At 29.7% G+C, this 57,671-nt stretch carries 54 protein-coding genes (1 of these 54 running past the window's edge); 29 read left to right on the top strand and 25 right to left on the bottom strand.

Translation table 11 applies throughout. The annotated features are described in order from the left end of the window. A protein-coding gene (locus N2251_RS06405; protein WP_260585904.1) for a DEAD/DEAH box helicase crosses the window boundary here: on the top strand, positions 1-1,732 show its 3' portion. It extends 128 nt beyond the left edge of the window; 1,732 of the gene's 1,860 nt are visible here — the last part of the coding sequence; the start codon falls outside the window, past its left edge; it ends in the stop codon at positions 1,730-1,732. A 72-nt stretch (positions 1,733-1,804) separates the two neighbouring features. On the opposite strand, the gene N2251_RS06400 is transcribed toward N2251_RS06405, so the two are convergent. The 5 genes from N2251_RS06400 to N2251_RS06380 form a co-directional block, all read right to left on the bottom strand. Continuing rightward, positions 1,805-2,641, bottom strand: coding sequence for a prohibitin family protein (locus tag N2251_RS06400; RefSeq protein WP_260585903.1), 837 nt, complete (start codon positions 2,639-2,641; stop codon positions 1,805-1,807). A gap of 94 nt (positions 2,642-2,735) precedes the next feature. Next, positions 2,736-4,889 (bottom strand): TonB-dependent receptor, encoded by a 2,154-nt coding sequence (locus N2251_RS06395; protein WP_260585902.1) that lies wholly within the window; start codon positions 4,887-4,889, stop codon positions 2,736-2,738. Positions 4,890-4,993: 104 nt separating this feature from the next. Next, positions 4,994-5,338 (bottom strand): hypothetical protein, encoded by a 345-nt coding sequence (locus N2251_RS06390; RefSeq protein ID WP_260585901.1) that lies wholly within the window; start codon positions 5,336-5,338, stop codon positions 4,994-4,996. A 46-nt stretch (positions 5,339-5,384) separates the two neighbouring features. Beyond that, a complete protein-coding gene (locus N2251_RS06385) occupies positions 5,385-5,774 on the bottom strand; it encodes an acyl-CoA thioesterase (protein ID WP_260585900.1) in 390 nt (129 codons plus the stop codon). Positions 5,775-5,838: 64 nt separating this feature from the next. Next, positions 5,839-7,857 (bottom strand): VWA domain-containing protein, encoded by a 2,019-nt coding sequence (locus tag N2251_RS06380; protein WP_260585899.1) that lies wholly within the window; start codon positions 7,855-7,857, stop codon positions 5,839-5,841. Positions 7,858-7,989: 132 nt separating this feature from the next. Between N2251_RS06380 and N2251_RS06375 the strand changes: the two genes are divergently transcribed. Continuing rightward, a complete protein-coding gene (locus N2251_RS06375; protein WP_260585898.1) occupies positions 7,990-8,328 on the top strand; it encodes a hypothetical protein in 339 nt (112 codons plus the stop codon). Here N2251_RS06375 and N2251_RS06370 read toward each other — a convergent pair. Continuing rightward, a complete protein-coding gene (locus N2251_RS06370; protein ID WP_260585897.1) occupies positions 8,318-8,716 on the bottom strand; it encodes a group III truncated hemoglobin in 399 nt (132 codons plus the stop codon). The two genes, N2251_RS06375 and N2251_RS06370, sit on opposite strands and share 11 nt — an antisense overlap. A 69-nt stretch (positions 8,717-8,785) precedes the next feature. Here N2251_RS06370 and N2251_RS06365 point away from each other — a divergent pair, with 69 nt between their 5' ends. The 7 genes from N2251_RS06365 (at position 8,786) to N2251_RS06335 (ending at position 15,408) form a co-directional block, all read left to right on the top strand. Beyond that, positions 8,786-9,382, top strand: coding sequence for a Crp/Fnr family transcriptional regulator (locus tag N2251_RS06365; RefSeq protein ID WP_260585896.1), 597 nt, complete (start codon positions 8,786-8,788; stop codon positions 9,380-9,382). A 73-nt stretch (positions 9,383-9,455) separates the two neighbouring features. Beyond that, positions 9,456-10,799, top strand: coding sequence for an adenylosuccinate lyase (purB, locus tag N2251_RS06360; protein ID WP_260585895.1), 1,344 nt, complete (start codon positions 9,456-9,458; stop codon positions 10,797-10,799). Then, positions 10,799-11,215 carry a hypothetical protein gene (locus tag N2251_RS06355; RefSeq protein WP_260585894.1) on the top strand — a complete coding sequence of 139 codons (417 nt, stop codon included), beginning with the start codon at positions 10,799-10,801 and terminating at the stop codon, positions 11,213-11,215. Before purB ends, N2251_RS06355 begins: the two co-directional genes overlap by 1 nt. Before the next feature lie 2 nt (positions 11,216-11,217). After that, on the top strand, positions 11,218-11,991 hold the full coding sequence (locus N2251_RS06350; RefSeq protein ID WP_260586160.1) for a TerC family protein: 774 nt from the start codon (positions 11,218-11,220) through the stop codon (positions 11,989-11,991). Between the two features lie 87 nt (positions 11,992-12,078). Continuing rightward, positions 12,079-12,399: a hypothetical protein gene (locus N2251_RS06345; RefSeq protein ID WP_260585893.1), complete on the top strand. Its 321-nt coding sequence runs from the start codon at positions 12,079-12,081 to the stop codon at positions 12,397-12,399. A 40-nt stretch (positions 12,400-12,439) separates the two neighbouring features. Next, positions 12,440-14,845, top strand: coding sequence for a TonB-dependent receptor (locus tag N2251_RS06340; protein WP_260585892.1), 2,406 nt, complete (start codon positions 12,440-12,442; stop codon positions 14,843-14,845). Positions 14,846-14,856: 11 nt separating this feature from the next. Next, positions 14,857-15,408 carry a type 1 periplasmic binding fold superfamily protein gene (locus tag N2251_RS06335; protein WP_260585891.1) on the top strand — a complete coding sequence of 184 codons (552 nt, stop codon included), beginning with the start codon at positions 14,857-14,859 and terminating at the stop codon, positions 15,406-15,408. A gap of 55 nt (positions 15,409-15,463) precedes the next feature. On the opposite strand, the gene msrA is transcribed toward N2251_RS06335, so the two are convergent. Beyond that, positions 15,464-16,111 (bottom strand): peptide-methionine (S)-S-oxide reductase MsrA, encoded by a 648-nt coding sequence (msrA, locus tag N2251_RS06330; protein ID WP_260585890.1) that lies wholly within the window; start codon positions 16,109-16,111, stop codon positions 15,464-15,466. 136 nt (positions 16,112-16,247) lie between these two features. On the opposite strand from msrA, the gene dnaX reads away from it, so the two are divergent. After that, positions 16,248-17,969: a DNA polymerase III subunit gamma/tau gene (gene dnaX / locus N2251_RS06325; RefSeq protein ID WP_260585889.1), complete on the top strand. Its 1,722-nt coding sequence runs from the start codon at positions 16,248-16,250 to the stop codon at positions 17,967-17,969. Here the strand turns inward: dnaX and N2251_RS06320 are convergent. Further along, the gene (locus N2251_RS06320; protein WP_260585888.1) at positions 17,964-19,781 is read right to left on the bottom strand and encodes a cation:proton antiporter; all 1,818 of its coding nucleotides are present in this window, start codon (positions 19,779-19,781) and stop codon (positions 17,964-17,966) included. The two genes, dnaX and N2251_RS06320, sit on opposite strands and share 6 nt — an antisense overlap. Before the next feature lie 79 nt (positions 19,782-19,860). On the opposite strand from N2251_RS06320, the gene N2251_RS06315 reads away from it, so the two are divergent. Both N2251_RS06315 and N2251_RS06310 read left to right on the top strand, forming a co-directional pair. Beyond that, positions 19,861-20,688 (top strand): universal stress protein, encoded by an 828-nt coding sequence (locus tag N2251_RS06315; protein ID WP_260585887.1) that lies wholly within the window; start codon positions 19,861-19,863, stop codon positions 20,686-20,688. Then, on the top strand, positions 20,688-22,907 hold the full coding sequence (locus N2251_RS06310) for a SulP family inorganic anion transporter (RefSeq protein WP_260585886.1): 2,220 nt from the start codon (positions 20,688-20,690) through the stop codon (positions 22,905-22,907). The genes N2251_RS06315 and N2251_RS06310 overlap by 1 nt, the downstream gene beginning before the upstream one ends. Before the next feature lie 48 nt (positions 22,908-22,955). Here the strand turns inward: N2251_RS06310 and N2251_RS06305 are convergent, their stop codons facing one another. The 7 genes from N2251_RS06305 to N2251_RS06275 are packed head-to-tail and all read right to left on the bottom strand — an operon-like array spanning position 22,956 to position 27,519. Then, positions 22,956-24,029: a ferredoxin--NADP reductase gene (locus N2251_RS06305; RefSeq protein ID WP_260585885.1), complete on the bottom strand. Its 1,074-nt coding sequence runs from the start codon at positions 24,027-24,029 to the stop codon at positions 22,956-22,958. A gap of 9 nt (positions 24,030-24,038) precedes the next feature. Continuing rightward, positions 24,039-25,229 (bottom strand): aromatic ring-hydroxylating oxygenase subunit alpha, encoded by a 1,191-nt coding sequence (locus N2251_RS06300; protein ID WP_260585884.1) that lies wholly within the window; start codon positions 25,227-25,229, stop codon positions 24,039-24,041. Between the two features lie 6 nt (positions 25,230-25,235). Then, positions 25,236-25,628 carry a DUF2147 domain-containing protein gene (locus N2251_RS06295; RefSeq protein WP_260585883.1) on the bottom strand — a complete coding sequence of 131 codons (393 nt, stop codon included), beginning with the start codon at positions 25,626-25,628 and terminating at the stop codon, positions 25,236-25,238. 41 nt (positions 25,629-25,669) lie between these two features. Beyond that, positions 25,670-26,629 (bottom strand): sterol desaturase family protein, encoded by a 960-nt coding sequence (locus tag N2251_RS06290; RefSeq protein WP_260585882.1) that lies wholly within the window; start codon positions 26,627-26,629, stop codon positions 25,670-25,672. A gap of 57 nt (positions 26,630-26,686) precedes the next feature. Continuing rightward, entirely contained in the window at positions 26,687-26,929 is a 243-nt protein-coding gene (locus tag N2251_RS06285) for a hypothetical protein (RefSeq protein ID WP_260585881.1), read from the bottom strand. Between the two features lie 10 nt (positions 26,930-26,939). Then, positions 26,940-27,203 (bottom strand): hypothetical protein, encoded by a 264-nt coding sequence (locus tag N2251_RS06280; protein ID WP_260585880.1) that lies wholly within the window; start codon positions 27,201-27,203, stop codon positions 26,940-26,942. 19 nt (positions 27,204-27,222) lie between these two features. Then, the gene (locus N2251_RS06275; protein ID WP_260585879.1) at positions 27,223-27,519 is read right to left on the bottom strand and encodes a DUF6787 family protein; all 297 of its coding nucleotides are present in this window, start codon (positions 27,517-27,519) and stop codon (positions 27,223-27,225) included. Positions 27,520-27,670: 151 nt separating this feature from the next. On the opposite strand from N2251_RS06275, the gene N2251_RS06270 reads away from it, so the two are divergent. Genes N2251_RS06270 through N2251_RS06245 form a run of 6 tightly spaced genes read left to right on the top strand, consistent with a single transcriptional unit; the run spans position 27,671 to position 31,343 of the window. Continuing rightward, positions 27,671-28,060 carry a hypothetical protein gene (locus tag N2251_RS06270; RefSeq protein WP_260585878.1) on the top strand — a complete coding sequence of 130 codons (390 nt, stop codon included), beginning with the start codon at positions 27,671-27,673 and terminating at the stop codon, positions 28,058-28,060. Positions 28,061-28,063: 3 nt separating this feature from the next. Then, positions 28,064-29,215, top strand: a complete 1,152-nt coding sequence (locus tag N2251_RS06265) for a hypothetical protein (protein ID WP_260585876.1) — start codon at positions 28,064-28,066, stop codon at positions 29,213-29,215. A 4-nt stretch (positions 29,216-29,219) separates the two neighbouring features. Beyond that, complete coding sequence (locus N2251_RS06260) at positions 29,220-29,558, top strand: hypothetical protein (protein ID WP_260585875.1); 339 nt, start codon at positions 29,220-29,222, stop codon at positions 29,556-29,558. A gap of 24 nt (positions 29,559-29,582) precedes the next feature. Next, entirely contained in the window at positions 29,583-30,125 is a 543-nt protein-coding gene (locus tag N2251_RS06255) for a YceI family protein (protein WP_260585874.1), read from the top strand. Continuing rightward, the gene (locus N2251_RS06250) at positions 30,103-30,486 is read left to right on the top strand and encodes a hypothetical protein (protein WP_260585872.1); all 384 of its coding nucleotides are present in this window, start codon (positions 30,103-30,105) and stop codon (positions 30,484-30,486) included. The genes N2251_RS06255 and N2251_RS06250 overlap by 23 nt, the downstream gene beginning before the upstream one ends. Beyond that, on the top strand, positions 30,471-31,343 hold the full coding sequence (locus N2251_RS06245; protein ID WP_260585870.1) for a DUF5777 family beta-barrel protein: 873 nt from the start codon (positions 30,471-30,473) through the stop codon (positions 31,341-31,343). Before N2251_RS06250 ends, N2251_RS06245 begins: the two co-directional genes overlap by 16 nt. Positions 31,344-31,397: 54 nt before the next feature. Here the strand turns inward: N2251_RS06245 and N2251_RS06240 are convergent, their stop codons facing one another. Together N2251_RS06240 and pbpC are read right to left on the bottom strand one after the other, a co-directional pair. Further along, positions 31,398-31,958, bottom strand: coding sequence for a Crp/Fnr family transcriptional regulator (locus N2251_RS06240; RefSeq protein WP_260585869.1), 561 nt, complete (start codon positions 31,956-31,958; stop codon positions 31,398-31,400). A 52-nt stretch (positions 31,959-32,010) separates the two neighbouring features. After that, positions 32,011-34,296: a penicillin-binding protein 1C gene (gene pbpC / locus N2251_RS06235; protein WP_260585868.1), complete on the bottom strand. Its 2,286-nt coding sequence runs from the start codon at positions 34,294-34,296 to the stop codon at positions 32,011-32,013. Between the two features lie 148 nt (positions 34,297-34,444). On the opposite strand from pbpC, the gene N2251_RS06230 reads away from it, so the two are divergent. Further along, positions 34,445-35,392: a tRNA dihydrouridine synthase gene (locus tag N2251_RS06230; RefSeq protein ID WP_260585867.1), complete on the top strand. Its 948-nt coding sequence runs from the start codon at positions 34,445-34,447 to the stop codon at positions 35,390-35,392. A gap of 53 nt (positions 35,393-35,445) precedes the next feature. Here the strand turns inward: N2251_RS06230 and N2251_RS06225 are convergent, their stop codons facing one another. Beyond that, positions 35,446-36,759: a DEAD/DEAH box helicase gene (locus N2251_RS06225; RefSeq protein ID WP_260585866.1), complete on the bottom strand. Its 1,314-nt coding sequence runs from the start codon at positions 36,757-36,759 to the stop codon at positions 35,446-35,448. A 201-nt stretch (positions 36,760-36,960) separates the two neighbouring features. Here N2251_RS06225 and N2251_RS06220 point away from each other — a divergent pair, with 201 nt between their 5' ends. Beyond that, the gene (locus tag N2251_RS06220; protein WP_260585865.1) at positions 36,961-37,743 is read left to right on the top strand and encodes an alpha/beta fold hydrolase; all 783 of its coding nucleotides are present in this window, start codon (positions 36,961-36,963) and stop codon (positions 37,741-37,743) included. Between the two features lie 7 nt (positions 37,744-37,750). Here the strand turns inward: N2251_RS06220 and N2251_RS06215 are convergent, their stop codons facing one another. The 3 genes from N2251_RS06215 to N2251_RS06205 all read right to left on the bottom strand — a co-directional run bounded on the left by N2251_RS06215 (position 37,751) and on the right by N2251_RS06205 (position 45,873). Then, positions 37,751-39,202, bottom strand: a complete 1,452-nt coding sequence (locus N2251_RS06215; RefSeq protein WP_260585864.1) for an FAD-dependent monooxygenase — start codon at positions 39,200-39,202, stop codon at positions 37,751-37,753. After that, a complete protein-coding gene (locus tag N2251_RS06210; protein ID WP_260585863.1) occupies positions 39,203-40,231 on the bottom strand; it encodes a serine hydrolase domain-containing protein in 1,029 nt (342 codons plus the stop codon). Between the two features lie 146 nt (positions 40,232-40,377). Then, positions 40,378-45,873: an alpha-2-macroglobulin family protein gene (locus tag N2251_RS06205; RefSeq protein WP_260585862.1), complete on the bottom strand. Its 5,496-nt coding sequence runs from the start codon at positions 45,871-45,873 to the stop codon at positions 40,378-40,380. Between the two features lie 180 nt (positions 45,874-46,053). Here N2251_RS06205 and N2251_RS06200 point away from each other — a divergent pair, with 180 nt between their 5' ends. From N2251_RS06200 to N2251_RS06190, 3 genes are all read left to right on the top strand, one after another. Next, positions 46,054-46,635, top strand: a complete 582-nt coding sequence (locus N2251_RS06200) for a MiaE family protein (RefSeq protein ID WP_260585861.1) — start codon at positions 46,054-46,056, stop codon at positions 46,633-46,635. Further along, the gene (locus N2251_RS06195; RefSeq protein ID WP_260585860.1) at positions 46,635-47,072 is read left to right on the top strand and encodes a DUF4268 domain-containing protein; all 438 of its coding nucleotides are present in this window, start codon (positions 46,635-46,637) and stop codon (positions 47,070-47,072) included. The genes N2251_RS06200 and N2251_RS06195 overlap by 1 nt, the downstream gene beginning before the upstream one ends. 108 nt (positions 47,073-47,180) lie before the next feature. Next, on the top strand, positions 47,181-47,675 hold the full coding sequence (locus tag N2251_RS06190; RefSeq protein ID WP_260585858.1) for a CAP domain-containing protein: 495 nt from the start codon (positions 47,181-47,183) through the stop codon (positions 47,673-47,675). Between the two features lie 156 nt (positions 47,676-47,831). Here N2251_RS06190 and N2251_RS06185 read toward each other — a convergent pair whose 3' ends face one another. Further along, positions 47,832-49,388 carry a DEAD/DEAH box helicase gene (locus N2251_RS06185; protein ID WP_260585856.1) on the bottom strand — a complete coding sequence of 519 codons (1,557 nt, stop codon included), beginning with the start codon at positions 49,386-49,388 and terminating at the stop codon, positions 47,832-47,834. Positions 49,389-49,458: 70 nt separating this feature from the next. Next, positions 49,459-49,851, bottom strand: coding sequence for a bacillithiol system redox-active protein YtxJ (gene ytxJ, locus N2251_RS06180; protein ID WP_260585855.1), 393 nt, complete (start codon positions 49,849-49,851; stop codon positions 49,459-49,461). A gap of 169 nt (positions 49,852-50,020) precedes the next feature. Between ytxJ and clpB the strand changes: the two genes are divergently transcribed. Together clpB and N2251_RS06170 are read left to right on the top strand one after the other, a co-directional pair. Then, the gene (gene clpB, locus N2251_RS06175; RefSeq protein ID WP_260585854.1) at positions 50,021-52,624 is read left to right on the top strand and encodes an ATP-dependent chaperone ClpB; all 2,604 of its coding nucleotides are present in this window, start codon (positions 50,021-50,023) and stop codon (positions 52,622-52,624) included. 90 nt (positions 52,625-52,714) lie between these two features. Continuing rightward, a complete protein-coding gene (locus N2251_RS06170) occupies positions 52,715-53,215 on the top strand; it encodes a SixA phosphatase family protein (protein WP_260585853.1) in 501 nt (166 codons plus the stop codon). Between the two features lie 17 nt (positions 53,216-53,232). On the opposite strand, the gene N2251_RS06165 is transcribed toward N2251_RS06170, so the two are convergent. Continuing rightward, the gene (locus tag N2251_RS06165) at positions 53,233-53,970 is read right to left on the bottom strand and encodes a DUF6503 family protein (protein ID WP_260585852.1); all 738 of its coding nucleotides are present in this window, start codon (positions 53,968-53,970) and stop codon (positions 53,233-53,235) included. Positions 53,971-54,192: 222 nt separating this feature from the next. Here N2251_RS06165 and smpB point away from each other — a divergent pair, with 222 nt between their 5' ends. The 4 genes from smpB to N2251_RS06145 all read left to right on the top strand — a co-directional run bounded on the left by smpB (position 54,193) and on the right by N2251_RS06145 (position 57,129). Continuing rightward, complete coding sequence (gene smpB, locus N2251_RS06160; protein WP_260585851.1) at positions 54,193-54,651, top strand: SsrA-binding protein SmpB; 459 nt, start codon at positions 54,193-54,195, stop codon at positions 54,649-54,651. A gap of 513 nt (positions 54,652-55,164) precedes the next feature. Continuing rightward, positions 55,165-55,554 carry a UbiA prenyltransferase family protein gene (locus tag N2251_RS06155; RefSeq protein WP_260585850.1) on the top strand — a complete coding sequence of 130 codons (390 nt, stop codon included), beginning with the start codon at positions 55,165-55,167 and terminating at the stop codon, positions 55,552-55,554. Further along, positions 55,541-56,122: a Maf family nucleotide pyrophosphatase gene (locus N2251_RS06150; protein ID WP_260585849.1), complete on the top strand. Its 582-nt coding sequence runs from the start codon at positions 55,541-55,543 to the stop codon at positions 56,120-56,122. Before N2251_RS06155 ends, N2251_RS06150 begins: the two co-directional genes overlap by 14 nt. A 56-nt stretch (positions 56,123-56,178) precedes the next feature. Beyond that, entirely contained in the window at positions 56,179-57,129 is a 951-nt protein-coding gene (locus N2251_RS06145) for a transketolase family protein (RefSeq protein ID WP_260585847.1), read from the top strand. 297 nt (positions 57,130-57,426) lie between these two features. Here N2251_RS06145 and N2251_RS06140 read toward each other — a convergent pair. Beyond that, positions 57,427-57,671, bottom strand: a 245-nt coding sequence (locus N2251_RS06140) for a transposase (RefSeq protein ID WP_260585846.1), incomplete at its 5' end; no start/stop codon positions are given.

Below are 57,671 nucleotides of genomic sequence, written 5' to 3'. Positions count from 1 at the left end.
AAAAGCATTCGCCCAAACAGGTACAGGAAAAACTGCTGCTTTTAGTTTACCAATTATCGAGCAAATAGACTACTCAGATAAAAATACACAAGCTATTATCTTATCTCCTACTCGTGAACTTGCAGTTCAGATAGGAAACAACATTAAAGAATTCGCTAAATACATACCAGACTTAAAAGTGGTAACTGTATATGGTGGTTCTAATATCGAAGAGCAAATTAGAGGTTTAAAAAGAGGTGCACAAATAGTTGTAGGAACTCCTGGTAGAACTGTCGATTTAATAAATCGTAGAGCTTTAAGATTAGGAAACGTAAAATGGCTAGTTTTAGATGAAGCTGATGAAATGCTTAACATGGGGTTCAAAGACGAACTTGATAAAGTATTAGATGCAACTCCTGAAACAAAACAAACTTTATTATTTTCAGCAACTTTTCCTAGAGAAGTAGAAGCTATTGCTAGAAATTATATGGATAATCCTGTTGAAATTACATCAGGAGAAAAAAATCAAGGATCAGATAACGTTACTCACGAATACTATGTTGTAAACGAAAGAACACGTTACCAAGCATTAAAAAGAATTGCAGATGTAAATACTGATATTTACGCAATTATTTTCTGTAGAACAAGAAGAGAAACACAAGAAGTAGCCAACAACCTAATAAAAGATGGTTATAGCGCTGATGCTTTACACGGAGATTTATCTCAACAACAAAGAGATAGTGTAATGGGTAAATTTCGTAAGAAAACTATCCAAATCTTAGTTGCAACTGATGTTGCTGCTCGTGGAATTGATGTAAACGATTTAACACACGTTATCAACCATAAATTACCAGACCAAATAGAAAACTACAATCACCGTAGTGGTAGAACAGGTAGAGCTGGTAGCAAAGGTATTTCTGTTGTATTAGTAAATAATAAAGAAAAAGGTAGATTACGTTCTATTGAGCGTATCATCAAAAAGAAATTTGAAGCTAAAAAAGTACCTACAGGTAAAGAAATTTGCCAAAATCAATTAATGCATTTAATTGAAAAGGTAAAAGCTACTGAAGTTAATACTGAACAAATTGAAGAATTCTTACCTAGTATCTATGAAAAATTAGAAGACTTATCTAGAGAAGAATTAGTTCAAAAATTCGTTTCTTTAGAATTCAATAAATTTTTATCTTACTACAACAAGTCTGACGATTTAAACGATGTATCAAACAGAGATAGTTCAAGAGCTAGATCTAATGATGAAAACATGACTCGTTTCTTTATCAACTTAGGTAGAAAAGATAAATTGAATCCTGCTTCATTAATCGGTTTAATAAACGATCAAAAAATTGCAGATAAAATTGAAATCGGTGCAATTGATATTTTAGATACTTTTTCTTTCTTTGAAATTGATAAAAACTTTGAAAAAGAAACATTAGATGCTTTTGGATCTAATGATGCTGACTTTAACGGACGTTCTGTAAACATTGAAATTACTAAATCTAATCGCGGTGGCGGTGGAGGCGGAAGAAAACCTCGCGGTGGCGGTGGTGGATTCAGCGGAAGAAGAAGAAGCGGTGGAAATGATAGAGGGCCAAGAAGTTCTGGTAGAAGAAGTGATTCTAGTAGAGGTGAATCTTCTAACAGAAGTGATTCTAGAAGACGTAGTAACGACAGTGGTTCTTCATCTTCTTCTAGAAGAAGTAGTGGTGATGGTAATGCTTCTGCTGGTTTTGGAAGAAAACGTAAAAGAGACTAAGCAAAGAATCTTATATATTAAAAAAGCAACTCATAAATGAGTTGCTTTTTTTTGCTTAAATTTTAATGAAGTTTATTGGTCTCCTAAAATAATTGGCATTCCGCTTTTACCAGCTCCAATCAACACTACCTTACTGTTTGGTGATTCAGACAGCTTTAATGTAGCCTCAATACCTTTGTCTTGTAAAATCTTATCAGTTAAAGAAGCGCTTAAAATTTTATTCGCATCAGCTTTACCCTTTGCTTCAATAATTTGTTTTTCAGCTTCTTTTTGTGCGGTAACTAATCTAAATTCGTATTCTAAAGATTCTTGTTCTTGCTTTAACTTACGCTCAATTGCTGTTTTAATTGTTGGAGGCAATGTAACGTCTCTTACCAAAACTTCATTTAATTGAACATATTGTTGGTCTAAAATCTTTTTTGTTTCAACAAATATTTCTGTTTGGATTACATCTCTTTTACTAGAATATAATTGCTCAGGTGTGTAACGGCCAACAACACTACGAGCTGCCGATCGAATAGCTGGTTGTATAACTCTAGAAATATAATTTTCTCCTTTTTCTTGATGTAGAGAACCTATTTTACCAGGTTGTGGTTGAAACCAAATAGAAGCCTCTAACTGAATTTCTAATCCGTTTGATGATAAAACTTGCATTTTCTCATATATTTCCTGCTGACGTACTTCGTATATGAATACTTTATTCCAAGGCGCTACAACCTGAAACCCCTCTCCCATTGCTGCCTCATCTGTTACTACTCCGCCACCAAAGGTTTTATATAAAACACCTGCTTGTCCTGACTTTATAGTTACGGTTGATTTTGAAAAAGCAATAATTGCTATTACTGCTAAAACTCCTAAAAGAATTCCTCCTTTTGGCAATTGTAAATCTAATTGTTTATTATTATTCATCTTTATAATTTGTGTGTATTCAAATGTACAGAATTAATCACAATTACCTTAACATAGTCTTACAACTCTACATGATAATTGTCATTTGTATTTTTTATAATTTTATTAAAATTCCTGTATTAAAAACAAACCCGTCAGTAGGTGCCCAAATATCTGTAAAAGTTGGATTATTATGTGGTGCATTTATCATTGATTGATAATTTTGTTGTTTCGTGTCTGTAAAGTTTTCAAAATTTGTATATAAACTAATCTTTCCGAAAGTACGCATTACCATAAAACCCATTGTCCAATAATTGGGCGTAGCTGTTAAATCATTTCTTAGCTGGGAACTCTTGTAATATGCCTCATAACCTATTCGCCATTTATCGTGTACTTCATACATTAAAACACTACCAATACTGTGCTTCGGGGTTAATGCTTTTTGTGTTGTATTAAGTGTTACATTATTATAAGCATAATTGGAAAACAATATAAAGTGCTTGTACTTAAACTTTAAATTAGTTTCTGCTCCGTAACTATTTAATCTATTTTCAGCGTTAGAAAACTCATAATTAGTACCATTTTCTTGTAATATGAGTGAGTTTTTTAATTGCGTATAAAAAACTAATTGATTGAATGATAATGATATTTTACCATTAAATATTCGAGTTTTATAATTTACATCTGTATTAACCCCAATAGAAGTCTCTGCCTTAAAATTGGTAACATTTATGGGTAATACATTTTGGTACGAGCGCAATTCGGCATCTTCAGTAAAAATAGTTGGTATTTTATAACCTAAACCACCTCCTATTCTACTTGAAACAGCGTCATTATATTTTATAAATAATGACAATCTTGGTAATAAAAAAGTTCCGTAGTTATTATCATAATCAGTTCTTAAACCACTTTCTAAAGTCATTTTTTTATTAAATTCCCAATTATTTTGAGCAAAACCACCAAATGTAAATTGATTATAACTGCGATTTAAATTTGTAGTTTCAGTTTCTTTAAAGTTTTCTGTGATAATATTCCCTCCAAAAACCCAATCAGAATTATCTTTATATAAATTATAAGTCGCCTCAGTAAATGTTGCTATTTGATTTCCTTTAAATTGAAATGTAGGTAAACTTAAATTACGTTTAAAATAACTTACACTATTTTTAAATGTTAGTGTTTTATCTTCAGAAATATCATTGCTATATGTTAATTGCGAAGCATAACGTTGCGTTTTATTTTCTTCAAAAAAGTTATGCTCTGGCGAAACATTATTATTTATAGCATCAATATCCCCTCCGATTCTTTTTTCTACTGATGCGTTTAAACTTAACCGTAATTGTTCTTTTTCATTTGGATAATAAAAAAAAGATGGATTAAAACTAACACTTCTTACTTTAGGAATATCGGTAAAATGATCATTATTTACATCCGTAGCATTTTGATGATTAGCAGAACCATATAATGAAACTCCAATTTTATCAAATCGTTGGCTATAAAAAGCATTTAAAGTACTTCCATTACGAGAAGTCTGATCGAACATTAAACTAATTTCTGGTGTTTCCGTTGGTTTTTTTGACACTAAATTTACCAAACCTGCAATTGCGCCACCGCCATATAATGTTGACGAACTTCCTTTTATTATTTCAACTTGTTTTAAATCTAAAGGTGGAATTTGCATAATACTCAATCCGCTTGAAAAACCTCCGAATAACGGAAACCCATCTTTTAGTAACTGTGTAAAACGTCCATCTAACCCTTGTATTCTTATAGATTGATTTGCTGAATTGGCCGAAGTTTGTTGCATTTGTATTCCTGTACTCTCACGCAATACCATAGCTATATTTGCCGAATTCATAATTGCTTTTTCTCCGAGCTCTTCTGCCGAAATAACTTCAACACGTGTTGGTATTTCAGCTATACTTCTTTTACTTCTGGTTGATTGAATTACAACCTCTTCTAATGATTCTTCATCTTCATGAAGTTCAATAATTAGTTGTTTTTTTAAAGTTGGAAATTGAATTACTCTCTCTACTGTTGTAAAACCTATAAAAGATATTATAAGTATTTGTTTTCCAGAGGGAATATTGTTCATAGTAGTTAATCCATCTAAATTGGTTTCATTACCTATTTTTGTGTTTTTTATAAATATTGAAGCTCCTGGTAACGGATCTTTTTCATCTGAAATTACTTTAATTGTAATTGAATTTTGTGCGATTAAATTCACTGCGAATAACCATAGAAATATGGTTAGGACTATATTTTTTATCATTTTAAATGATTTAATTAATTATAAATGTAAGTGTGTAGTTATACATCTTTTTTGATAAAAAGATGTATTCGTTTTCAATAAGAAATTGAAAAAATTATAATTAATTATGCTCTTGGAGGTTGAAAAAGTTCATCTAAAAAACTAGCAGTATTTAGAACTTTATGAAAGTGTATTTTCTTTTTAATTTGAAGAGGTTTTTCAAACTGAAATTTAAATTCTGAAGTAATAATTGCATTCGATATTCCTAAAGAAATACAGTGATGATGGTGTTCCGTTTTTTTTTCTTCCTCTGTATCATTTTGATGATGGGTATCAGAATGCGCAGTATCCATCTCATCAATATGAGTTTCTATTATATTACCATCATTAAAAATAATAGCATCAGAGTGCGCTTGAACCGGAGGTACAAACAACAATAACGTTATTATGATAATGCTAATATTTTTCAATTCATTAATTTAAAGAAATACAAAAGTATAAAAAAATCCGCACGATTTATTTATTTAACCTGTCTTTAACGTATTCTACTTCTGTTTTTCCGTGACTTATTGGGTTACCGTCTTCACCCAAACTAACCATAACTATTTTATCAATTTCAATAATTGTTTTATGTGTTAGTTTATTACGTACTTCGCAGTTTAATGTAATTGAGCTTGATCCGAATTTTACAACTTCAATTCCTATTTCAATAATATCACCTTGTTTTGCTGAACTAACAAAATCTATTTCAGACATAAATTTAGTAACTGTTCTTGGTATTTCTAACTGAATAATAGCATAAATACCTAATTCTTCATCAATCCATTGTAATAATCTACCTCCAAATAAAGTTCCGTTTGGATTTAAATCTTCTGGTTTTACCCATTTTCGTGTGTTAAATTTCATATATTTCGTTTTACACAAATTTCGATAAATATTTTCTATTTAATTGATTAAAACTATCAGTGTTTTAAATTTTACCATAATATTTTCTGATAAACCATTCCGTTGAGAACAAAATAACAACTAAAAATAAAATCCACTTCCAATCAATTAAATTTTGCTTTTTTGTTATTGATTTTTGAACCGTATAATAAGAACCATCCGTAGTTAAACTTTGTAATAATTCTTCGGTTTCATTTGCATAAAATAATTTACCCTTAGTTTTTATAGCTAATGAATTCATTTTTTTATCATCTGCATTCGTAAATTGGGCTTCTATTTGATAATCGGTTACTTTAAACTTTCCATAGCTGTTTATTTTTTGATTTGTTACCGAAACTTTATACGAATATTCACCTGCTAAAAGTCCCTCAACCGATACTTGATACGAATTATTGATTAACGAAAACGGAAGTACCTTCTTACTCTTTGTTTTGTTATTTGTTACCGTTAATTCTAACGAAGCTCTATTATCAAACTGATAATTTTTATCAACATAAAAAGCTGACATCGTAATTGGTGAATTTGCAGCATACAAGTTCTCACTCTTAACATCTAGTCTTTTTCTCTTTTTATTTGATGCCAAATACTGTACTAAATTTCCTAGAAATGTATCAAACGTTTCAAAATTTTGTTCTTTTAAAAAACTAGCAGATCTCCACTTCCAAATTCCTTCACCAAATAGTACAGCATGCTTTTTTGAGTTTTTTTCTATCGTGGTTAATAATGGTTGCGTAGTTTCTACTCCCGCAAATTTTTGATACAGTAAAGTTTGGGCATCACCTGTTAACTGAACAGTTCCGAATTTATCTCGTAAAGGTGGAAACTCACTAAAACCAATATCTTTCTGCAAAAAAGTTAAAAAGTTTGTATTATAAATCCCTAAATAATCTTCAGTTTGATTGATTGCTTCTTTTGTAACTCCAATTTTTTGGGTGTTTAAAAAATTCCAAGCTGTTTTCGTTCCTGAAACCACCAAATAATTAGAAGGTATTTTCTCAAATACTTTTTTAAAATAGTTATTAGGTTGATAAAAAACAAAAAACTGATAATCAGCATAATTGACTTTTTTATCATTAATTAAAGCAATTGTTACTTTGCGTTGCTTATTACTTTCTATTGCTTTTTTTATAGCACCTAAATCAGGGTGTAAAAACGAGCTTAAAACCAATACTTTCGTTTGCTCATCGATAACTTCTACCGAAAAATTTTGGTAATTATTTTTGGTGTTTTTCTCGTTTTCAATTTTACTAATTGCGCTACGATAATATTGAATTCCTTTTTTATCCGAAGTTAAATTTGTTAAAACCGTTTGCACAGGGTTTGAAGGAGAAAATTGAAGTCTTTTTGAAAACACTTTTTTTCCGCCATTCGAAATTGAAAAAGTTGCACTTACTTTTTCTTTTCCTTCATAATGAAGTAAAGCTTCTACAGGAAATTTATTTTTTATATAACTATATTTATTAACGTTTAACTGTGATATTTGTAAATCTTGATACAAAGTGGTGTCACCAACTACGATTGGAAATATTTTACCTTTAGCATTTATATATTCATAATCATTACCCGTAGTTTGATTTCCGTCACTAATTAAAATCGTTGCATTTAAAGTGTTTTTATTTAATTCGTTAACCGATTTTATTGCTTGAGAAATATCTGTTTGTGTTTCTGTAAAAGACAAACTATCTAAAACAGCGATTTTAGTTCCAAAAGAAAAAAACTGAACATTAAATTTATCTTGTATTTCTTTATGCTCTTTTATTTCTTTTAAAATAGCTGCTACTTTTTTATCCTCTTTAAAATATTTTATAGAAAGTGAGTTATCAACCATAAGAGATAAAACAGGCTTAATATTTACTTTTTCTATCGTTTCTATTTGGGGATTTATAAATAATAAAATCAATAAAAACATACTCAATGCTTTTAAAGCAAAAAGTAAACTATTAATTTTAGAATTATTTTTCGTTTTATAAAAGTATTGAAAAAAAGCAACAGCAATACTCAATAAAACTGCTACAATAATATAAATAAGGGTTCTAGTTTCCAATAAAAGTATTTTAGATTGTGAAGATAAAAAAAGCTATCAAATAAAATGAATCAAACTTCTTTTTACTTTATGATTTAGGTCATAAAACAAATACTTCATTGACTTGTAAATTTGTAATAAAATATATTAGGCATGGTAACAACAGAACAATTAATCGTAAATAGTGGGACTATTAAGTTTCCGAAACTTAATTTTTTAGCGACTATAAATAGTAAAATAGCTGCAGAAGAAAGGAATGCTTTTGGTATTTCAATAATTTTATTAATGGCTAGCAGTATGATTGCTTCTTTTTCTGCAGCATTGGCTGTTCACGGAGAAGTAAATTTATTCGCACTAGTAATTACTTGTATTTCTGCTATGGGCGCAAATGCAGTAGCTATAAGTCAGCGTAGTTTTAAAACAGTAGTTTGGACATTCTTTTTTGCTGTTTTAGCAAACATAGCGCTGATAATTTATCAGCTTATGCTTTAGGTTTAGCGTCAAACATTCTAAAAAAGAGCATCGATGCAATATTCCTTGCTCTTTCTTTTGCTTCGTTTGCTTTAGTTCCTATAAAAAGAGCATCTAAAGTTTCGAACCACAATTGCAACCATCTCCCAAAATGCTCTTGAGAAATTGTGTGATTAAAATTACTATCTAAATCCTTATGTGCTTTCATCGGGTTTCCTTTAAATTTTCTAACAAAAAAAAGATTCGTTTCCCAAAAATCAGTCAACTTTTGTAAATGTGATTCCCATTTTTCATCAGGAATAGTTTTTAAAAAAATAGGTCCTATAAAATCATCCTTTTTAAGGCTGTCATAAAAAGTTGATACTAATAAATACACATCTTCTCTATTTTCTATTTCTTTTTTATCCATCTAAAAAATTATATTAATTTGCCGTAAAAGTATATCTTTATACGATTGCAATTTATGACTTAAATCATAATGATACCAGAAGAACTTTTACTCAAATTTAACGCACATTATAAAGATTTTAAAAAAGGAGAAATTATATTTTCTGAAAATCATACTGCCTATAATTATTATCAAATTTGTAGTGGTGCAGTAAAAATGAATAATTATAATGACGACGGTAAAGAATTTATTCAAGGTGTTTTTTATAAGAATCAAAGTTTTGGCGAACCTCCTTTATTTATCGACGTAAAATACCCAGCAAATGCCGAAACTATTTCTGAAAGTAAGATTTTAGTTATTTCTAAAGAACAATTATTTAAATTACTACAAGAAAACCCTGTAATTCACTTAAAAATAACGCAAAGTTTAGCTAAACGACTGTACTATAAAGCAATTATAGCGTCAGAGATTTCTAGTCAAGAACCCGCACATCGAGTACTTCGCTTTATTGATTATTTAAAAAACGATGTTTATAAAGTAACCGGTGATTTTACCTTTAAAGTAGACTATACCAGACAGCAAATAGCGGATATTTTAGGCTTGCGCGTAGAAACCGTAATACGAGTAATTAAATCGTTAGAAAAAAAAGGTGCTCTCAAAATTTTAAAGCGAAAAGTGTTTCGTTAAAAATTCCTTACCTATATCAGTTAAATAAAGTAAGTATTTTCTATTTTTGCAGCTTACAACACAACAACAAAACATGAACTTAACACAATTAAACGCCATCTCTCCTATTGATGGTAGATACCGTAATAAAGTTGCTGATTTAGCCAACTATTTTTCTGAAGAAGCTTTAATAAAATACAGAGTAAAAGTAGAAATAGAGTATTTTATTGCTTTATGTGAAATTCCTTTACCACAATTGGCTGATTTCAATAAAGATTTATATGTTGATTTACGTAAGATATATGAAGATTTCTCTACCGAAAATGCTCAGAAAATTAAAGATATTGAAGCTATTACTAATCATGATGTAAAAGCGGTTGAATATTTTATCAAAGAAGAGTTTGATAAACTAAGTTTGAATAAGTACAAGGAATTTATTCACTTCGGATTAACTTCTCAAGATATTAACAACACTGCGATTCCATTATCTATAAAAGATGCAATGGAAGAAGTGTATTATCCTGCTTTAGATGGTTTAGTTTCTAAATTAGCTGATTTAGCGGAAGAATGGGATCACATACCAATGTTAGCACGTACACATGGGCAACCAGCCTCTCCTACTCGTTTAGGAAAAGAGTTTTTTGTTTTTGTAGAGCGTATTAACAATCAAGCAATACATATACAACACACACCTCATGCCGCTAAATTTGGTGGAGCAACAGGTAATTTTAACGCACATAAAGTAGCCTATAAAGATATTGACTGGAAAAATTTCGGAACTCATTTTGTAGAAAATATTTTAGGCTTACATCATTCTTTTCCAACTACTCAGATAGAGCATTACGATCATATGGCGGCTTTATATGACGGTTTAAAGCGTGTAAATAATATTTTAATTGATTTAGATCGCGATGTTTGGACCTATGTTTCTAACGATTATTTCAAGCAAAAAATTAAAGCTGGTGAAGTTGGTTCATCTGCCATGCCACACAAAGTAAATCCGATTGATTTTGAAAACTCTGAAGGAAATTTAGGAATAGCAAATGCTATTTTCGAGCATTTATCAGCAAAACTACCAATATCAAGATTACAACGTGATTTAACAGATAGTACTGTTTTACGTAACGTAGGTGTTCCTTTTGGTCATACTCTAATTGCTTTTTCATCTACTTTAAAAGGATTGAATAAGTTATTATTAAACGAAACTAAATTTGCTGAAGATTTAGAAAATAATTGGGCAGTAGTAGCAGAAGCTATTCAAACAATTTTACGTCGTGAAGCGTATCCGAATCCTTATGAAGCTTTAAAAGGTTTAACACGTACTAACGAAAAAATTAATCAAAAATCAATTGCTAATTTTATTGATACTTTAGAGGTTTCTGTTGAAATTAAAGAAGAATTAAAAGCAATTACACCTGCTAATTATACCGGAATTTAATGAAGTATTTACTTAGTTTTTTAGTCGTTTTTTTAGTGTTTTCTTGTACTCCAGAAAAAGAAGGAGATCCTAAACGTTTTAAATACGGAACTTTCGAAATTCCTGCTGGTAACGGTTATGGTAAAACTACAATTGTACGAAAAGACAGTTTGCAAATAGAAGAATATTCTAAAATAGTAAGTATTTCTTCGGATAGTTTAGTTACTGAAAAAGAAGTTAAACATATTGATACACTTTTTATCAAATGGAAAAATAACTTCGCGTATTCATTACGAATGAAACATCCGAAAACTGAATTAGACAAAGACCCAATATTTGTTCAAATTACAAAAGTAACGGATAGTTCTTTTAATTTTATAGCAAAAATTGGCTATTCGAATTTTAAACAAAAAGGAACTGTATATAAAGTAAACTAATGATGGAAATTTTCTTACAAGCAGACACTTGGGGTGCGTTAATAACCTTAACTTTTTTAGAAATTGTTTTAGGTATTGATAATATCATATTTATATCAATTGCAGCAAACAAACTTCCTGAAAAACTTCAAAAAAAAGCAACTAACATTGGTTTAGTATTAGCCATGTTTTTACGTATTGCCTTACTTTTTGGTATTTCGTTACTTATTGCAATGAATGCACCGCTTTTTCATGTTGATTTTTCTTGGTTTAAAGCAGGGTTTACTGGGCAAGCCTTAATTTTATTTGCTGGTGGACTTTTTCTACTTTATAAAAGTACCAAAGAAATACACCATAAAGTAGAAGGATTAGCCGAAGACGAAACGGATGGTAAACCGCAAAAAGGATATACTTTAAGTCAAGCTATTATTCAAATAACGTTAATAAATATTGTTTTTTCATTTGATTCTATTTTAACTGCTGTTGGTATGACTAACGGTGTTGAAGGTGCAATGATTATTATGATTGCTTCGGTAATTTTATCGATGATTATTATGATGTTATTTGCAAACCCTGTGGGTAAATTCGTAAACAAACATCCAACAATACAAATGTTAGGATTATCATTCTTAATATTAATCGGGTTTATGTTAATTGCCGAAGGTGCTCATTTATCGCATGCAAAACTTTTTGGAGAAGAAGTTGGTACTGTACCTAAAGGATATTTATACTTTGCTATCACTTTTTCTTTAGTAGTAGAAATGTTAAATATGAAAATGAGAAGTAGTAAAAAATAATATTAAGAAAATTTTAATATTTAAAACACACATATAAAGTTGCTATTGCAACTTTATATGTGTGTTTTTTTTATACATTTGTCCTAAATGTTTTCACTTAAGAGATTTATAACTTCATTTTTCTTGTTTGCCTTATTATTACCAACGGCAATACAAGTAGCACATGCTTTTGAAGAGCATGAGCATGTAGTTTGTATCTCAAAATCTGAAAAACATTTACACGAGTTAGAAAATGATTGTGCCGATTTACATTTACAATTAACTGTTTTTCATTACGACTTTAGCAATCCAAATTCATTATTTAATGAAGTGGTTTATACTAAAAATTCTATTCGTAAATCTCAACAATTAAACGCTAACTATTCTTCCAATAAATCACCTAGAGGACCTCCTATTGTAATAATTTAATTAAAATTATCATAATTATAAATTACAATTAAAACTTTAGATGAAACTTAAAAGTATTTTATTTATACTTTTACTTACCACAGCTGTTTCTTTAGTAAAGGCTCAAAATTGTAGTTATACTTTTTCTGGTTTAGTAGAAGATTTTCATGACAAATCTGTCATTGTAAACGCTACTATTTTTATTAAAAACCAAAATAAGTATACCACTACTAATTTTGATGGAAAATTTACTATAAACAATGTATGTGCAGGTAAAATTATTGTCGAAATTTCTCATGTATCTTGTGATAAAAAAATCTTAGAATTAGATGTTTCAAAAAACATTTATAAAGTTATAGATTTAGAACATCATATAGAAGAATTAAACGAAGTTAATGTTAAAGGAACAACAGGTTTAAAAACCAAAACGTCTCAAGAAACATTATTAAAAACCAATACTTTAGAAAAATTTAGTGCAGCATCGTTAGGTGATGTTATTAAAAATATTTCAGGAGTATCTTCAATAAATACAGGTAGTACTATTGTTAAACCAATAATTAATGGCTTGCATAGTAGTAGAGTGTTAACTACCTTTAATGGTGTTCGTTTACAAGATCAAGAATGGGGTATTGAACACGCGCCTAATATTGATATTAATGCTGCTGGAAGCATTTCTGTTATAAAAGGAGCAAATGCTTTACAATACGGTGGTGATGCTATTGGTGGAGTAATTATTGTTAATCCATCGAAAATAATTTTAAAAGACACCTTGTTTGGTAAAACAATTGCCTCACAACAAAGCAATGGTAAATTATTTTCTATATCATCTAGCTTACATAAAAGCTATAAAAAAGGTTGGTTTATTAACGGACAAGCCTCTTTTAAAAGTGCTGGAGATTTTGAAACACCTAGCTACAACCTTACCAATACCGGATTAAATTCTAAAGCTTTTACCTTACACACTGGTTATAAAAAGTTTAATAAAGGTTTTGAAATTTTTTACAGCAATACATCTAATAAAATAGGAATACTTCGTGCATCGCACATAGGTAATGTTTCTGACTTAGTTAAAGCTTTAAATAGTAATGTTCCGTTTGTTACAGATGATTTTAGTTATACTATTAATAATCCAAAGCAAGAGGTAACACACCAATTGTTAAAAGCAAAAGTTTACAAACGTTTAAAAGGTATTGGAAAATTAGCTTTTCAATATGATTATCAGCAAAACGAAAGATTAGAGTTTGATATAAGAAGAGGTGGACGTAGCTCAATTGCTGCTACCAATTTATTATTAAAAACACATTCTTTTAAAGGTGATATCAATTTAGATTCAAATTCTGACAATACTTATAAATTTGGAATTAGTGGAGCATATCAAAATAATTTTTCGGATCCTAAATCTGGAGTTAAAAGAATTATACCCGATTATAATAAATATAATCTGAATACTTACGCTATAACCGATTTTAGGTTTGAAAACATTGTTTTAAACGCTGGAGTTCGATATGATTTTGAACAAATTAATGCAAAAAAGTTTTATGTGAAATCAAGATGGAATTCCTTAAACTATCAGCAAGAATTTGGTCATTTAATTATTGATGATAGTAGTTATCCATCTGATTTTTTAGTAAACCCAATATTTACTTATCATAATATTTCTGCTTCATTAGGAGGAGCTTATTCAATTAATGATGAAAATACTTTTTTAGTAAATTATGGTTTATCAAACAGAGCACCAAATGCATCTGAATTATTTAGTGATGGCTTGCACCACTCTGCTGCCAGAATAGAATTAGGTGATTTACGCATGCAACCAGAAACATCTAACAGATTCTCAGCAACCTATAAATATAATAATCAAAAATTTAACGTTGCTTTAGAAGGATTTTATAATTATGTAACCGATTTTATTTACATTGAACCTACTGGGATAGAAACCACTTTGCGTGGAGCATTTCCTGTTTGGTCATACAAACAAACTAATGCACATTTATTAGGTTTAGATACTAGTATAAAGTACCATGTAAATACCAATTTTAATATTAACAATAAGACGTCGTTTATAAAAGGACGTGATTTAACAAACAAAAAAGCTTTAATAGATATACCTGCTTTTAAAACCACTACAACATTATTCTTTAAAAAAGAGAACTGGAAAAATTTCTACGCATCTTTAGAAAGTGAGTTTAACGCAAAGCAAAACGAGTATCCTAATAACAATTTCATGGCTTTTATTCCAGCTACAAACACCCGTGAACTTGTAGATATTAGTACTCCGCCAAAGGCATATCATTTATTAAATTTCTCTTCTGGATTTGAATTTAACATGTCTCAAACAAAAGTGAATCTTAACTTTTCTATAGACAATGTTTTAAATCAATCATACAGAAATTACTTAAACAGATTGCGTTTATATGCAGATGATTTAGGAAGAAATTTTCAAATTCAAATTAAAATTAATTACTAAAAAACTAAAAAATGAAAAATTTTAAACTTATAGCATTATTATTCATCAGTTCAATTATAATAACTTCTTGTTCAGACGATAACAGTCCTGAACACATTCATGAAGAAGAAGTAATTACAACTATGAAAGTTGTTTTAACTCCTGAAACTGGAGATCCTGTAACTTTAGAATATGATCATGAAGAACCTGAAATTACTGGAGGTACTTTAATGGCAAACACTACTTATAGTGCTGTTATTACATTATTAAATGAAAATGAAAGTCCTGCTGATAACATTACGTTAGAAGTTATAGAAGAAGCTGAAGAACACCAGTTTTTTTATACAACTTCAGGTATAGTTAGTACATTTACGTATACAGATACTGATGCTGATGGAAATCCGTTAGGAGTTAAATTTACTGTAGAAACAGGTGCTATTGGTACAGGTAGTTATACAATTATTTTAAAACATGAACCAACTAAAAATGGTGATAATGTTGCCGATGGAGATATGACAAATGCTGGTGGAGAGACTGATATAGAGGTTGTGTTTCCTATTACAGTAGAAAACCCAATACCTTAAAAATAAAGGCACTTTAAAATTAATTAGCTTTTAAAATATTTTTTAATTCCTTCAATTACTTTTTAAGTAATTGAGGGAATTTCTTTTTAAATCTGTTTAACCTCGGAATCGAAACATTTTGTATATACGGATTTTCTGGATGTAACTTTTCATAATCTTGATGATATTCTTCTGCCTTATAAAACTTATTAATCTTTTTAACTTCGGTAGCTACTTGTCCGTTATAAACTTGGGTGTTTAGTTGTTTAATTTTGTTTTCAATAATCTTTTTTTCTTGCAGATTATTATAAAAAGCAATCGATCTGTATTGAGAACCATAATCAGGATGCTGTCCATTTTTTGTTGTCGGATCATGAGAACCGTAATACACAGCAACCAAGGTTTTAAAACTTATTTCTTTAGGATTATAGTACACCGCAACGGCTTCTGCATGACCTGTGCTACCTGTATTACTACTTTCATACGTTGGGTTTTTAGTAAATCCGCCAGCATAACCAGAAACAGCCTCCTCTACTCCTATTACACTTTCAAAAACAGCTTCAACACACCAAAAACAGCCACTCGCAAAATAGGCTACTTTTGTTCCTTGTAAAATTAATTTATCAACCTTAGTTATAGATACTTCTTTTGATGTCGAAAAATTCATCAACAATAAACTAAAAGAGAAAACAGCTAAAAGTGTACCGAGTTTAAATTGTTTCATATTAAATATTTTAAGCATTAGTCGTAAGCAAAGATAAGATTATACAATTGTTTACAACTTTAGATTTTCCTTCAACAAATTGTTTGTGAATTGCCATGGGGTTTTCTATTTTTGTTTACATAAACAGTACAAATTAATGGAACATTTTATAGTATCGGCACGTAAATATCGTCCTCAGGTTTTTGAGGATGTCGTTGGGCAACAAGCCATAACAAATACGTTAGAGAACGCTATAAAAAACAACCATTTAGCACAAGCTTTACTTTTTACAGGACCTCGTGGAGTTGGTAAAACTTCATGCGCTCGTATTTTAGCAAAACGTATAAATCAAGAGGATGCAGACACTAATGCTGATGAAGATTTTGCATTTAATATTTTTGAATTAGATGCCGCTTCTAATAACTCAGTTGATGATATTCGTAGTTTAACCGATCAAGTACGTATTCCGCCTCAAACAGGAAAATACAAGGTTTATATTATTGATGAAGTTCACATGCTTTCTCAAGCAGCCTTTAATGCTTTTTTAAAGACATTAGAAGAACCGCCTGCTCATGCTATTTTTATTTTAGCAACTACCGAGAAGCATAAAATTATACCAACGATATTATCTCGTTGTCAGATTTTCGATTTTAAACGTATTGGTGTTTTAGATGCTAAAGAATATTTAAAAACAATTTGTGCAAAAGAAAATATTACAGCAGACGATGATGCTTTACATGTAATTGCTCAAAAAGCTGATGGTGCTATGCGTGATGCTTTATCTATTTTTGATAGAGTTGTTAGTTTTTCAGGTAGTAATTTAACGCGCGAAGCTGTTACCCAAAACTTAAATGTATTAGATTATGATGTGTATTTTAACATCACTGATTTATTAATTGAGAATAAAATTCCGCAAGTCTTAATGGCTTTTAATGAGGTTTTAGGAAAAGGTTTTGAAGGACATCATTTTATAAACGGATTAGCATCACATTTTAGAGATTTATTGGTTGCAAAAGATACTGCTACTATTTCTTTATTAGAAGTTGGTGATACTACTAAAAAGAAATATTTAGAGCAATCTAAAAAAGCTGACATGCAGTTTTTAATGCCTGCCATTGATAAAGCTAATGATTGCGATTTAAAATATCGAGGTAGTAAAAACCAGCGATTACTGGTAGAACTTACCTTAATGCAAATAGCCTCTATCAATTTTGATGGAGCAAAAAAAAAATCTAACAACTACATAATTCCGGCTACTTTTTTTACTTCTTTATCTCCATCAATTAAGAAAACTCAAGTAAAAACAGCTATAAAAACTTCCGGAAAAGTTGAAGTTAAAACTGAAGAAAAACTTCATATAAAGGCTCCTTTGGCCAAGGTTGTAACTGAATCAACAAAACCTCTTTTAAAAAATATAAAACGTCGTGCTTCGGCTTTGTCTTTAAAAAGCATTCATCAGAAAAAAGATATTAAAGCGATTTCAGATGATGATGAAAGTTATGAAAACCACCCAAGAACACCTTTTACTCATGAAGAATTAAAAGATGCTTGGAAAAAATATTATTTTAAACTACAAGAGCTTGGTGAACGCAGTATCGCAGCAATACTAGCTTCAGGAGAGCCGCAATTAGGAAAACCTTTTACCATCATATTTTCATTGCCTAACGATTTAATGAAATCGCAATTAGAACGAGGTAAATCTAAATTAACAAGATTTTTACGTGAAAAATTAAACAATTACGGAATTCAAATAGAAGTAATTGTTAATGAAACTGTTGAGAAAAAATTCGCCTATACTCCTCAAGAAAAATATGAGAAGTTAAAAGAGAAAAATCCAATACTAGAAAAATTAAAAAGTACCTTTGGATTAGATTTATAATTCTTTTCCAAGATAAACTAGTTGCCAGTTTTCTATTGTAGTAACTTTCTTTTCAAACTCTGATATTAATAAAATTTCGTTATTCTTATTTTTCATTAAAATCGGAATTGATTTTAACTCTGCATAAATTTCATTTATTTTCTTTTTATATTCTTCAATCGAATTTACAGGTGTTTCGTAAATTTGAGGGTATTCCCTTACAGTATCCATTAAATTTAAAAAATCATCTTTAATAGTAAACAGATCATCTTTATTTTCATATTCTTGTGTAATAATTTCTTGAGAGCTTGCTAAACGATAAGCACCTTGCTCTCCAAAAACACCTGAAAAATTAGAAATTGCATATTTATTTATTGAGTCACTACCTGTTATTGAAAGTAAATAACCTACATCGTTAAACTCAATATTATCTGTTAAATTATCATCATAAATATTTACCTGAAAAGACTCTAAACCTTCATTCTTAGCTTTTTCAATATTATCTTTATTTGAATCGATAATAACAACTCTTCTATTATTTTTCTTTAGATATACTGCTATAAGTCGTGCCATATCTGAAGCTCCAATAATCATAATAGCATTCGATTTTTTTAAGAAAACACCTATCATTTTAGCAAACAATCTTGCAGTGGTTGCGTTTAACAATACGGTACCTAAAACAATCATAAAAACAAGAGGGGTTATATATTCTGCCCCTGCTACACCTTGCTTTAATAACTTACTTCCAAATAACGAAGCAATACCTGCTGCAACAATACCTCTTGGTCCTACCCAACTTATAAATAATTTTTCATTAATTTTTAAATTCGAATTGTAGGCACTTACAAAAACTGCTAAAGGTCTAATTACAAATACAATTAATGCAAAAAGAAGTAATGTTTCCCATCTATATAGTAGCATTAACTCTTCAATATTCATGTTTGCTGCCAAAAGAATAAATAATATAGAAATTAATAGTACACTTAAAGATTCTTTAAAATAAAGTATCTCTTTTAAATTTTTCAACTTACTGTTACCTAATACCATTCCCATTACTACAACAGCTAATAAGCCTGATTCATGAGCAAATATTTCAGATTCAACAAAAACTAAAAGAACAGTAGATAATGAAACTACATTTAATAAATAATGCGGTACCCATTTTTTATTGATAATAAATATTAAAGCATGTGCAAATGTAAATCCAAAAGTAGTACCAAATAAAAGAATTTTTAAAAATTCTAACAATGCTGTTTGTGTAAATCCAGCACCACCACCAACACTAATAAACTCAAAAACTAATACCGCAACCAAAGCTCCTATTGGGTCAATCAAAATACCCTCCCATTTTAAAACTGCGGATACATCTTTTTTTAGAGGAATATTTCTTAAAATTGGTGTTATAACTGTTGGACCTGTTACAATAATTAAACCAGCAAATAAAAAAGATAGCTCCCAACTTAAGTTAAAAGTGTAATGTGCAATAATACCTGCACCAAAAAAAGTAATGCTCGAACCTAAGGTTATTAATTTAGTTATTACAGGGCCTATATTCTTAATTTCTTCTCTACGTAAAGTTAATCCTCCTTCAAAAAGTATAATACTTATGGCTAATGAAACAAAATAATACAGCCCTTCTCCAGGAAACAATCCTTTTTTACCGTTCCAAACAGGCTCTATCCATTTGCTACCATCATCATTAAAAAATTCAGCAGCTATAGGCCCAACAAACAACCCGATTATAATTAAAGGTAAAATTGCCGGAATCTTAAATTTCCAAGCAAACCATTGCGCTAAAATTCCTAATATTATAATTCCTGCCAATTCAATCATAAATGTTATTTTCTTGTAAAAGTAATTTTTTTTTTAACAACAAGAAAATTATATCTTCGAGCGTTTTAAATTTTATACTTTGACAAAAAATATACTTATAGGTATTGCCTTTTCACCCAATTTAAAAGCCAACTTATTTGAAACAATTCGGTTATCAAATATGTTTAATGCACAATTAATTGGTGTTCATGTTGGAAAAAAATCTGACCAAAAGGAAAAACAACTACAACAATTATTAAACAAAGCTCCTAAACCAAAGTTTCCATTAAAAGTTATTTGGCAAGAAGGAAAGCCTGTTGATGTTATTTTACAAACTATAAAAAATGAAAATGTAAATTTATTAATACTAGGTGCTTTACAAAAAGAGAAAATATACAAATATTATGTAGGTTCTATTGCCCGAAAACTTACCCGTAAAGCTCCTTGTTCTGTTTTATTACTCTTAAAACCTTCTGTAAAAAGCGTTGTTTGTAAACACATTGTTGTTAGTGGTTTGAAAGATGAAAAAACTGAAGAAACAATTAAAGTTGCTTTCAATATCTCAAAAGAATTGGGATGTAAAAAAGTAACTATTGTTGAAGAGATTAGTCAGACTGAATTAAATGTAAAAGTTAACGATGATATTTCATTGCGTAAGGCAACCTTAACCAAAGAACGTTTACAAATACGGGAAGACGAACGTGTTCATAAAATGTTAGCATGTATAGATACTAAAGATATTACTATAAATACTCAAAGTATTTTTGGTCGAAGAGGTTATTGTATAGGGCATTATGCAAAAATTAAAAGAGCTGACTTATTAGTAATGAGTGCACCTAAAAAAACAGGTCTTTTAGATCGAATTTTTCCGCATGATTTAGAATATATTTTATCAGAATTACCAACCGATGTTTTAATTGTTAAATAATGAAAAAAGAAAAACGTTTTAAAACATTTTTAAATGAAATACCGCAAAACATTTTTGCTGGTTTTGTTGTTTCTTTAATTGCACTTCCTTTAGGTTTTGGGTTAGCTTTAGCTTCTGGAGCTCCACCAATATCTGGTGCAATTGCTGCTATTGTAGGCGGTATTATTGTAGCTATTTTAGGAGGCGCTAATGTAACAATTACTGGGCCTGGTAACGGACTCGTAGTCGTGGTCTTAGCCGCAATTACAACTCTTGGTGCTGGTGATATGCAACAAGGATATTTATACACGTTAGCTGCCATTGTTTTCTCTGGTGTTATTATGATTATTCTTGGATTTCTTAGAATGGGATCACTGGGTGACTTCTTCCCCTCTTCAGCAATTCAAGGGATGTTAGCTGCTATTGGTATTGGTATTTTTGCCAAACAAATACATGTAATGCTTGGTAATTTAGATGCCAAAGGAAGTATTGTAGACTTACTAATACAAACACCAAAAGGAATCATAAACTTAATTCAGACAGATAGTACAAGTGTTTTTTATGCCGGATCTGTAGGTATTATTAGTTTACTAATTATGATTTTTTATAGTAAGATACGTAATAAATATTTTCAGTTAATTCCGGCTCCAATGTGGATTGTTGTTTTAAGTGTTGGCATGTATTATTACTATGATTTGGTATCATCATCTGCATATCCAATAGATAAAAGCCTCTTAATTAATTTACCTGAAGATGTTTTATCTAATTTTGCTTTTCCTGATTTTGGTAAAGTATATCAGTTCGAATTTATTAATGCAGTTATTGCCATTACTTTAATTGCAAGTATTGAAAGTTTACTAAGTATTAAAGCGGTTGACAAGTTAGACCCTTTAAAAAGACGTTCAAATATAAATAAAGACATTCGTGCTTTGGGTTTAGCAACAGTTGTTAGTGGTTTTTTAGGTGGATTAAATGTTGTTACTGTAATTGCACGTAGCTCTGTAAATGTAAATAATAAAGGTAGTAATCGATCAGCTAACTTTTTTCATGCAGCATTTTTAATTGTTTTTATTTTACTTTTTGCCACCGAATTACGTAAAATTCCGCTACCTGCATTAGCTGCTATTTTAGTATATACAGGATATAAATTAGCTTCACCTGAAAACATTAAAAAAGTATTTAAAATAGGTAAAGAACAGTTAATTATATTTTTAGCAACTCTCCTTACCACAATTACGACCAATTTAATTACAGGTATTTTAGCAGGAATATGCATAACTTTTATTATTCATATAATTATTAATAAAAACATCACGCTATTTATTAGAAACTTATTAAAACCTAATGTTTTAATGTTTAAAGAAGATGATAAATATTATGTTTCAGTTAAAAACTTTTCTAGCTTTTTAAACTATACTAAATTAAAATCTAAACTAGATCAAATACCTGAAAGTGAAGATGCTATTATCGATTTTTCTTTGTGTAATTTTATAGATCATTCTGTAATGGAAAATCTTAACAATTATGCAGAAACCTTTAAGCGAAAAGGTGGTTATTTTGAAGTAATTGGTTTAGATGGTTATAAAACAGGTAGCGAACATCCGTTTGCTTTACGTAAAAATAATCCTTTTCAATTACAAGAAAATAAAAATACCCTAACAAAAAGACAAAAATCTTTACAAAATATTTGTACAGATATTAATTGGAAATATGAAGCTTACCCTGAAAAAGAAGTCACAAAAATTCCGCATTTTGGGTATTTTAAAACTCGAAAAATAAGTAAAGTATCTAACATTTTATCTAACAATAATTGCTCTTTATTTGATGTTGAATTTTCTGAAGGTGAATTAATTGCAAAACAAGTAATTAAGGTAACCATGATGTATATTGATATTGAAAAATATACACCTGAGTTTACATTAGATAAAGAAGGTATTTTTGAATATATATATCATTTTACTGGTTTTAAAGATATTGATATTGATAAGCACCCTGATTTTTCAAAGCGTTTTTATTTATCAGGAAAAAATGAATCTGAAATAAAACAGTTTTTTACAGATGAACTTGTACTATTTTTTGAAAGCAATAAATATTATCATATTGAAGGAAATAAAAAAGGTTTATTAATTATTGGTAGAGAACGATTGGCTGGAATTAAAGAAATTAAGACACTGGCTGATTTTGGAGTTCGATTGAAAAAAACAGTTTGTGATGAAAAAATAGCACTTTCTATGTATTAATAAAATAACCTATAAAATTATTTTAATAGGTTATTTTGTTACATATAATTATTCATAAATTATTTCAACGCTATCTGTTAACGGTAAACTTTGGCAACTTAACACATAACCTTCTTTTATTTTTTCATCTGTTAAAGCGGCATTATTATTCATATATACACGCCCATTTTTTACTTTACAAACGCAACTTCCACAGACACCTCCTTCACATAAATAAGGTGGGTTATATTTATTATCCAACAGGGCTCTTAATATTGTTTTTCCTAACGGAATAGAAATTTCTATTTTCTTATTTTCTAAATGAACAATTAAACTTGCTCCATCTACAACATTTACTACCTCGTTTATTTTAGGAGAACCAAAACTCTCTATAAAAATTCTACTCTCAGGTACATCTATACCTTGTAAGGTTTTTACTGTATTATTTATCATTGTTCCTGGACCACATATATAATATGCTGTATTTTGTGCATAAGGAGGAAATTGATTAATTAACCAAGAAATTGAAGTTACGTCTACCCTTCCTTTTATAAATTTATTTTCTTCCTTTTTCCATAAATCACTCCAAGAACTTATAGGGTTACTTAAAGTATGAATTAACGTAAAGCGATCTTTGTACTCTAGTTCTAATTGTTTTAATTCTTCTTTAAACATAATGCTTTTATGATTTTTGTTTCCATAAATCATATAAACAAAGCTTTTTTCTTCTACAAATAAAACAGTTTTTAATATAGAAATTATAGGTGTTATTCCACTACCTGCTGCAAACAAATAATATGTTTTATAGTTTTCTTTTTTTATTTCAGCATAAAACCGACCATTTGGTGCTAAAACATCTATAAAATCACCAACATTCAAGTTTTCATGAATATGATTAGAAATTAAACCGTTTTCAACACGTTTTACTCCAATTTTTAATGATGTATTTAAAACAGGAGAACTACATAATGAATAGGAACGGCGTACTTGCTGCTCTTTTAAATAAAACTGTAATGTTATATATTGTCCGGGTTTATAAATGAAATTCTCTTTTAACTTTTCTGGAACTTGTAAAGTCACAGATTTTGAATTTTCTGTTTCTTTTTGAATATCAATAATTTTTAATGAATATACCTCGTTCATAATTATTACTTAAACATTAGCTCCATTTTTATTCATCCATTTTCTTACTTCCTCCTGAAAGCGTATTATAGCATACTCACCTCTTTGTGCTCTTGCTCCAATACTAAATAAAGGCGATGTAAGTGATTTTTGTTGTTGCTCACAAGCATACACATCTTCTTCCATAAAGTTACCGCTAGCCATAGGATCATCTACATTTCCTTTATATTTTCCTTTGTTTCCGTATTTAGTCCAAACATTACTTAAGACTGATTTGGTTGTTTGCTTAGTATATTCCCATTCGCTTACATTTGCCGTTTTAGTACGAAATGTAACTAATGTTCTATCAACTGATATTGGCGTTACATGAAAAGTACTCCAACTTGACTCACTTTCTGCCAAACCAATATTAGGAAAAAACCAAGGTACATAAGCGCCTATTTTATCTTCAGGTATATGATTTATTAATGGCATTAATGATGCATTTTTAAAATCATCTTTATACTCTTTAACTAAAGGCTCAAAAAACCAATAATGAGGTCCTTCCCATCCAAATTTTGCTTTTTCATGATCATACATGTTTAAAGTTCCTTCATGTAAATGCGCTAAATGGTAATGATCAATATTATTTTCCACTACAATTTTCCAATTCGATTTAATTTCTTTTGTATATATTCCTTCTTTAAATTCTATTAATTTCTCAGGAATATGCGGGCCTAAATGTGGTAATATTTCTCCAAAATATTCCATAATGTTCGGTGCTTTTTTATCTGGATGTATAAATAACATTCCTTTAAAAATATCTACAGATGCTTCATGTAAATTTAATCCACATTCGTGAAGTTCTTTTTGGCATAAATCAGGAAATTCATCTTCTTTTTTAGGGATACTAATTAATTTACCTTCTAAATTATAAGTCCAATCATGATATGGACAAGTAATTACTTTTTGATTTTTACCCACAGCTCGTAACAATTGTGTTCCTCTATGACGACACATATTATGAAATGCTCTTAAACGATGATCACGTCCCTTGATAATAAAAATATTATTTAAACCAGCTTGTACAGAAATAGAGTCTCCAGGGTTTTCAATATCTTCTACTAAGCCTGCAAACTGCCATGTGGTAGAGAAAATAGTTGCCATTTCTTTATCAAACCACTCTTGCGAAGTATAAGCTTCTACAGGCAATACATGCATCATTTTCTTTTGAATACTCATAATCTCTTATTTATCTTTTACATTTCTTTTCCATACTTCTTTATATGGTTTTCCTTCAATAGTCATTAAAACTTCCAAAGAATTAGTTCCTCTTAATTTTAAAATAACATTATAATAACTGCCATCTGGTAAATACATTTTTCCGTTTATATATGTTGTGCCCTTTTTTTCTACATTAGTTAAAAAATAATCTTTTTCTTTATTCTCTCCTTTATATTCAGTTTTATCATCAAGATAGTAATGAATTTTACCAAAAAATTTATTTTGATATGCTACAATTTCATATGTGGCTTGATAATTATTGTTTTTTACATTCCAAATTCCAATAATTTTATCGTCGTTTTGAGCACATGATACTAAACTTAATGATATAAATAATGATAATAATAAGTGTTTCATTTTTTTTAATTTATAATCGTTAAAACTATAGTTACTTATAATTAAATACTTTTTTTTGGCATCCAATCTGGTGGTTTTATAAGAACCAATAATTTATTTTTAACACCAGAAACCTGCCCCAATTTTCTATACAACCTAGATATTCCGTGAAAAAAAACTTTAATAGGATTTACACTATTTAATGGTTCTGAAATACCGTAAACTACTTTTTCTTTTTCTGGTTCAAAAGTTCCTAAAAGGCGATCCCATATAATAAATATTCCTCCATAATTTTTATCCCAATATTGTTTATTAGATCCATGGTGAACTCTATGATGTGACGGTGTATTAAGTAAGAATTCTAAATATTTAGGTAACTTACCTATAATTTCGGTGTGTAAAATTGCTTGAAAAGTTTGTACAAATAACTCTGCCGCTAACATTAAAAAAGGGTTAAAACCTAACATTACTGCAGGAATTGAAAAAAGTAACGGAAAAACAGCGTCTAAAGGACCAAACCTATAAGCAACCGACATATTAAAATGCTCTGAACTATGATGTACTGTATGTGTTGCCCAGCCTAACCCTATTCTATGCATCATTCTATGTTCCCAATAATATAAAAAATCAGCTAACAAAATACTACTGATAATTGTTATCCAGTTTAGTGGTAATTCTGGTAAAATTGAATAATATGAGGCATACATATATAGTTTTGTTACTAATAAAATACCTAAAATATATTCAATTCCTACAAATAAAAAAACCGTAATCACATTGGCAACAGAATCTAAAACCAAGTTTTTATTTAATCTTTTTTGTACTAAGTATCTAATTAGCTCCACTCCAAAAAATGGTAGGATAATATAAATAACGCTTAAATCATTAAAGAGATAAAAAAGGTAATCTACATATTCAGAATCCAATATTTCTAAAGTTAAAAAATTAGAAGATGAATGCGATATCCCAACTATACTTAAAATGATAAAAACACTGTAAATTAATAATCTTATATTACTCATAATGTATAAATTAATGTTACTGCAAATTTCAATAAAAGAGTAAAAAATTCTTTTGATCTAGGTCAAAATATTTAAATAATTTAAAACCGAAAATAAAGCTAATAATGACCATATACATATCATTACCCAATAGATTTTAGGATGCTCTTTTTTCGTTACGGATTCGACAAAATGAATTTCTTCACTTTTAATTGTGTGTAATAAACCTATTAAAATAAATATTGCCCAAAACCAATTCCAATTAAAAATTACGGCTAAAATTAATAATATCAATGCCGTAATTGTTTTCCATTTATCCATATAATTATACTTAATAATAAAATTGATTATAGTTTATAAAAATTTCCGATAATGAATACAAAGCCATTAACAACCAGGTTATTATAATAACCCAAAACAAGAATAAATGATCTTTTTTTGAAATTGGTTCTATGAAATAAGTAATACCATTAAAAATATCTGGTATTACCCAAAACAAGAATAATATACCCCAAACCCATCTATAATTCATAAAAATAGCTATGTACATTAAAATAAGCGCTATTATGGTTCTCCATTTCTTTGTTTTTTCCATTTTTATAAATAAATCATAGCTAGATACAAATACCGAACCTTTTAAGCATCTTTTTTTCCATAGTCCAAAAGAAATTGAATTGTCCAAAAAGCCATCCATAAATTACAAGAAATAATTGATAAAATAGAAAACTAGAAAATAAAAAAATTGGATAATAAACAAACCTAGGGAAATTAATCAATGTAACTCCTACTCCTTTTAAAAATGGTCTTCCTACTGCTATTGATGTTGAACCTGTAATAGAAAATACCATAAGAATCAAAAACAAGTCTCTAGTTTTTTCAATATTCCAACGTTTCATTAATTTTTTCATCATAAAATAAGTTTAAGTGCAAACTTATAATATGCTCTTATTTTTTAATTTGATTTAAGTCAAAATACTTTTTATAGTCTGATTTTGACATAGGTCAAAAATACTTTTTATAAACCTTCTCAATTTTGTCCTCACAATTATTAAAAAACATAAAATGAAAAAATATTTGTTTGGTTTATCAATTTTTATAATTGGATGCAATCCTAAAATTGACAACCGAATTTTAGGAACCTGGAAAGTTCAGAGTAATTATTATGATGCTACTTACAAAATAGAAAGACAAGGTAAAAAGCTTATCGGTAAAGTAATTTACTATAACGATGGCACTACTATTTTAAGAGAAACAAAGACCCAAAAAGATGTCTTTTTAAAAAACTTAAAATATAAAAATAACATTTTTATAGACGCTGTGTCGGGTGCTACAAAAACCAATTCAAACTACTTATCTATTAAAGTTAATCATAAAGACACTTTAGAAGCTACAAGTTATATAATGAATAAACCTTTAATTGAATTCTGGATAAAATCAACAATAAATAATTAAGTTATGAAAAAAAGACACTTCCTTTTAGGAGTTTTAATCACGCTAGCACTTAGCAGTTGTGAAGATGGTATAAGAGATATTACTGACGGAGGAAAATCAACCATACCTCCTATAAATTCATCAGAAGTTATTCCTATAAACATTAATAATGAAGGGTTTGATTTCCTTGAAAAAATGCAAGGACATTGGGTAGGATCTAATAAAGTTATTGCTGATGATTATCCTTGGTTTGCCTGGGACTATAGAGCGATATCTAAATCACATATTCATGGTATTCATGAAGGTGGTTCATTAGGAAACTTATTAACTTCTTTTTTTGTTACAAATTATAAAAATAAAAGAACATTAATGGCTCGTAATGGTGGCTTATTAAGTGGTATTTATCGAACAAGTTATTTTGTTTTAGATAAAGTAGAAGACAAAGCATCAGAAGGTAAATATTATCGATTTGTAGATGCCATAGGAGGTGAAAATATTATGTATTTCGAACTGCGATTTAAAAACGATGAGTTATTTTTTAACTCATACACTAGTAATTTAGGTAACCGAGTTCCTTCTCGTCATATGACTTTTAAAGGAAAAAAAATGCACCTAGATCTAGCTCAAAAAGCTGCTAATGATGTTGGTTTTCCGCAAAACTTGGTTGATGAAGGTTTAGACTTCGCAAATGGTTTTATAACAGAAAACTTGTATAATATTGATGTTAACGAAAGCCCTAAATCAGCTACATTTTTAGCACAACAAAGTAATAACGATGTATATGAGTTGGCTCCGCAATCTGGTGATCCATATCAAATAACAGATCATCCAAGATTAGGAACTTTAACGGTAAACATTACTAGAAACAGTACCATTACAAACACGAATCTACTGGTTTACTTATCAAAAAATGCCATAACTGATGAGAATGGATATTTAACATCTAATACTAATGCTTACAATACTTTATTACATTTTCCTAACCTCGAAAAGAATGAAAACAACTTCTTATTCACATATATACATCCAGGAGATTATTATATAACTATTATAGCTGACACTAATAATAGTGCATCACCAAATGAAGGCGACATTTTAAGTATTAGTAAAAAAATAACAATTTTACCTTTAGAAAATAAAATTGAAAACATCACAAATATTGATGTCCAAAATTAAAAATATGAAAAAAATATTTTATTTCTCAATCATTGCCATATTATTAATTAACTGTACTACGGCAGAAATTCCTTTAGTTGATATACCTACTGATAGAACTATAACATATTCACAAGACATTGAAGCTATTATTTTTAATAATTGCTTAACCTGTCATAGTTCTGTAAATCCTAGAAATGGTTTGATTCTAGAAACTTATACCCAAGTTAAAAATTCTGCTCAAAGCGGAAGTTTAATCTCAAGAATGAATGATGCAGCCAATCCAATGCCTCAAGCTGGACTTCTTACTGCTGATAAAAGAGCATTAATTGATAAATGGAAAGCCGATGGTTTTTTAGAATAGTTTAACTACCTAACAAATATAAAAATGAAAAAAACATTAATTATTGCAATTGCTTTGTTAAGTCAAACAATCATTGCGCAGAAATACTTTACAAGAACAGGAACTACAAATTTTAAAGCTTCTGTTGAAACCTTTGAAGTAATAGAAGCAACAAATAAAAGTGCTACAGCTATTTTAATTACTGACACTGGTGATTTAGCTGTGCAATTATTTATCAGTGCATTTGAATTTAAAGTAGCATTAATGCAAGAACACTTTAACGAAAATTACATGGACAGCGATCAGTATCCTAAAGCTACATTTAGAGGACAGTTACAAGGTTTTTCTTTAAAAGATTTATCTAAAGAAAAAGAACTGCCTTTAAAAGGAACACTAACTGTTAGAGGTGAAAATAAAAAGGTAAATACTATTGCTAAACTTATTTCTATTAATGGTAAAATTAAAATAAATGCTAGTTTCTCTGTACAACCTAAAGATTTTGGTATTAAAATACCAAGTATTGTACGTAAAAAAATAGCAGAACATATAAACGTAACTATAGATTATGAATTGGCTGAAAAGAAATAAAATTTTACTCACATTATTAATTGTCTCTTTTGGAGCATATTCAACATATAAATATGTTTATAGGCCTCATAAAAACATAGAGAAATTAGCCACCAGCTTTACGGGTAATTGTACTGAATTCTTATCAAGAATTAAAGAAGATACTAATATTTGGAATTCTAAAATTGTAGAATTATCGGGTAAAGTAACATCTATAGATAAAAACGGAATTACATTAAATAAACAAATTTATTGTCAATTTAAAGAACCTTTAAAGACAGCACGTTTAAAAGAAAATCAAACCATAAAAATTAAAGGTCGTGTTATAGGATACGACGATTTGTTAGACGAATTAAAATTAGAACAATGCATACTAAAATAACACAATATATATTTTTAATCGCTTCATTTTTATCCATTACAATTTATGCTCAAAATGATTTATTAGATGAATTAGATAACGAAACTAAAAATACGAAACAATTTAGCTTACCTGCTTTTAAAGCAATGCAAATTGGTAATTTACAATCTACTAAAATCGCAGACAAAGGGGATTTATATTTAATTGTTTCACATCGTTTTGGTTCTATAAAAGATGGTATTGATGAATTTTTCGGGTTAGACCAAGCAAACACCAAGATTCAATTAGCTTATAGTTTTTGGAACGGTATTCAACTAAGTTTAAGTCGTGATAGTTTCGAAAAAACATATTCTGGTACCGCTAAATTTAATATTGTAAAACAATCAACTCAATTTCCTTTAAATCTTGTTGGGTATGCTAGCTCAGATATTAATTCTGAAATTAAAAAAGAAAACTATCCGAATATAAAATTTAGTGACCGTATGAGTTATACATCTCAGCTATTAGCTTCACGAAGAGTTTCAAAAAAATTATCTTTAGAAATTGCTCCAACGTTTGTTCGTCAAAACTTACAAGATGTAAACATTACAAAAACAAGAAACCATAATCAATTTTTAATGGCTTTTGGAGGCCGTTTAAAAGTAAGCAAACGAATGAGTATTAATCTTGATTATGCATATAATTTTAATAAACATCAAGATTCAAAATATAATAATCCTTTAACTCTAGGTATCGATATAGAAACAGGAGGACACGTGTTTCAACTATTATTCTCAAACGCTAGAGGTAGCAACGACAGCGCTTTTTTAACAAAAGCACAAGGTGATTGGAGTAAAGGTGATATTTCTTTTGGTTTTAATGTTGTGAGAGTTTTTTAGTAATACTTCTAAAAAAATTCACATTTAAGCTTTCTTTTAATTAAGAAAGCTTTTTTATTTACCTCTAATTCTGCTTAATGTTTCCTGACTAATTCCTAACATAGAAGCTATATGACCTAAATTAGCAATTTGAGTAATATTAGGAAATGCTTTTATTAATAAATCGTACTTTTCTTTAGCTGTTAAAAAGTAATATCCTTTATAAAAGTCATCTATTAAAGCTATTTGTTCTTCCATTATTAAGCGACCAAAACGTTCTAATTCCGGAAATTTTTGATATAATTCTTGCCATTCATCATATGAAATTGCGATTATTTTAGCATTGCTTATTACTTCTATATATTCCGATGATGGTTTTCTTAAAACATAACTATGCCATGAAGTAAAAATTGAATTTTCAGGATATATCCAGTTCGTTATATCTTTTCCTTTTTGATATAAATAAGTTCTAACAGTTCCTTTTGATAAAAAATACAATTCTTTACATACTTTTCCTTCTTCTACTAATAAGTCTCCTTTAGTATATTCCTTTTCTACAATAAGCGCTTTAATTACTAATTCTGCTTCTTTTGATAAGTAAATATATTTTTTAATAAAGTCTATAAAATCTTGCATGGAACAAATTTAGTGAACAAATAAATATAATATTTATTTGTTAAAGACTAATTTATAATATTTCTAAAAATCGGGTTTTCTCATTTCCTAAATTATCAATCACAATAATTTTGTGGTTTCCTATTTTCGGAGTTATCGCTTGTTCATGATATTGAGAAGTTTTACCTATAAAAACATCATTTAAATACCAATACAAAAGAGCATCTGTATTGGCATGTGTAACTTTTAAGATTACCGGATTCACTTTGTTATTAAGCCCTTTTGTTAACGATATTTTAGATCGATATTTTGTTGGAAACACAAAATCCATGGTGTTATTTTGTTCCTTATCACAATCATTTCGATAGTTTGGCAACACACTATAATCTGCATTTTTTTGTTGATAATAATGTGCCATTAAAGGAGGTAAAACAAACCATGTTTTGGTTTTCATGTTAGCAACCGATTCACAATTAGAATTTACTTGGTGTTTTTCTGAAAGATCTACCGTAATTTGTTTGTGGTACGGACAAGGTTTTGCTCTCACACCGTTTTTGGGTATTCTTTTTACAACTGATTTACAAATAGGTAATGCCAAATAGCCGCTTTTTTGACAAATATTTTCTTCAACTAAAGCTTCATAGGGTTCTAAAAACCAATTCGATTTTGGTAACACATCAAAAACATTAAACATTAAAGGAGCCGCACTACCCACACCTGTTAAATCGGGTCTTCCTTCTCCGTCTGAATTACCAATCCAAACTCCAACTACGTATTTCGGAGTAACACCAATTGCCCAAGCATCTTTATTACCAAAACTGGTACCTGTTTTCCATCCTATTTTTTGCGAAGAATCAAAATATTTCCAAGCCTGATCGGTAAAAGGCCTGTTAACTTCTGTTAATGTATTTAAGGTTGTAAAAGCAACTCCAGCATCAATATGAGTTTCATTTTCCTGAACAGTACCAAAAGATATTTTATCTGATTTTATATAACTAGGTTCCGTGAATTCGTTTGAATAATACTTATGTTTTGTTTCTTCATAATGATTTATAACTCCGGCATAATTAGCAAAAGTTTTACATAAATCCCACAAACTAGCTTCTGCCCCACCTAAAATTAATGACAATCCGTAATAATCGGCCGATTTATTAATATCACGAATCGAATATTCATTTAAATCTGCTCTAAATTTTTCTAATCCATATGATTGTAACATTCGTACTGAAGGGATGTTTAGCGAACGAGTTAATGCTTGATTTGCAGGAACAGCTCCATCAAAAGATAAATCGAAATTTTTAGGCGTATAACCCGCTATTTCGGTAGGCACATCTGCCACTAATTGCGTTGGTAAAATTGCTCCCGATTGTAACATTTGTGCATATAAAAAAGGCTTTAAAGTACTTCCTGTACTTCGTGCAGAAATTACATTATTTACATTTTTTTGATGTGCTTTATCAGTTGGGCTATTACCTACATAACTTAATATTTTTCTGGTTTTAACATCTAAAACTAAAACCGCCATATTATAAACTTCATTTTGTTTTTGACGTTCATAATGTTTTTTAACTAAACTATTTACTTGTTTTTGCAAATGAATATCTAAAGAGCTTTGCAACTGTTTCCCTTTGTGTTTTTGGGCTACTTCTTGTACAAAATGTGCTGCTAAAGTGGGTAAATTATAGGGCTTTTTAGGAATTTCTTCTAACAACGATAACTCAAAAGTAGTTTTATCAATAATAGCTGTTTCATATAATTTTTTAAGCAATCTGTTTCGTTTTTCTTTTAGTATTTGTTGATTTTTACCCGGATATATCAACGAAGGTGCGTTTGGTAAAACTGCTAAAGTAGCTGTTTCTGCCCATGATAATTGGTGTGGTTGCAAACCGAAATACCGCCATGATGCCATTTCTAACCCTACTACATTACCACCAAAAGGAGCATGAGAAGCATATAAGTTTAAAATTGATTTTTTTGATAATCGAAATTCTAATCGCGTTGCCAAAATCAATTCTATTATTTTTTCTTGATAAGAGCGTCCTTTATTTTTTCTTGATAATCGAATTACTTGTTGCGTAAGTGTACTTCCGCCACGAATCACCTTTTTAGCTTTTATATTTTCTACAAACGCTTTTCCTATGGATATTGGATTAAATCCGAAGTGTTTATAAAAATGTGCATCTTCAAACTGTAAAATACATTGCTCAAATTTTGTTGGAACGGAATCTAATTCAGGAAAACGCCATTGACCATCCTTAGCAATTACAGCACCTAACAATTCATTATTTTTTGCAGTAACCACAGTAGCTGTTGGTGTTACAAACAATTTTTTAGGCAAACAATAATAGTATGCAATCATTAAAAAAAATATAATGATTGCTTTTATATTATGCTTTTTTAAGAAGTTAAAAACTCTTTTCATTTACAATTTATCTATTTCAAAAGTATAAAGTTTAACTTTAAAATATGAAAGATAAGTGAGTTATATTTGCAACTTATTACATACTATGAGTTTTACCTTACTTTCATCACCTTTACAAGGATTTACCGATTTTCGCTTTAGAAATGCGCAGCATAAATACTTTGGTGGTATTGATACTTATTACGCGCCATATATTCGTTTAAACGGAAAAATGAAGATTAAATCGAGTTATGAACGTGATTTATTACCTGAAAACAACGATACTTTAACCGTAATTCCGCAAGTAATTACAAACGATCCTGATGAATTTTTGTTTGTAGCAAAGTACGTGCAAAGTTTAGGTTATAAGGAGTTGAATTGGAACTTAGGTTGCCCGTACCCAATGGTTACAAAATCGGGAATGGGTTCTGGATTGATTTGTAATCCTGCAAGAATTGATGAAGTTTTACATAAAGCACATAACGAAACCGACATTTTGGTTTCTATGAAAATGCGAATGGGTTATGAAAACAGCGAAGAAATATTACACTCTTTCCCTATTTTAGAGAAATATCCGCTTAAAAATATTGCTATCCATGCTCGAATAGGAAAACAACTATACAAAGGTGGCGTTGATTTAGAAGCGTTTCAGAAATGTATCGACGTATCTAAACATCAATTATATTATAACGGAGATATTACTTCTGTGGCTGGTTTTAAAGCGATGCAAGAACGTTTTCCGAGTATTACACATTTTATGATTGGTCGTGGTTTAATTGGGGATCCGTTTTTACCACAAATGATTAAAGATAATACAACTGAATACCCGAAAGATAGATGGCAACGTTTTGGGGAGTTTCATGATGAAATTTATCATCAATATGATGCCGCTTTATCAGGACCAACTCCCATTAAAATGAAGATGCTAGGATTTTGGGAATACTTTTCTAAATCTTTTTCTGATCCTCGTAAAACATATAAAAAGATTAAAAAAGCGGGGAATCCTAAGAAATATCAAGCTGCTGTGAAAGAAATATTGAGTAGCGAAAAATAAAAAAAGGGTATTTACAATTTGTAAATACCCTTTTTTATTTTATCTATTTAGAGCTAAGCCAAAGTAATACGCACTTTTTTATTCTTTAAACGTGTATTATTTAGTTCTTCTATCAACTTTTTTGCTTCGCTTACAGGTACTGCTATAAAAGCACAATCTTGTTTTAACTCTATAACTCCTAATTGCTCTTTTGTTAAGTTTCCTTTTTTAAAGAATAAACCTGCAATATCTCCTTTTGATATTTTATCTTTTCTTCCTCCAGATATAAATAAAGTTTCCCAATAATGCGCTTTTAATTTTTCTTTCTGAGAGATGTCTGTATTCGGAATATTCGCAAGAAATTCGGGTAAACTTTCTTTTTGCCATTTTAAAATATATGCCGTTCCTTTTGCATTTACTCTTGCCGTTCTACCATTTCTATGCGTAAATTCCTCTATTCTTTCTGGTAATTCGTAATGAATAATATATTTCATTTCAGGAATATCAATTCCTCTTGCTGCCAAATCGGTTGCTATTAAAACCTGACTGGTACCATTTCTGAATTTAATTAATGAACGTTCACGATCTCTTTGTTCCATTCCTCCAGAAAAACAACTATGTGCTATTTTATTTTTGGCTAAAAATTCACTTACGTGATTGATACTTTCCTTTAAATTACAAAAAATAATTCCTTGATGATTTCCTATATGTTGTAACAAATTAACCAATGTTTGGTTTTTGTTTTTTATAGGAGAAACAACTGTTTTTAAGGTTAATTGTCTAGATTTTTTTCCTGTTAAGTAATTTAATACTGTAGGTTTATTTAAACCTACAAATGCAGGAATTTCAGTTTCTTGCGTTGCTGATGTTAAAATACGCTTTTTTAGGTTTGGTAATTGATTGATAATACCTCTCATTTCATATTCAAAACCTACTTCTAACGATTTATCAAACTCATCTAAAATTAAAGTTTTTATGCTGTCTTTAGAAAAACGTTCATTTGCAAAATGATCTAAAATTCTTCCTGGAGTACCAATTAAAATACTTGGCGTATGCTTTAATTCGGTTTTATCTTTCGCCATCGAACGACCACCATACACTGCATTTACTTTTAAGCCGGTTCCCATTTCTCGAATTACCTGCTCTATTTGAATCGCTAATTCTCTTGATGGCACTAAAATTAAAGTTTGAATTTCTTTATTTTCAAAATCTATTAATTTTAACGCAGGCAATAAAAAACCTAATGTTTTTCCTGTTCCTGTTGGTGAAAGTATAACGGTATTTGCATTTGTATCAATTACCGAAATAGCTTTTTGCTGCATTTCATTTAACTCATAGATATTCAATTTTGCTAAAATATCTTCTTGTGTTTTCATTGTCATTGCCATAATATTTAAATATCTATGAAGTTTTTATCAACTGCAAAGATAAGTAGTGTTTATTTATTTACCCCTAAAACCCTACTTATTAGTTGTTACTATTTTAAAATTATACATCTTTTTATTCATTTTAATAAATTACTTAAAAAATTTAACAACGAAAGTTGATAAATTAAATTATTTTTGCTCGGATTTAAAAATTTTCAAGACTTGTTAAACTACTATTCTTATGAGCATGCTGTTTCTAACCAATGGGTAACATTTGTACATGGTGCTGGCGGAAGTAGTGCTATTTGGTACAAACAACTTCGTGATTTTAAAAAACATTTTAATGTTTTAATTTTAGATTTACGTGGTCATGGAGATAGTAAATCTGTTATAAAATCTACTTTTAATAAAAAATATACTTTTGATGCTATTACAGAAGATATTTTAGAAGTTATTGATTATCTAAAAATAAAAAAATCGCATTTTGTTGGTATTTCTTTAGGTACTATTTTAATACGAAACTTAGCAGAAAAGAAACCTAGTTTAGTGAGTAGTATGATTATGGGAGGCGCAATTATTAAATTTAATTTACGCTCTCGTTTTTTAATTTTTGTAGGTAATTTATTTAAATCAATTGTACCTTATATGTTATTATACAAGCTTTTTGCTTTTATAATAATGCCTAAAAAAAATCACAAAAACTCTCGCTTATTATTCGTTAACGAAGCAAAGAAGCTATATCAAAAAGAGTTTTTACGTTGGTTTAAATTAACATCAGAAATTAATCCGCTATTGCGATTATTTAGAATGAAAGATCTAAAAATACCTACTCTATATATTATGGGTGATGAAGATCATTTGTTTTTACCTTCTATTAAAAATGTGGTTGAAAAACATGTAAATGCTTCTTTAGTAGTCTTAAAAAAGTGTGGGCATGTAGTTAATGTAGAACGAGCAACTGTATTCAATAAAAAAACGATTACCTACATAAATTCGATATCTTAAATAAGTTTTATTTTCTATTTAAAGGACGACCTCTTGGTTCATTTGCTTCTTGAAGTACAGCATCCGAATGTAAAAATTTTACAGCTTCTGCAGATCCTTTTACTTTTGATGCACTACGCTGTAACATTTCTAATTCAAAACCTTTTAATACACTTTCTCTGATTCCAATTTTTCTCCATTCTGATAAAGGCCTACATCCTTTAGATATTCCTCTAGCCAATGCCAAGGCGTCTAATAAAGCCTGATTTGCTCCTTGCCCTTTAAACGGACTCATAGGATGTGCTGCATCACCAATTAGTGTTACTTTTTTTTCTTCGGATAATAACTCTGGTTTTAATAATTCTCTATCATACACCGGATATCCCGAAATATTACTTTCATCAGTAGCTTCTAAAATTTGTGGAATAGGATTGTGCCACGGAGTTCTTCGACAAGCTTCTTCTTTAAGAGCTTTAGGCCCTTTTTCGCTTAATTGTTTTGCAGCTTCTTCTGACATCGGAAAACTCAGTTGCCACATTATTTTATCTGATGTAAATGGCATCATATAAATTCGTTCATTACCATTCGCTGTTTGAAATACAGTAGCAGAATCTAACAGAGAATTATCAACATTTTTAATATCTTTTAAAGGACAAATACCTAATATTACAATACAACCAAGATAACGTAAAGGTGTAATGGTTTCACCAATTAAAAGCTTGCGTACTGTGCTTCTAATTCCGTCTGCTCCAACTACTAAATTTGCCTTTGCTTTTTTAATTTTCCCATCAACTTTAAAACTCAATTCAATAAATTCATCTTCAGAATCATTAAATTTAATTAATTGATGTCCCCATTTTACAGATTCATGATTTCCTAATTGCTCTAATAACTCGAATCGTAAAGATTGTCGTGCTATATGTACATTTGTTCGTTTAGGAGAAGTTTTAGCACCAGAATCCATCCACTTTCTCATCCCCCATTCACCAATTACTTTTCCTTCGGGATTATGAACCACATGCTTTGTTGAAACAACACCTTCTTTCAGTTTAAAAATCCCCAATCCTTTAATAGCATTACTCGCTTGTTGTAGCGTTAGTCCGTAACCTTGTGATCTCGAATTAAAACTATCATCACGCTCATAAAGTGTGAACGGAATTCCACGATGCAAACACGCCACAGCAAGTGCAACACCACCAATACCACCACCAATTATAGCTACGTGCGGATAATTTTCTGTATCTCCTATAGGATGCTTATCAGCTTCTAATAATCCTGAGCCATTACATTCTAAACAAGAATATTGTACTGCTTTAGGACGAACAGGAGCGGCTCCTTGCTTGTCTGTTTTTTCATAAGTAGCTGATGCTGTTTGGTAACGAAGTTTTACATTTTTACGTATTCTTTTGTTTTTCTTACCGAATCCTTGGCATTCTTTACAAACCGTAAAACTTGATGTTTCGTTTTTATCTGTGTTCAATTATTTTTTATTTTTCAATATTTTCACAATACGATTAATTATAATTTGTGATAAATTCCATTGGTATCCATTAAAATCAGTCGTATTTATAAATTGAACAACAACCGTATCAATATCTTTATGATATTCTGCCAAACTTTGATAACCAGGAACTAAACCACCATGTTCATACTCGTAAATTGAAGTGTATATTTCTTGTTCACCATCCTTAAATACCGAACCATCGTTTAACGCTCGCAAAAATACGCCAACATCTTGTGCTGTAGCAAACATACCATCGTATTCAGTTTTTTGATCTTCTTCATAGCCAACATAATAACCACTCATTATGTCATCTAAATTTACTTCACTACGAGAACTAAACGTATGTTTAAGATTAAGTGGTACTAAAATTTCTTCTTTAATGTATTGGTTACGGCTATAACCTACTACTTTATCAATAAGTACACGAAGCAATAAGTAATTCGTATTAGAATACTCATAATCTTCATCAGGTTTAAAGTTGGCAGGTAAATCTAAAACTAAGTCAAGTGCTTTCTCATATTTTTTTGTTGGATTTTTCCAATAACCATATTCAGTATAATTAGGAATACCACTTCGATGCTGAACTAATAATCTTAACGTAATTTTTTCTGCATTTTCAATTCTCCCTATCAATTCCGGAAAATAATCAGCTACTGTTTTATCTAAAGATAATCGTTTGTCTTTTACTAATTTAGTAATAGCAACAGCAACATATAGCTTACTTATACTACCAATATTAAATAACGATTTATGATCGGCAGGTATTTTATTTGCTCTATTTTTCCACCCTCCAGTATAAAAAGCAGGTGGTTTTCCTGCTTCGTCTACATAAACAATCATTCCGTCTAACCCATAATTGATGGCTTCATTTACTTGCTCTTGAATTGTATTTGGTAAGGGTTTTATCCACGCTTTTACCAAAACCCAAGGCACAAAAGCCAAAGAACCTATACTTGCAATAATAAATACTATTTTAAGAAGCTTTCTTTTTTTACTTTTTATCATCTTTTTATATTTTCAATATATACTTAACGATTCAAAGTTCTAATAATAAATTCAATTATCATATTTTGTATTTCTGAGTTGTTATTTTTTTATGATGAATTGAAAAATTAATTAAACACTACTTTTCGTACTTATTACTTATTATTCTACTTCTTTACTTTTATCCATTCTCCTTTTGTTCTAGCTATATAATCATTATCATACATCGCTTCTACCTGCACTCCTGGCAAATAATAGGTTCCTAAATACGAGGCATTTAATAACACTCTAAACGTTTTACTCTCATACTTTTTTAGTGTAAAATAGTTACTAATACTAGCATCCCGGATATCCGTAAAATCTACTTGAGATGATGTTGTGTTGTTTCCGAAGTCAGTAAAACGAGTATTTATAATTTCCCATCCTGAAGGAATAAACTGTGTCAACGCTACATTCTCTACAGCATCGTTTGTACTATTTTTTACAGTAACTTCTGCTACAAAATTGGTTCCTTGCGATAAATTACTTGGCGTTATACGATTGCCATCTTTTGTTTTGTAAATAATTGTTGTTTCTAAATTATTTTGAAATACTTTTTCTTCTCCGACAGGTAAAATTCCTTTGTTAAAAACACGTACATAAAGTACTCCGCTATTTTTATTCGTTACTTTAAAAGTGTTTTCTTTGGTGATATCTTCAATATCTTCAGCATACAATGCTTTTGATATTTCAATATTTTTTGAGTTTTCATTTAAAGTATAACTCGCATTAATCCCTGTACTTCCACCATTTTGAAGCGCATATTTACTCATCGCTAATAAACTATAAGCAGTTGTTTGTGTGCTCATCCATTTATTGCTAGATAAACTTTGAGCGATTTCTTTTGCTAATTTAATAGCTTTTGTTTCCTCTTTTAATAATGTATAAGTAGCTAACGCCATGGCTTTATTACGAGTTTCAGATCCGAAATTAGAATAGCGTCTTTTGTTATAATCATTTGCCGTTAAACCTTCTAAAATTCCTTTTGCAATAGATTGTTTACCAATCAACGCATAGGCACTTGCCAATCGCATTTTTGCTTCGTTAGAAACTCCTTTTGTTTCTCGTAAACGATTCATCGAAGCAATATCTGCACTGCTTGCCAAACTTAATGTATACAACCTGTATGCTTGTGATAATGCATTATTATAATAGGTTGAATTATTTCGCCAATTACGTGCTTGTTGCTTTTGGTAACCTATCCATTTCGATTTAAAACCAATTGGTAAAGCGTACCCTTTTTTAGCGGCTTCAATCATAAAATGACCTGCATAAGATGTTCCCCAACTATTTGCATTTTCGTTTCCTTGCCAATAAGACAATCCGCCATTTGACACTTGAAAATCAGACAAACGCTGAATCGTAGCTTTTATATTTCTTTCTATATCTTGTTTTTTCTCTTCGGATAATTCAAAAATTTCTGCTAAATATAACTGCGGAAAAGCACTAGAGGTTGTTTGCTCTACACAACCGTGTGGATATTGAATTAAATATCCCATACGTTTGGTAAAATTCATTGGTGGCAATGTAGATAATTCGATACTTGCTGTATTAGTGCCTTTTGTACCAAAGGTGGTAAAATTAAGCTCCTTTGCCTCATTTGATTTTAATACCAAATCTTTTACCTCTGTGGTTACAGGATTCGGATTTAAAACATCTATTTCTACTTCGTAGGATGCTTTTTCGCGACCAGAAACGGCATCAATCTTTACTTTTCCAATTCCTTTAAAATCATTTACTTTTAAGGTAAAATACGCCATCTTTTCATCTGGTTCATTAAATGATAAAGTTTGAGTCTTATCGCCTACAATTGTAAATGATTCATTTGGTTGTACTGTAATTTTCACCTTTTTTACTGAAGGTAACATTGCAAAAACAGTTACTGGTAAAGTTACGGTTTCTTGTGGGGTAATTTTTCGTGGTAATGATGCTAAAATCATCACAGGTTTACGTACAAAAGCAGTTTTTTCGTCACTACCGTAGGCATCATTTTTAGCATCCGTTGCTACCACCATCGCTCGTACAGAACCGACATATTTAGGTATTCTTATTTGATGCTCTTTTGTAGCTCCTTTTGTTAAGCTAAACGGTCCTAAATAAGTTACCATTGGTTTAAAGCGATTGGCTTTTTTATTTTTACTTCCAGCTTCGGCTTCATCACCACCAATACTTAATATCTGATTTACTTTTCCGCCATAGGCGCCAATTACATCATCAAAAACATCCCAAGTTTTTACACCTAATGATTGACGCGCGTAAAAGGTATTCCAAGGATTTGGAGTTTTAAAACGTGTTAAATCTAACAATCCTTCATCAACCAAAGCAATTGTATAGGTCATTGCTTTTCCGTTTTTCTCTTTTACTTTAATATTAGCGATTGATTCAGGTCTTAACTCATCTGCTAAGTCAATTTCTGGCGCTAATTTCGTTGTAGGATCGTTTACCAACATTGGTATAGAACCGTACATACGAATTGGTAAATCGTTGGCCGTTTGACTGTGTTTTTGTAATAACGAGATATTTACAAACACATTGGGCGTATAATTTGCCAAAACTGGGAGTTTAAATTCCGTTTGTTTTGCAGTTGTTGCTACCCAAAAGTGATTTAATACTTCGGTTCCGTTTTCAATTGTAATTAAAGCTCTTGCTCCTTCAGAAGACGGAAACTTTACTGTAGCTGTTTCATTTACTTCATACGATTCTTTATCGGTAGTAAAAACCAACATCGTGGCATTGGTTTTATCTTGACTTCCTTTTTTCTTTCCGTACCAAGATGGCCAATCGAAATAAGCTATATTCGAAGTAATGTGTTTACTTTTCTTATCGGTTACTTTTATAAGGTAACGTCCCCAATCGTTTTCACTTATTTTTAAATCGAACGAACCTTTACCACTAACATTTGTTTTTACTTGTAGTGTTTTATACGTTTGATGATGACGTGTACCATCGTAATTAGAAAGCCCGTTATCCGCAGTACTCCACCACCAACGCCATGATAATTTATAAACCTTTACTTCTAAATCATTTGCAACTCCTACTCCGTTTTCAGTAACTGTTGCTACATTAAACGTATATTTTTCATCCGTAAATAAATAATTTTTAGATTGTTGTTCAGCTGCATTAAGTAAACCTACATAGGTTTTATAGGGAGATACTTTTTTAGAAAAAACATCCGTACTAAAATCACCACCATTTTCATAAACCTTGGTTATAAAACTCGCTTTTAACATTCCCGGAGCTTTTTTGTCTAACCTTGGTTTTACAGAAAAACTTGTTTTCCCTTCGCTATTTAAAGTTCCTTCTAATACCTTAAATTCTTCTGTACCAAACCTACGTGTAACATCATCAAAATTATAATTTTTGAATTTTGAAAATTCTGTTTTCGATTGCGTAAACTTACCGTTAATATCTAATTTTAAATTTCTAGCAATTGCTCCATGTAACCATTTTACATCCACATCTCCTTCAATTGGTGTATCAGCTTTTATAAAATCTGCTTCGGTTTTAAGTTTTATTTTTAAACGATTTGGTTTTATGGTTTCTATTTTAAGTGTTTTATTAAAAACTGCTCCACCAACACTTACTCTTAACTTCCAATTTCCGGTAATACCATCTTGGTTTGTTTTTGGCGCATAAGCATACACATTATTTAGGTTTTTAAAAAGTACTTTTCTTTCTATTATTTTTCCCTGCGGATTTAATAACTCAAATTTAATAGGATGATTTTCCGGTATCGGATTCGCATTATCATTCAACACAAAAGTCAAAAATAATTGATCTCCTGGACGCCAAACACCACGTTCACCGTAAATATATCCTTTAATTCCTTTTTGTAATTTTGTTCCAGAAACATCAAACTTACTCATAGAAAGTGCGTTTCCGTCATTCAATTTAATGTAAGTGGTGTTTTTATCTTTGGTAACTACAGCAAAAAAAGCATTTTTAATTCCATCGAAATTAACAATTCCGTCTTTATCAGTTTTTACATTTACAATAGGTTGTTGTTGTAAATTATATAGCGTTACGTTAGCATCAGAAACCGGTTCGGTTGTTAATAAATTAGTTACCGCAATAAAAGTTGTTTTGTTATTACCTTTTTTTACGATTGCTCCTAAATTAGTAGCTAAAATATTAGTACCCTTATTTTTATTGTAATAATATGAATTTGAACACGGATTATCTCTTTCATTCCAACGATAGCTATAATAATAGTCATTATTATAATAATTAGGATTGTCGTATTGTTTAGTGTCTATTTCTTTTTTACCATAAACTATTGTACTATTATTAATAGTTTCATCGCACGAATAATTAGAATATTTTTGATTGAAAGAAAAATCAACTCGATACATAGCTCCGTCTTCAATCGTTAAGACTTCAGTCAAATCTATCCCAAAAGCGTTTTCTTTCGTTAAATCCACTCCCTGATTCGTAAGATTTACCGTGTATTTAGCTTCAGGACGTCCAACATAACGTAAATTACCTTGGTTACCTAAATTATTATTTTGTAAAAACTGTAATACATTTTCTTTATAAATTTTAAATACCGTTACATCAACAGCTTTTAAATTAACTGCATTAAAATTAATTTTAAGATTTTTTGAATTTGGCAATATTGTTCCACTTTTTATAAATTTTACCGAAGGCTTTAATTGCTGAAAATGTAATGTTTTACCAAACGATTCTTTTAAAGCATAGTTTTCTGCATTTTTTATTCCTTTAAATATTTCGATATTTACCTTATCCTTAAAAGATGACTGCGGATAAATAGTTACTATATTATTGGTGATTTTATAGGTGAATTTTCTTTTTTGAGTATTTGCAAACTGAATTAATCCCTTTAAATCTTGTGATTTTTTTATGGGATCTGAAAAACTAATTTCAATATGTTGCTTATCAGTATTCGTAACTTCTACATTTAAAACCTTAAAATTATTTTTTCCTGTAATTGTTAATTCACGGGCACCTTTTGAAGTAGATTTTATAGCATCACCATTCCAAGATACTTTTAAATTTTCATCATCAACAAATCGTTGTAAACTATCTATTTTAAAATATACTTTAGAGGCTAACTTCTCGAAGGTTTGAAACTTTACTTTTGTTTTACTCCCTTTATAATTTATCTTTACTATTTCAGCTAATTTTTCTTTTTCAAGAACATCACTTGCTGTTAAAACTCCCTCTACAAAATACCATTCTTTATTATATACTTTTGGTGATTGTAAAGCAACATTAAACAGCAACTCTTTTGTTTTTACTTCAATTGTAAAATCTTTTAAAGCAGCATCAATATCATCGTATAATTTTGATAAATGAAGTGTTATTTTGTATTCTTTATAACTTACTAATTTTTCATTCGGCACAAAAGAAATCACATTATTATTTAATGTTACCGTTCCTTTAACATTAGGAACCATCGTAATTATATCATTAGTAATATTAGCTGTAATTTTCTTTTTTAAGATAAAATCGAGTTTTGGCGTAACCGAAATCAATTTTTCAGGAAAAACAGTAACATATTCGCTATATGCGTTTACATTTCTTTCTGTTTCTATAGTATTTTTACAAGCATTTCCAATAAATACCAATAAAACTAAAGCAATAAGTTTTATATTTTTTTTCATAGCAAAATATTTTTTTTTGAAGTCCTTCAAAGTTAACATTTTTATATATTTTTCTTACTTTTTTAGTAATCAAATATCTAAAAAAGAGAAGAGTACTTATTTTAAGTAAAAAAAAGAGCACTATTACTTTCTTAAATGTAATAATCCTTAGTTTTGCAAACGAAAAAATGAATTTAGAATATGTTAGGATTACAATTCGAGACTAAAACCTCCTGGGCAGATATTGCTAAAGATAACTTACAGCAAATATTAACAGATCATGCTTTTTTAGAACAAAAAGCGGCTTCAAATGCTGTTTCTATAATTATAAATTATTCTGAAGAAACCGAACTTGTACAAAGTATGAGTGAAATTGCTATTGAAGAAATGGAACATTTTAAAATGGTACATGATTTTATGGTAAAACGCGGAATGGTTTTAGGAAGAGAACAAAAAAACGACTATGCGATTCAACTACAAAAATTCTTTACCAAAACAAAAGACAGAACCAACGCACTTGTGCAACGCTTATTAATTGCCGCTTTAATTGAAGCAAGAAGCTGTGAGCGTTTTAAAGTTTTTTCTGAAAATATGGAAGATGAAGAATTGTCTAAATTTTATAATGATTTAATGATTTCTGAAGCCAATCATTATACCGTTTTTTTAGGTTTTGCTCGTAAATACCAAGACAGAAAGATTGTTGATGAAAAATGGGAAGCTTTAGTTGCTTTTGAAGCCGAAATGATGAGGAACCGAGGAAATAGCCCTAAAATACACGGATAATGTTTAGCAAAGAAGAATCAGCACAATTACGTAAAGAGTTTTGGACAAGCTTTGGGAAATCATTCCCAAGAAAATGGTTATTATATAACACTAAAATAAAAGGATTTGCTTTTAAATTTCAGGCAGACCGTAAAAAAGCTTCTGTTTGTTTAGATTTTGAACATTTAGATGAAGTTGCTAATGAATTACTATACGATCAACTATTGTCGTTAAAAACTATTTTAGAAACCGAATATTTACCAGAAGTAATTTATCATGATAATTTTGAATTAGATAATCGAAAAATTATCCGCCGCATATATGTCCCTTTTGATAAAAAATTTAGTATTCATAACAAAGATACATGGAGAGATTGTTTTGAGTTTTATGTAGAAAATATGGCGCAATTTGAATTATTTTTTTACGAATACGAAGATTTTATAAGACAAGCTATTTAACTCAGGAAAAACACCCTTTTTATTAATAATCAAGTATTTAACTTTTTTACTCTAGTTATTTAGAGTACTTTTGAAAAGTTATCAGTAACCCCCTAACCCCCCCAACAAATGAGTAACCACCCCCTAAGGTTATTAATAGTGTTATGTGCACTAGTTTTAACATCATGTTCTTCAAACAATGAATTAGATTTAGCTCAAGAAAATACAGAAACACCCACCACTTTTACAGAAAAAGGAATAGAATCTGAGATTTTAAGTCGTATAAATGACTATAGGGCTTCCAATGGCTATTCCACATTAAACAAACTGCAAGTAATTAAATCGCAAACATATAATCACACTAATTATATGATTGATAAAGACAAGGTTTCTCATGATCTTTTCTTCCAACGTAAAGAGTTTTTAAATAAAAATGCCAATGCTAAAGGTGTAGGTGAAAATGTTGCTTACGCATATTCTTCAGCAGCATCTGTTGTAAATGCATGGATAAATAGTGAAGGACACAGAAAAAACATAGAAGGTGATTATACCCACTTTGAAGTGACTGCCGAAAAAGATAGTAATGGAAAATGGTATTTTACAAATATTTTTATGAAAAAATAATTCATCAAAGTAACATCTTACAACAATATATATATTGTTTATTTAAACAAAAATGACTGACTTTTTATGTATCACAAGTGATACATAAAAAGTCAGTCATTTTACTATATATTACAGGCAGACTACATAATTAATAGTCTTGATAATTTATATTAACTACTCTTCTTCTGGTGGTGGATGACCAAAAATATCTTCATATATTTCATCAAAATTAGAACGTAAATGAGAATTTAATTTTTTTCTATAGTCATCTTGTAACCAATCAATAAAATTATGAGTACTCTTGCAAATACATTTAGAATATCTATGAATTCTATCATCTATTTCTCCGCCTAATTTCTTTGCTAAAATTAAAGCATCAAAAACATCTTCACTATTCTCTACACAAATTTTTGCGTGATGTATTATTGATTTTTCTAATACTTTTTTAGATGATTGTCCTGCTTGAATTGTGTCAATATAAATTTTCTTTACATCAAAATATAAATCTTCTGAATTTGAGAACTCTTTTTTAATATCAGCAGGTAACTCATACTTAAACTCATTTTCTATATCTTCATCAGATAATAAATTATCTAAATAAAAATTAGGCGCTCTAAACATTTTATGCCAATCTAAATCAGCTCCCCAAGGTCCGAAACGATGAAAATTATTTCCTAAATCAATTACATTAAAATCATTTTTTCCTTTAAAAATACGAGACCCTCTACCAATCATTTGATAATAAAGTGTTAATGATTTAGTAGCTCTATTTAAAATTATCGATTTTACTGATGGTTCATCAAATCCGGTTGTTAAAATACTTACCGAAGTAATAATTGCATTTGGTGTTGCATGAAACCATTTTAATATAAAATCACGTTCTTTCTTTGTATTCGTATTATCTAAATGCGCGATAGGATATCCTGCCTTTTTAAAAGTATCGTATACGTGAAGTGATGTATTAATTCCGTTATTAAAGATTAACGTTTTTGTACCTTTAGCACGTTCTTCATAAGCTTGTAAAAGCTTCGATAACATGTCGGTATTTGTATATAAATCTTCCGAAGACTTTACGGTATAATCACCGTTTGCGCCTATTTCTAATGATGTTAAACCAACATTATATGAAAATACATTCGCTCTTGCTAAATATTCATTCTGAATTAAAGTACCAATACTTTCACCAGCAATTAAATCATCATAATTGTCTTTCATTGGTAGTTTAATATTCGAACTTAAAGGCGTTGCTGTAACACCTAGTACGAATGACTTGTCGAAAAACTTAAATAATTTTGTGAAAGAATTATAATGGGCTTCATCAATAATAACCAAACCTACATCAGAAATATCTAACATATCGTCATTTAAACGATTGTTTAATGTTTCAACCATTGCTACAAAACAACCATAATTATCTTGATCATCTAAATCGGCCTTACTATCAATAATTTTATTATCTACACCAAACTCTCCAAGCATTTTTGCTGTTTGCTTGCATAATTCAATACGGTGTGTCATTATCAACACCTTTTTATTATAATGTTTTATAAACTGGCGAGTAATTTCTGAGAAAATTACAGTTTTACCTCCACCTGTTGGTAATTGATATAATAAATGATAATTTTCAGGAGCATTTTCAAAACTTTTAAAAATTTTAAAAAGCGCTTCTTTTTGGTAATCGTATAAATTTTTCCCTTTCGTTTCTTGTGTTGTTGTGATGTCGTCGCTCAATTTTATACTTTTTTGTAATAAGCAAAAATACGATGTATTTAAGTAAATTCCTTTAAAAACCGTGACTTTTTTAGAATTTCCTTAAATCAATTTGAGCAATATCATAATGAGAAGCATGTGCTACAACGGCTCCTTTTTTAACAACCAATAACTGAGGAGATTGATGTAAAACTTGAAATATATACCCTAATTCATCAGACACTTCTCGGTATGATAATAAATCGAGGTAGTATATTTTAAAATCTTTTAAATCCTCATCAAAACTATTTGCAAAACGCTTAATTACCATACTACTTATACCACATCTAGTAGAATGCTTAAATACTGCAACGGCTTCGTTTTCTGATTGTTTTTTAATTTCTTCTAATTGCGCTGTAGATGTTAAAGGAATCCATTTTATAAATGATTCTTCTTGTACTTCCTTTTCATTCTTCCCTCCAAATATTGTGCTAAATACTCCCATTTATATATATTTTTCAAAATTTGTCGATCTAAACAACTAAACCTTACAACAAGTCAAAAAGTCAGCTTAAATAATAAAAATAAGACTTTTTGTCTTCTTTACTATAGCGTTTATTATTGGTATTACTTTTGACTTTAGCTAATTGGAAAAGATAAATAACCTACAAATTATGAATTTAAACAATTATACAATAAAATCACAAGAAACCATACAAAAAGCGCAACAGCTAGCACAAAGTAATGGTAATCAACAAATAGAAAATGAACATATTTTTAAAGCTTTATTTGTTGTTGATGAAAATGTACTACCTTTTATATTAAAGAAACTAAGCATAAATATTAGTGTTCTTCAACAAATATTAGACAAGCAATTAGAAAGTTTTTCTAAAGTTACAGGAGCAGAATTAATGCTTTCTCGTGAGGCGAATAAAACTTTAAATGAGGCAAATATTATCGCTAAAAAAATGAACGATGAATATGTTTCTATCGAGCATTTAATTTTAGCAATCTTTAAATCGAAAAGTCAGATTTCTCAAGTATTAAAAGATCAAGGGGTTACCGAAAAAGGATTAAAAACCACTATTGATGAGTTACGAAAAGGAGAAAGAGTTACATCGCAAAGCGCGGAAGAAACTTACAATTCTTTAAATAAATACGCCAATAACTTAAATAAATTGGCGCAAGACGGAAAACTAGACCCTGTAATTGGTCGGGATGAAGAAATTCGTAGATTATTACAAATTTTATCAAGACGAACAAAAAACAACCCTATTTTAGTAGGTGAACCTGGAACAGGAAAAACCGCTATTGCGGAAGGTTTAGCACATCGGATTATTAGAGGTGATGTTCCCGAAAATTTAAAAGATAAAGTAATTTATTCGCTAGATATGGGAGCTTTAATTGCAGGTGCAAAATTTAAAGGTGAGTTTGAAGAACGCTTAAAATCTGTAGTAAAAGAGGTAACTACATCCGAAGGTGATATTGTTTTATTTATTGATGAAATTCACACCTTAGTTGGTGCTGGTGGCGGGCAAGGTGCTATGGATGCTGCTAATATTTTAAAACCTGCTTTGGCTCGTGGTGAATTACGTGCCATTGGAGCAACTACTTTAGATGAATATCAAAAATACTTTGAAAAAGACAAAGCATTAGAACGTCGTTTTCAGAAAGTTATGGTTGATGAGCCAGATACCGAAAGCGCTATTTCTATTTTACGTGGAATTAAAGACAAGTACGAAACGCATCATAAAGTGCGCATTAAAGATGAAGCTATTATTGGTGCGGTAGAATTATCGCAACGTTATATTACCAATCGGTTTTTACCAGATAAAGCGATTGATTTAATGGATGAAGCTGCTGCAAAACTACGAATGGAAATCAATTCTAAACCAGAAGAATTAGATGTTTTAGATCGTAAAATAATGCAGTTAGAAATTGAAATTGAAGCAATTAAACGAGAAAATGACGAGATTAAACTAAAATCACTCAATGCAGATGTTGCTAATTTTAAGGAAGAACGCAACGAGATAAATGCCAAATGGCAATCAGAAAAAGCCGTTGTAGATGCAATTCAGCAATTAAAAACTGATATTGAAAACTATAAAATTGAAGCTGACAAAGCTGAACGTAATGGAGACTATGGTAAAGTGGCAGAATTGCGTTATGGTAAAATAAAAGAAGCGCAAGAGGAACTTGAAAAACAACAAGAAATTTTAGCCAATCAAAGTGAAAACGCGTTAATTAAAGAAGAAGTTACTTACGATGATATTGCTGAAGTTGTTGCAAAATGGACAGGTGTTCCTGTTACAAAAATGATTCAGTCTGAGCGCGAAAAACTATTAAAATTAGAAGCTGAATTACACAAACGAGTAGTTGGACAAGAAGAAGCTATTGAAGCTGTTGCAGATGCCGTTCGTCGCTCTAGAGCTGGATTACAAAATCCGAATAAACCAATAGGTAGTTTCTTGTTTTTAGGAACCACCGGAGTTGGTAAAACAGAACTCGCAAAAGCTTTAGCTAGCTATTTATTTGATGATGAAAACGCTATGACCAGAATAGACATGAGTGAATATCAAGAACGTCATTCGGTTAGTAGATTAGTGGGCGCACCTCCTGGTTATGTTGGCTATGATGAAGGCGGACAACTAACAGAAGCTGTTCGTAGAAAACCATATTCTGTTGTTTTATTAGATGAAATTGAAAAAGCACATCCTGATACTTTTAACACGCTTTTACAAGTTTTAGATGAAGGAAGACTTACAGATAATAAAGGACGTGTAGCAGATTTTAAAAACACTATTATAATTATGACTTCTAATATGGGAAGCCATATTATTCAAGAGAAGTTTGAGAATTTTAAAGGTGATATCGAAACCACAATGGAACTAGCAAAAACAGAAGTTTTAGGTTTATTAAAACAAACTGTTCGACCAGAATTTATCAATAGAATTGATGATATTACCTTGTTCACTCCATTGTCACAAGACGATATTAAGCAGATTGTAAAAATTCAGTTGAATAATGTTAAAAAAATGATAGCTGAACAAAACATCACTTTTGATGCTACCGATGAAGCAATTGCTTATTTAGCTATTAAAGGATATCAGCCTGAGTTTGGTGCAAGACCAGTGAAACGTGTAATTCAAAAAGAAGTATTAAATCAATTGTCTAAAGAAATTTTAGCAGGAACGGTAACTACAGACAGCATTATTTTGTTAGATGCTTTTGATAAAAAACTAGTTTTCAGAAATCAATCTGATTTAATAGAAAATTAGAAGTTAGTTTTTATAGTTGATTAAAAGCGATGTTTGAAAAAAGCATCGCTTTTTGTTTTTTAAGTATATTCGCTACTTAAAATCATCATCATGAAAAAGTATCTTTTAGTATTAGTCCTTGTTTTTAGTTCATTAATTTCTTGTAATCAGGAAGAAACCAATACAACTTATTACTTAATTCGTCATGCAGAAAAAGATAGAACAGACAAAGCTAACAGAAATCCTGATTTGAATAATACAGGTCAAGAACGTGCTAAAAAATGGGCTAATTATTTTAAAGACATCAAACTAGATGCTGTGTACTCAACAAACTATAACAGAACTATGCAAACAGCAAAACCAACGGCTGAAAGCAAAAAAATAGAGATAAAAAAATACGACCCAAGAAACATGTATGACACTATTTTTCAGAAAGAAACAAAAGGAAAAACGGTTTTAATTGTTGGTCATAGCAATACTACACCACAGTTTGTAAATAAAATTTTAAAAGAAAAAAAATACGAGGATATAAACGATAATGACAACGCTTCTTTATTTATTGTTTCTATTAGCAAAAATAAAAACACAACTGAAAGGCTAAAAATTGATTAATTCTTAGCCTCTTTCTTTTAATTCAACTCTTTAATTTCAATATTATTTAACACAATTTCAGAAATATTTTTTAACTTATCATCTTCATATAATTTATCAATTGTATAAAAATCAATATTTTTATCTAAGGGCTTATAATTATTATAATCCACAAATCTAATTCCGTTTACAAAATTTTCTTTTTTCATATCTCTAAAACGAACACCACCACCGTTTGTATGGTATTTATAAGCTAGGTAAGTTAATTTAAAATCCTCTTTAGCGAACCAATAAATAAATACATCATCAAAATCGGTCCCGCCACCTTCTTCAGAAAAAGTTACTTGAACTTTATAGTACGTTTTCCCTTTTATAATTACAGGTTCTAACATTTTTTTACGAGCTGCAGGATCATTTAAGCCGTAAGGTAAAACAGCAAAATAATGCACCGAATTTACAGAGTCTCCAAAACCTTTTTTGTCTTTTTCTGATAATTGAATTAAACTATCATTTACATAACGCTTAACCCCTTCGTTCGACAAAACATCTTTTATAATTACCGAATCTTTTTTTGAAATTTTCTGAAACTCATAATTACCATTATTCCTTTTTGCTATATAATTATTCTTTCTAAACGAAAAAGATAAATTCGAATTTTCAACAACTTGTAAGTTCGATTTATTTATCGAATTATCTATCACTTTTTGCGCATCAATCCCATTATCAATAGGCTTACATGATACTACAAAGAACAACAATACTATTAAATATCTCATAAAAAGTTATTAAATAAAATTCATTTTAAAAACTCAAAATTACAAGAAATTATTTTATATAATATTTAAAATTGTGTTAATTAACAAGTCAATAAAAAATGCAAAATTCTTATCATTTTTAACCAAATACACATTATTACCTACCAAAAATAAAAAAATAATATCATTGCATAATAAATTAACTAAGGGTACTATTCAAATAGTTATATTTGCTATTGAGATATGCAGAAAAAAATTAACATACAGAATAAGAAAGCTCGTTTTGAATACGAGATTATTGATAAATATACTGCGGGTATTCAGCTTACCGGTACCGAAATAAAATCGATAAGGCTTAGTAAGGCACGTATAACCGAAAGCTTTTGTGAATTTAATGAGCAAGGAGAGCTTTTTATCATTAATATGTATATTGAAGAATATGCCTTTGGAAACCACTACAATCATAAAACCACAAGTGAACGCCGTTTACTATTAAATAAACAAGAATTAAAAAAACTAGAAAGAGAAGTTGAAGCTAAAGGGAGTACAATTGTACCTCTTAAACTCTTTATTAATAATGATGGTTGGGCTAAATTAGACATTGCTTTAGCAAAAGGTAAAAAAACACATGACAAACGTCAAACAATGAAAGACAGAGACAATAAGAGAGATTTAGCTAGAATTAAAAAAGATTTTAATTAAATGAATACTCTAAAAGTATTTTTTAATATTGTTGATTGGAAAAGAATTCTATATTTTTCTTTTGTAATTTTTTTAGCTAAATATTGTTTTTTATATGGATTTGGTTTTGAGACAACTTTATCTTTCCTAGACATAACCTTATTTACAACTTCATGTATGTTTTTTTACATATCTATTTATGTATTAAACTATTATTTTCTTAATAAAAATAAAAAAACAGCTAGATCTTTACCTAGTTTAAAAATTAGTTCTTACATACTTCTTCTTGCAGGACTTTTATTAGGTATTTATTTATCTTTCAAAATACATAGACCTTATTTTTCATTACTATTTCTCTTCTCCTCTATTTCTGCATACATTTACTCAAAATATTCTATACAGAAATCTTTTTTAAGTCTTTTATTTAAATCCTTCCTATTACCATTTACAATATTATCAGTTTGGTGGATTGATTCTCCTGTTAACCTAACAACAACACAATGGAATCTTTTTTTTAGGCTTCAATTTATTGCTATGATTTATATATTATTATCTTTTTTAAGCACCTTAACTGAGGAAATAATAATAAGCATCACCAATATAAATGAGGATAATTTTAAAAAAAACAAAACGCTACCTATTCTTTTGGGAAGAAAAAGAGCAAAAAACGTTACACTAACTATGATGGTTTTTTCTGCTTTTTTAATCTTATTTTTAGCTTTTAGTTTCTTTAAAATAGAATATCTTTTTATAACTATATTAACTTCTACCTTAATACCTCAAATATATATTATATACCTTTCAATTAAAACTTCAACAGATAAAGAGTATAAAAAATTACTTAAAACAATGAAAATATTTCATGTTTTCGGAATTATAGGTATTCTATCAATCACTTATTATTTTAAATATGTTGTCCAGTAAATTAGTCGATTATTCCATAATTTTAGCTTCAAATTCACCACGAAGACAAGAATTAATAAAAGATTTAAATGTACCTTTTATAATCAAAACAAAAGAAGTAGCAGAAATATATCCAGGACATTTAAGAAAATCAGAAATAACAGATTTTCTTTCCGATTTAAAATCGAAGCCTTTTGAAAATGAATTAACTGGTAAAGAATTATTAATAACTTCGGATACCATTGTTTGGGCTAACAACAAAGCGCTCGGAAAACCAAAAGACTATAATGAAGCTTTTAAAATGCTTACTGAATTATCTAACAACACCCACGAAGTAATTACATCGATATGTATTTCAAACAAAAACTTCAAAAAAATAATTAACGATACTACCAAAGTTACCTTTAAAAATTTATCATCCGAAGAAATAGCGTATTACATAAATACTTATAAACCATTTGATAAAGCTGGTGCTTATGGTATTCAGGAATGGATAGGTAAAATAGCTATTACTAAAATAGAAGGAAGTTATTTTAATGTTATGGGCTTTCCTGTTCATAAACTTTATAAAGAATTATCAAATTTGTAACGCTGCTTTTTTTATAAAAGATTATTTTTGACGCGTACAACACACAACATACACTAATGAAAAAATATACTTATACCGAAAAAAAAGATACCAGATCTGGGTTTGGTGATGGTTTAACTGAATTAGGGAAAACAAATCCTAATGTAGTTGCTTTATGCGCAGATTTAACAGGATCTTTAAAAATGGGAGATTTTAAAAACAATCATCCCGAACGTTTCTTTCAAATAGGAATTGCTGAAGCAAATATGATTGGTATTGCTGCTGGCTTAACCATTGGAGGTAAAATTCCGTTTACAGGAACTTTTGCAAACTTTTCTACAGGTCGTGTGTACGATCAAATTCGTCAATCAGTTGCCTATTCTGATAAAAATGTAAAAATATGTGCTTCACATGCTGGGTTAACTTTAGGTGAAGATGGTGCTACACATCAAATATTAGAAGATATTGGACTGATGAAAATGCTACCAGGTATGACTGTAATAAACACTTGTGACTATAGCCAAACTAAAGCAGCAACACTAGCTATTGCTGATTATGATGGCCCTGTATATTTACGTTTTGGTAGACCTAAAGTACCCGTTTTTATGACTGATGAGCCTTTTGAAATAGGAAAAGGTTTAAAATTAACTGAAGGAAACGATGTAACAATTGTAGCAACAGGACATTTAGTTTGGGAAGCTTTACAAGCTGCTGAACAATTAGAAGCTAAAGGTATTTCGGCAGAAGTAATAAACATTCACACAATTAAACCTTTAGATGAAGCTATTATCTTAAAATCTGTCGCAAAAACAGGTTGTATTGTAACTGCGGAAGAACATAATAAATACGGTGGATTAGGTGAAAGCGTGGCGCGTTGTTTAACAACCAACACTCCTACTCCACAAGAGTTTGTTGCTGTAAACGATAGTTTCGGTGAGTCTGCTACTCCAGCTGAATTAATGGAGAAATACGGATTAAACGATGCCGCTATAATTAAAGCGGTAAAAAAAGTAATTTCTAGAAAATAAACTATTTTCTATCTAAAATATTAAAGCATCATTTTTAAAGAAATGATGCTTTTTTTTAAACTACTTAAAATTTAACTACACAAAAATAATTTATAAAAAAATCCCGAAGCTACAAGCGAGGGCACTGAAAAAGCAACTCTTTTTGAAATTTAACTTTAAAAGCGATTAAGAAATGTTACATTTCTCTTAATCGCTTTTTGTTTGCTGTACTTTTTTTGATAAAGTCTTATGTTATATAAAAATTGGGTAAAACAAACCGTTTTTTAACTGCTATTTTAGGCAACTCTGACTTTCTTACTAGCTTAATTTGATTATTCTTTTAAGGTTAACCGCAAAAATTGTCATCGCTCCCTGGATTTCCATATTTGTGATACCATATGATGTAGCTCTTGCAAAACCATGCGCATTTTTTAACTCTCCGTTTTTTGCTTCAATCTTGTAACGGTGCTTCGCTTTTTCTTTAAAATAGTCGGTTTCTTGAAAAGCCATTTGTTCTTTATGAATAGTTGATTTTATGCTTACCGAATAAGTTTTTGATTTAG

The organism is Tenacibaculum haliotis, assembly GCF_025215075.1.
GTDB classification, from domain to species: Bacteria; Bacteroidota; Bacteroidia; order Flavobacteriales; family Flavobacteriaceae; genus Polaribacter; species Polaribacter haliotis_B.
The sequence above is the reverse complement of the archived record's forward strand: the minus strand, read 5'-3'. Positions and strand labels throughout refer to the sequence as shown.

Bases quoted from the DNA above. Each gene is read 5' to 3' on its own strand.
- N2251_RS06400 (WP_260585903.1), bottom strand. From the start codon at position 2,641: ATGAATAATAATAAACAATTAGATTTACAATTGCCAAAAGGAGGAATT.
- N2251_RS06395 (WP_260585902.1), bottom strand. From the start codon at position 4,889: ATGATAAAAAATATAGTCCTAACCATATTTCTATGGTTATTCGCAGTG.
- N2251_RS06385 (WP_260585900.1), bottom strand. From the start codon at position 5,774: ATGAAATTTAACACACGAAAATGGGTAAAACCAGAAGATTTAAATCCA.
- N2251_RS06375 (WP_260585898.1), top strand. From the start codon at position 7,990: ATGGTAACAACAGAACAATTAATCGTAAATAGTGGGACTATTAAGTTT.
- N2251_RS06370 (WP_260585897.1), bottom strand. From the start codon at position 8,716: ATGGATAAAAAAGAAATAGAAAATAGAGAAGATGTGTATTTATTAGTA.
- N2251_RS06365 (WP_260585896.1), top strand. From the start codon at position 8,786: ATGATACCAGAAGAACTTTTACTCAAATTTAACGCACATTATAAAGAT.
- purB (WP_260585895.1), top strand. From the start codon at position 9,456: ATGAACTTAACACAATTAAACGCCATCTCTCCTATTGATGGTAGATAC.
- N2251_RS06355 (WP_260585894.1), top strand. From the start codon at position 10,799: ATGAAGTATTTACTTAGTTTTTTAGTCGTTTTTTTAGTGTTTTCTTGT.
- N2251_RS06350 (WP_260586160.1), top strand. From the start codon at position 11,218: ATGGAAATTTTCTTACAAGCAGACACTTGGGGTGCGTTAATAACCTTA.
- N2251_RS06345 (WP_260585893.1), top strand. From the start codon at position 12,079: ATGTTTTCACTTAAGAGATTTATAACTTCATTTTTCTTGTTTGCCTTA.
- N2251_RS06340 (WP_260585892.1), top strand. From the start codon at position 12,440: ATGAAACTTAAAAGTATTTTATTTATACTTTTACTTACCACAGCTGTT.
- N2251_RS06335 (WP_260585891.1), top strand. From the start codon at position 14,857: ATGAAAAATTTTAAACTTATAGCATTATTATTCATCAGTTCAATTATA.
- msrA (WP_260585890.1), bottom strand. From the start codon at position 16,111: ATGAAACAATTTAAACTCGGTACACTTTTAGCTGTTTTCTCTTTTAGT.
- dnaX (WP_260585889.1), top strand. From the start codon at position 16,248: ATGGAACATTTTATAGTATCGGCACGTAAATATCGTCCTCAGGTTTTT.
- N2251_RS06320 (WP_260585888.1), bottom strand. From the start codon at position 19,781: ATGATTGAATTGGCAGGAATTATAATATTAGGAATTTTAGCGCAATGG.
- N2251_RS06310 (WP_260585886.1), top strand. From the start codon at position 20,688: ATGAAAAAAGAAAAACGTTTTAAAACATTTTTAAATGAAATACCGCAA.
- N2251_RS06305 (WP_260585885.1), bottom strand. From the start codon at position 24,029: ATGAACGAGGTATATTCATTAAAAATTATTGATATTCAAAAAGAAACA.
- N2251_RS06300 (WP_260585884.1), bottom strand. From the start codon at position 25,229: ATGAGTATTCAAAAGAAAATGATGCATGTATTGCCTGTAGAAGCTTAT.
- N2251_RS06295 (WP_260585883.1), bottom strand. From the start codon at position 25,628: ATGAAACACTTATTATTATCATTATTTATATCATTAAGTTTAGTATCA.
- N2251_RS06290 (WP_260585882.1), bottom strand. From the start codon at position 26,629: ATGAGTAATATAAGATTATTAATTTACAGTGTTTTTATCATTTTAAGT.
- N2251_RS06285 (WP_260585881.1), bottom strand. From the start codon at position 26,929: ATGGATAAATGGAAAACAATTACGGCATTGATATTATTAATTTTAGCC.
- N2251_RS06280 (WP_260585880.1), bottom strand. From the start codon at position 27,203: ATGGAAAAAACAAAGAAATGGAGAACCATAATAGCGCTTATTTTAATG.
- N2251_RS06275 (WP_260585879.1), bottom strand. From the start codon at position 27,519: ATGATGAAAAAATTAATGAAACGTTGGAATATTGAAAAAACTAGAGAC.
- N2251_RS06270 (WP_260585878.1), top strand. From the start codon at position 27,671: ATGAAAAAATATTTGTTTGGTTTATCAATTTTTATAATTGGATGCAAT.
- N2251_RS06265 (WP_260585876.1), top strand. From the start codon at position 28,064: ATGAAAAAAAGACACTTCCTTTTAGGAGTTTTAATCACGCTAGCACTT.
- N2251_RS06260 (WP_260585875.1), top strand. From the start codon at position 29,220: ATGAAAAAAATATTTTATTTCTCAATCATTGCCATATTATTAATTAAC.
- N2251_RS06255 (WP_260585874.1), top strand. From the start codon at position 29,583: ATGAAAAAAACATTAATTATTGCAATTGCTTTGTTAAGTCAAACAATC.
- N2251_RS06250 (WP_260585872.1), top strand. From the start codon at position 30,103: ATGAATTGGCTGAAAAGAAATAAAATTTTACTCACATTATTAATTGTC.
- N2251_RS06245 (WP_260585870.1), top strand. From the start codon at position 30,471: ATGCATACTAAAATAACACAATATATATTTTTAATCGCTTCATTTTTA.
- N2251_RS06240 (WP_260585869.1), bottom strand. From the start codon at position 31,958: ATGCAAGATTTTATAGACTTTATTAAAAAATATATTTACTTATCAAAA.
- pbpC (WP_260585868.1), bottom strand. From the start codon at position 34,296: ATGATTGCATACTATTATTGTTTGCCTAAAAAATTGTTTGTAACACCA.
- N2251_RS06230 (WP_260585867.1), top strand. From the start codon at position 34,445: ATGAGTTTTACCTTACTTTCATCACCTTTACAAGGATTTACCGATTTT.
- N2251_RS06225 (WP_260585866.1), bottom strand. From the start codon at position 36,759: ATGGCAATGACAATGAAAACACAAGAAGATATTTTAGCAAAATTGAAT.
- N2251_RS06210 (WP_260585863.1), bottom strand. From the start codon at position 40,231: ATGATAAAAAGTAAAAAAAGAAAGCTTCTTAAAATAGTATTTATTATT.
- N2251_RS06205 (WP_260585862.1), bottom strand. From the start codon at position 45,873: ATGAAAAAAAATATAAAACTTATTGCTTTAGTTTTATTGGTATTTATT.
- N2251_RS06200 (WP_260585861.1), top strand. From the start codon at position 46,054: ATGTTAGGATTACAATTCGAGACTAAAACCTCCTGGGCAGATATTGCT.
- N2251_RS06195 (WP_260585860.1), top strand. From the start codon at position 46,635: ATGTTTAGCAAAGAAGAATCAGCACAATTACGTAAAGAGTTTTGGACA.
- N2251_RS06190 (WP_260585858.1), top strand. From the start codon at position 47,181: ATGAGTAACCACCCCCTAAGGTTATTAATAGTGTTATGTGCACTAGTT.
- ytxJ (WP_260585855.1), bottom strand. From the start codon at position 49,851: ATGGGAGTATTTAGCACAATATTTGGAGGGAAGAATGAAAAGGAAGTA.
- clpB (WP_260585854.1), top strand. From the start codon at position 50,021: ATGAATTTAAACAATTATACAATAAAATCACAAGAAACCATACAAAAA.
- N2251_RS06170 (WP_260585853.1), top strand. From the start codon at position 52,715: ATGAAAAAGTATCTTTTAGTATTAGTCCTTGTTTTTAGTTCATTAATT.
- N2251_RS06165 (WP_260585852.1), bottom strand. From the start codon at position 53,970: ATGAGATATTTAATAGTATTGTTGTTCTTTGTAGTATCATGTAAGCCT.
- smpB (WP_260585851.1), top strand. From the start codon at position 54,193: ATGCAGAAAAAAATTAACATACAGAATAAGAAAGCTCGTTTTGAATAC.
- N2251_RS06155 (WP_260585850.1), top strand. From the start codon at position 55,165: ATGATTTATATATTATTATCTTTTTTAAGCACCTTAACTGAGGAAATA.
- N2251_RS06150 (WP_260585849.1), top strand. From the start codon at position 55,541: ATGTTGTCCAGTAAATTAGTCGATTATTCCATAATTTTAGCTTCAAAT.
- N2251_RS06145 (WP_260585847.1), top strand. From the start codon at position 56,179: ATGAAAAAATATACTTATACCGAAAAAAAAGATACCAGATCTGGGTTT.